The organism is Candidatus Palauibacter sp. (assembly GCF_965197445.1).
Classification (GTDB): domain Bacteria; phylum Gemmatimonadota; class Gemmatimonadetes; order Palauibacterales; family Palauibacteraceae; genus Palauibacter.
The window spans coordinates 1,551,215-1,608,885 of the sequence record NZ_CBDANE010000005.1 but is presented as its reverse complement, the minus strand read 5'-3'; the positions used below and the strand labels follow the sequence as shown (position 1 = coordinate 1,608,885).

At 67.5% G+C, this 57,671-nt stretch carries 43 protein-coding genes and 3 pseudogenes (2 of these 46 running past the window's edge); 10 read left to right on the top strand and 36 right to left on the bottom strand.

The features are described from left to right. On the bottom strand, window positions 1-112 hold the 5' portion of the coding sequence (locus ACN9M6_RS14350; RefSeq protein WP_419163565.1) for an anhydro-N-acetylmuramic acid kinase. It extends 1,016 nt beyond the left edge of the window; only the first 112 of its 1,128 coding nucleotides appear in the window; its start codon is at window positions 110-112; its stop codon lies beyond the left edge, outside the window. Then, on the bottom strand, window positions 109-1,545 hold the full coding sequence (gene murQ, locus ACN9M6_RS14345) for an N-acetylmuramic acid 6-phosphate etherase (protein ID WP_419163564.1): 1,437 nt from the start codon (window positions 1,543-1,545) through the stop codon (window positions 109-111). Before murQ ends, ACN9M6_RS14350 begins: the two co-directional genes overlap by 4 nt. Window positions 1,546-1,662: 117 nt before the next feature. Here murQ and ACN9M6_RS14340 point away from each other — a divergent pair, with 117 nt between their 5' ends. After that, window positions 1,663-2,412, top strand: a complete 750-nt coding sequence (locus tag ACN9M6_RS14340) for an endonuclease III domain-containing protein (RefSeq protein WP_419163563.1) — start codon at window positions 1,663-1,665, stop codon at window positions 2,410-2,412. Window positions 2,413-2,435: 23 nt separating this feature from the next. On the opposite strand, the gene ACN9M6_RS14335 is transcribed toward ACN9M6_RS14340, so the two are convergent. Continuing rightward, window positions 2,436-3,182: a hypothetical protein gene (locus ACN9M6_RS14335; protein ID WP_419163562.1), complete on the bottom strand. Its 747-nt coding sequence runs from the start codon at window positions 3,180-3,182 to the stop codon at window positions 2,436-2,438. A 185-nt stretch (window positions 3,183-3,367) separates the two neighbouring features. On the opposite strand from ACN9M6_RS14335, the gene ACN9M6_RS14330 reads away from it, so the two are divergent. Next, entirely contained in the window at window positions 3,368-5,149 is a 1,782-nt protein-coding gene (locus ACN9M6_RS14330) for an ABC transporter ATP-binding protein (protein ID WP_419163561.1), read from the top strand. Window positions 5,150-5,166: 17 nt separating this feature from the next. Here the strand turns inward: ACN9M6_RS14330 and speB are convergent, their stop codons facing one another. The 8 genes from speB to ACN9M6_RS14290 all read right to left on the bottom strand — a co-directional run bounded on the left by speB (window position 5,167) and on the right by ACN9M6_RS14290 (window position 10,467). Further along, the gene (gene speB, locus ACN9M6_RS14325) at window positions 5,167-6,045 is read right to left on the bottom strand and encodes an agmatinase (RefSeq protein ID WP_419163560.1); all 879 of its coding nucleotides are present in this window, start codon (window positions 6,043-6,045) and stop codon (window positions 5,167-5,169) included. Window positions 6,046-6,080: 35 nt separating this feature from the next. Then, window positions 6,081-6,482, bottom strand: coding sequence for a Fur family transcriptional regulator (locus tag ACN9M6_RS14320; protein WP_419163559.1), 402 nt, complete (start codon window positions 6,480-6,482; stop codon window positions 6,081-6,083). 141 nt (window positions 6,483-6,623) lie between these two features. After that, window positions 6,624-7,046 carry a hypothetical protein gene (locus tag ACN9M6_RS14315; RefSeq protein WP_419163558.1) on the bottom strand — a complete coding sequence of 141 codons (423 nt, stop codon included), beginning with the start codon at window positions 7,044-7,046 and terminating at the stop codon, window positions 6,624-6,626. 119 nt (window positions 7,047-7,165) lie between these two features. After that, on the bottom strand, window positions 7,166-8,206 hold the full coding sequence (locus ACN9M6_RS14310) for a DHH family phosphoesterase (protein WP_419163557.1): 1,041 nt from the start codon (window positions 8,204-8,206) through the stop codon (window positions 7,166-7,168). Next, window positions 8,199-8,837, bottom strand: coding sequence for a dephospho-CoA kinase (coaE, locus tag ACN9M6_RS14305; protein WP_419163556.1), 639 nt, complete (start codon window positions 8,835-8,837; stop codon window positions 8,199-8,201). Before coaE ends, ACN9M6_RS14310 begins: the two co-directional genes overlap by 8 nt. 1 nt (window position 8,838) lies before the next feature. Next, window positions 8,839-9,198 (bottom strand): HesB/IscA family protein, encoded by a 360-nt coding sequence (locus ACN9M6_RS14300; protein ID WP_419163555.1) that lies wholly within the window; start codon window positions 9,196-9,198, stop codon window positions 8,839-8,841. A 151-nt stretch (window positions 9,199-9,349) separates the two neighbouring features. Further along, entirely contained in the window at window positions 9,350-10,159 is an 810-nt protein-coding gene (locus ACN9M6_RS14295) for a PHP domain-containing protein (RefSeq protein WP_419163554.1), read from the bottom strand. 62 nt (window positions 10,160-10,221) lie between these two features. After that, complete coding sequence (locus tag ACN9M6_RS14290) at window positions 10,222-10,467, bottom strand: hypothetical protein (protein ID WP_419163553.1); 246 nt, start codon at window positions 10,465-10,467, stop codon at window positions 10,222-10,224. Between the two features lie 143 nt (window positions 10,468-10,610). Here ACN9M6_RS14290 and ACN9M6_RS14285 point away from each other — a divergent pair, with 143 nt between their 5' ends. Further along, window positions 10,611-11,369, top strand: coding sequence for an SIR2 family NAD-dependent protein deacylase (locus tag ACN9M6_RS14285; protein ID WP_419163552.1), 759 nt, complete (start codon window positions 10,611-10,613; stop codon window positions 11,367-11,369). Here ACN9M6_RS14285 and ACN9M6_RS14280 read toward each other — a convergent pair. The 7 genes and pseudogenes from ACN9M6_RS14280 to ACN9M6_RS14250 all read right to left on the bottom strand — a co-directional run bounded on the left by ACN9M6_RS14280 (window position 11,366) and on the right by ACN9M6_RS14250 (window position 17,416). Beyond that, a complete protein-coding gene (locus ACN9M6_RS14280) occupies window positions 11,366-12,046 on the bottom strand; it encodes a metal-dependent transcriptional regulator (protein ID WP_419163551.1) in 681 nt (226 codons plus the stop codon). The two genes, ACN9M6_RS14285 and ACN9M6_RS14280, sit on opposite strands and share 4 nt — an antisense overlap. Window positions 12,047-12,168: 122 nt before the next feature. Next, window positions 12,169-12,270: pseudogene (locus ACN9M6_RS14275) on the bottom strand (hypothetical protein); the annotation flags it as partial. Further along, window positions 12,224-13,123, bottom strand: a complete 900-nt coding sequence (locus ACN9M6_RS14270; protein ID WP_419163550.1) for a M42 family peptidase — start codon at window positions 13,121-13,123, stop codon at window positions 12,224-12,226. The gene ACN9M6_RS14270 and the pseudogene ACN9M6_RS14275, both read right to left, overlap by 47 nt. Before the next feature lies 1 nt (window position 13,124). After that, window positions 13,125-13,961: a hypothetical protein gene (locus ACN9M6_RS14265; RefSeq protein ID WP_419163549.1), complete on the bottom strand. Its 837-nt coding sequence runs from the start codon at window positions 13,959-13,961 to the stop codon at window positions 13,125-13,127. Between the two features lie 101 nt (window positions 13,962-14,062). Further along, window positions 14,063-14,506, bottom strand: coding sequence for a hypothetical protein (locus ACN9M6_RS14260; protein ID WP_419163548.1), 444 nt, complete (start codon window positions 14,504-14,506; stop codon window positions 14,063-14,065). After that, a complete protein-coding gene (locus tag ACN9M6_RS14255) occupies window positions 14,503-16,401 on the bottom strand; it encodes a hypothetical protein (RefSeq protein WP_419163547.1) in 1,899 nt (632 codons plus the stop codon). The genes ACN9M6_RS14260 and ACN9M6_RS14255 overlap by 4 nt, the downstream gene beginning before the upstream one ends. After that, complete coding sequence (locus ACN9M6_RS14250; protein ID WP_419163546.1) at window positions 16,391-17,416, bottom strand: MBL fold metallo-hydrolase; 1,026 nt, start codon at window positions 17,414-17,416, stop codon at window positions 16,391-16,393. The genes ACN9M6_RS14255 and ACN9M6_RS14250 overlap by 11 nt, the downstream gene beginning before the upstream one ends. Window positions 17,417-17,545: 129 nt before the next feature. On the opposite strand from ACN9M6_RS14250, the gene ACN9M6_RS14245 reads away from it, so the two are divergent. Together ACN9M6_RS14245 and ACN9M6_RS14240 are read left to right on the top strand one after the other, a co-directional pair. Beyond that, complete coding sequence (locus tag ACN9M6_RS14245) at window positions 17,546-17,818, top strand: hypothetical protein (protein WP_419163545.1); 273 nt, start codon at window positions 17,546-17,548, stop codon at window positions 17,816-17,818. Further along, window positions 17,769-19,307, top strand: coding sequence for a sodium:solute symporter family protein (locus ACN9M6_RS14240; RefSeq protein ID WP_419163544.1), 1,539 nt, complete (start codon window positions 17,769-17,771; stop codon window positions 19,305-19,307). The genes ACN9M6_RS14245 and ACN9M6_RS14240 overlap by 50 nt, the downstream gene beginning before the upstream one ends. Before the next feature lie 12 nt (window positions 19,308-19,319). On the opposite strand, the gene ACN9M6_RS14235 is transcribed toward ACN9M6_RS14240, so the two are convergent. The 3 genes from ACN9M6_RS14235 to ACN9M6_RS14225 form a co-directional block, all read right to left on the bottom strand. Continuing rightward, window positions 19,320-20,291: a carboxypeptidase regulatory-like domain-containing protein gene (locus ACN9M6_RS14235; protein WP_419163543.1), complete on the bottom strand. Its 972-nt coding sequence runs from the start codon at window positions 20,289-20,291 to the stop codon at window positions 19,320-19,322. 201 nt (window positions 20,292-20,492) lie between these two features. Beyond that, window positions 20,493-23,144, bottom strand: coding sequence for a DEAD/DEAH box helicase (locus ACN9M6_RS14230; RefSeq protein ID WP_419163542.1), 2,652 nt, complete (start codon window positions 23,142-23,144; stop codon window positions 20,493-20,495). Between the two features lie 65 nt (window positions 23,145-23,209). Then, window positions 23,210-27,571 (bottom strand): hypothetical protein, encoded by a 4,362-nt coding sequence (locus ACN9M6_RS14225; RefSeq protein ID WP_419163541.1) that lies wholly within the window; start codon window positions 27,569-27,571, stop codon window positions 23,210-23,212. A 218-nt stretch (window positions 27,572-27,789) separates the two neighbouring features. Here ACN9M6_RS14225 and ACN9M6_RS14220 point away from each other — a divergent pair, with 218 nt between their 5' ends. Next, window positions 27,790-29,517 (top strand): IS1634 family transposase, encoded by a 1,728-nt coding sequence (locus ACN9M6_RS14220; protein WP_419163767.1) that lies wholly within the window; start codon window positions 27,790-27,792, stop codon window positions 29,515-29,517. Between the two features lie 34 nt (window positions 29,518-29,551). Here the strand turns inward: ACN9M6_RS14220 and ACN9M6_RS14215 are convergent, their stop codons facing one another. Next, window positions 29,552-32,305 carry a hypothetical protein gene (locus ACN9M6_RS14215; protein ID WP_419163540.1) on the bottom strand — a complete coding sequence of 918 codons (2,754 nt, stop codon included), beginning with the start codon at window positions 32,303-32,305 and terminating at the stop codon, window positions 29,552-29,554. Window positions 32,306-32,397: 92 nt separating this feature from the next. Between ACN9M6_RS14215 and ACN9M6_RS14210 the strand changes: the two genes are divergently transcribed. Further along, window positions 32,398-33,863 (top strand): IS3 family transposase gene (locus ACN9M6_RS14210; protein WP_419163539.1). Its coding sequence is split into 2 segments (ribosomal slippage): window positions 32,398-32,776 and window positions 32,776-33,863, totalling 1,467 coding nucleotides; the frame shifts between segments, so codons are not numbered across the junction. Here the strand turns inward: ACN9M6_RS14210 and ACN9M6_RS14205 are convergent. From ACN9M6_RS14205 to ACN9M6_RS14140, 14 genes and pseudogenes are all read right to left on the bottom strand, one after another. After that, window positions 33,855-34,226, bottom strand: coding sequence for a sacsin N-terminal ATP-binding-like domain-containing protein (locus ACN9M6_RS14205; protein ID WP_419163538.1), 372 nt, complete (start codon window positions 34,224-34,226; stop codon window positions 33,855-33,857). The genes ACN9M6_RS14210 and ACN9M6_RS14205 overlap by 9 nt on opposite strands. A gap of 182 nt (window positions 34,227-34,408) precedes the next feature. Then, a pseudogene (locus ACN9M6_RS14200) lies at window positions 34,409-35,629 on the bottom strand (ISL3 family transposase). A 162-nt stretch (window positions 35,630-35,791) separates the two neighbouring features. After that, window positions 35,792-37,006 (bottom strand): M20 family metallopeptidase, encoded by a 1,215-nt coding sequence (locus ACN9M6_RS14195; RefSeq protein WP_419163537.1) that lies wholly within the window; start codon window positions 37,004-37,006, stop codon window positions 35,792-35,794. 33 nt (window positions 37,007-37,039) lie between these two features. Next, window positions 37,040-38,539 carry an amidase gene (locus tag ACN9M6_RS14190; RefSeq protein ID WP_419163536.1) on the bottom strand — a complete coding sequence of 500 codons (1,500 nt, stop codon included), beginning with the start codon at window positions 38,537-38,539 and terminating at the stop codon, window positions 37,040-37,042. Window positions 38,540-38,557: 18 nt separating this feature from the next. Next, window positions 38,558-39,694, bottom strand: a complete 1,137-nt coding sequence (locus tag ACN9M6_RS14185) for a serine hydrolase domain-containing protein (RefSeq protein WP_419163535.1) — start codon at window positions 39,692-39,694, stop codon at window positions 38,558-38,560. 45 nt (window positions 39,695-39,739) lie between these two features. Then, window positions 39,740-40,528 carry a cyclase family protein gene (locus ACN9M6_RS14180; protein WP_419163534.1) on the bottom strand — a complete coding sequence of 263 codons (789 nt, stop codon included), beginning with the start codon at window positions 40,526-40,528 and terminating at the stop codon, window positions 39,740-39,742. Between the two features lie 73 nt (window positions 40,529-40,601). Then, window positions 40,602-42,185, bottom strand: coding sequence for an acyl-CoA synthetase (locus ACN9M6_RS14175; protein ID WP_419163533.1), 1,584 nt, complete (start codon window positions 42,183-42,185; stop codon window positions 40,602-40,604). Next, window positions 42,182-43,078, bottom strand: a complete 897-nt coding sequence (locus ACN9M6_RS14170; protein WP_419163532.1) for an FAD binding domain-containing protein — start codon at window positions 43,076-43,078, stop codon at window positions 42,182-42,184. The genes ACN9M6_RS14175 and ACN9M6_RS14170 overlap by 4 nt, the downstream gene beginning before the upstream one ends. Continuing rightward, window positions 43,075-45,453 (bottom strand): molybdopterin cofactor-binding domain-containing protein, encoded by a 2,379-nt coding sequence (locus ACN9M6_RS14165; protein ID WP_419163531.1) that lies wholly within the window; start codon window positions 45,451-45,453, stop codon window positions 43,075-43,077. Before ACN9M6_RS14165 ends, ACN9M6_RS14170 begins: the two co-directional genes overlap by 4 nt. Continuing rightward, a complete protein-coding gene (locus tag ACN9M6_RS14160; RefSeq protein ID WP_419163530.1) occupies window positions 45,450-45,965 on the bottom strand; it encodes a (2Fe-2S)-binding protein in 516 nt (171 codons plus the stop codon). Before ACN9M6_RS14160 ends, ACN9M6_RS14165 begins: the two co-directional genes overlap by 4 nt. Before the next feature lie 13 nt (window positions 45,966-45,978). After that, window positions 45,979-47,997, bottom strand: coding sequence for an Ig-like domain-containing protein (locus tag ACN9M6_RS14155; protein ID WP_419163529.1), 2,019 nt, complete (start codon window positions 47,995-47,997; stop codon window positions 45,979-45,981). 173 nt (window positions 47,998-48,170) lie between these two features. Beyond that, a complete protein-coding gene (locus tag ACN9M6_RS14150; protein WP_419163528.1) occupies window positions 48,171-48,302 on the bottom strand; it encodes a hypothetical protein in 132 nt (43 codons plus the stop codon). 63 nt (window positions 48,303-48,365) lie between these two features. Beyond that, window positions 48,366-49,589 (bottom strand): ATP-binding protein, encoded by a 1,224-nt coding sequence (locus ACN9M6_RS14145; protein WP_419163527.1) that lies wholly within the window; start codon window positions 49,587-49,589, stop codon window positions 48,366-48,368. Window positions 49,590-49,685: 96 nt separating this feature from the next. Continuing rightward, window positions 49,686-50,696, bottom strand: a complete 1,011-nt coding sequence (locus tag ACN9M6_RS14140; RefSeq protein ID WP_419163526.1) for an FG-GAP repeat domain-containing protein — start codon at window positions 50,694-50,696, stop codon at window positions 49,686-49,688. Window positions 50,697-51,462: 766 nt separating this feature from the next. On the opposite strand from ACN9M6_RS14140, the gene ACN9M6_RS14135 reads away from it, so the two are divergent. From ACN9M6_RS14135 to ACN9M6_RS14125, 3 genes and pseudogenes are all read left to right on the top strand, one after another. Next, entirely contained in the window at window positions 51,463-55,095 is a 3,633-nt protein-coding gene (locus tag ACN9M6_RS14135; RefSeq protein WP_419163525.1) for a leucine-rich repeat domain-containing protein, read from the top strand. Continuing rightward, window positions 55,092-55,427: pseudogene (locus ACN9M6_RS14130) on the top strand (Ig-like domain-containing protein); the annotation flags it as partial. The gene ACN9M6_RS14135 and the pseudogene ACN9M6_RS14130, both read left to right, overlap by 4 nt. Before the next feature lie 96 nt (window positions 55,428-55,523). Then, on the top strand, window positions 55,524-57,671 hold the 5' portion of the coding sequence (locus ACN9M6_RS14125; RefSeq protein WP_419163766.1) for a hypothetical protein. 1,560 nt of this gene lie beyond the right edge of the window; only the first 2,148 of its 3,708 coding nucleotides appear in the window; the start codon lies at window positions 55,524-55,526; its stop codon lies beyond the right edge, outside the window.

Below are 57,671 nucleotides of genomic sequence, written 5' to 3'. Positions count from 1 at the left end.
AGGCGACGAGGCGCCAACTCTCCGGCCGTTCGCCGGCACCTTCGGTCTCGACGACGGCCACATCGATGCCGTCGAGCGACGTGCCCGACATGGCGCCCGCCCAGAGGGTCATGCGTCCGCTCCGGACAGCAGCGCGGGGTGGACGCGCTCGCGGACCCTCTCTTCGTGCGCCGCGTCGTGTTGGGCCACGCCGCGCAGGAACTGGTACAGCGTCACGGTCTCGTCTCCGATTCGCGCGCGCCGGGTGAGCGCGGCGTCGACCGGTTCGGGGATTACCGCAGCCGTGGCCGCGCGCGCCGCGGCGAAGGCTTCCGCCGCAGCCTCGAAGTCGGTCTCCACCGCGGGCGCAACGCGGGCCGTCCAGTCGTCGAATACCCTGATCCCCTCCCCCTCGCCCGGATCGTCGAACCAGCACTCGAGACGTGGTCGCACGGCCTCCCGCTCAAACGCCGCCAGGTGCGCGGCATGCTGGCCCGGCGTCCAGGAAGTCGGGTCGGCTGGCACACGATGCCCCTCGGCGTCCGCCGCCGCCCCCTCCGCCTGGGCGTCGACGAGGTGTGCGGGCGCGGCGCGCAGCCGCTCGAGGAGCGCGGCGCTGTCGGGCCAGCCGGGTGCCTCCGGATAGCCGCCATAGGACGGGCGTTCCGCACTGCTGAAGCGCTCGATCGCCAGGCCGAGGAAGCCGTCCACGCAGTCCAGGTAGCGCTCTGCGAGAGCCCGGTCGACGTCGAGCGCGTGCATGGCGAGCGCGGTCTTCACGGCACCACCCGTGCGGATCAGCGCGTGTCGCGCTTCCCGGCGTGACTCGCCCGTGAGCGTTCTGAAGATCCGGATCCCACGATCGACGAGCTTCGCCGACCGCGCGCGGAGGTCGACCATGAGGTTCTCGTATACGCGGCCCGTCCGGATCATTGCTGCCGTAGTAATCGTATTGAGTACCAGTTTGGTCGCGGTGCCGGCCTTCAACCGCGTCGAGCCCGCGATGACTTCCGGACCCACGAGAGGAAGAATCAGGTGGTCCGCCAGGCCGACCACCTCGTCGGAGGGCTCGGCACAGCCGAGGAAGGCCGTGCCGGCCCCGAGCGCTGCCGCCTCGTCCAGTGCCCCGAGGACGTACGGCGTCGTCCCCGACGTGGCGATCCCGAGCACCAGATCCGCCGGCTTGACGCCGAGTTCCCGTACGGCCTCCGCACCGCCGGTTCGCGAGTCCTCAGCGCCCTCCGCGGTCCGCACGAGCGCACCCGGACCTCCGGCGATGATGGCCCGTACCAGATCCGGTTGGACTCCGAATGTGGGCGGGCACTCCGTCGCGTCGAGGGCCCCGAGGCGACCGCTCGTGCCGGCGCCCACGTAGATGAGGCGCCCGCCGCGGCGGAAGCGCTCGACAACCTCGTCCACCACGCGAGCGATGGCAGCCGCCTGGGAGCCCACGGCCTCCGGCACCGCGCGGTCTTCAGCCTGGATCAGGTGCACGATGGTCGCGCTGTCGGCTCGATCGATGGAGGCGGTACGCGGATTGCGCGCCTCCGTCAGGCGGGGACCCAACGACTTCTCGTCTCGTTGCTGCGATCTGCGGCGTTCGGGTACATTTGGCGCCCAACCTAGAGGGTTCGCCCTGGCCGCGGGAGTCGCGCCGGTGCGAAGAGGAGGGGACACACCAGAGTGAGTTCCGCACCGGACACGCCGCGGAGCCCGGACGTCGACGTCGTCCTCAGGCGCCTTTCCGAACGGCTCTCCATACCCGACAAGCCGCGGCTCGCCCCGCTCGACGAACTGGTCCTGACCATCCTGAGCCAGTCGACGACCGATGAGAACCGGGACCGCGCCTGGCGGAGCCTCGCCCGGCGGTTTCCACGCAGCGCGCAGACGAACACCCCGGTCGCGCCGCGAGGGTCCGTCGGGCCCGGGCCCATCTGCTGGGAGTCGGTGCGGCGCGCCACCCCGGAGCAACTGGAGGACGCAATCCGCGTCGCCGGACTCGCGAATCAGAAAGTGCCGGCGATCCGCAACGCTCTCGAGAGACTCGCCGCGGAAGTGGGGCGTCTCTCGCTCGACCACCTGAGAGACATGGACGACGGGGAAGCGATCGCCTACCTGACGACCTTCCGCGGCGTGGGGGTCAAGACGGCCGCCTGCGTACTCTGCTTCTCGCTCCGGCGACCGGTGCTCCCGGTCGACACACACGTCCTGCGAATCGCGCGGCGCCTGGCCTGGGTTCCCCCGAAGGCTTCGGCGGACCATACCTATCAGGCGCTCGCGCGCCGCGTCCCCGCCGACGAGCGATTCCGCATGCACATGTTGCTGATCACGTTCGGGCGTTCGCTCTGCGTCGCCAGAACTCCGCGGTGCGAAGCGTGCCCGCTCGGGTCCGATTGCCCCAAGGTTGGCGTCCCGCCACGCCTCGCGAGGTAGCGAGGGGCGGCGCGGCACCGGACTCAGATGTTCGGGATGCCGAAGACCAGCGGTTCATCGAGCCGCAGCCTGAGGATCGTCCCCGCGGGGAGCCCCGAATCCGCCTCTCCGGCCGACAGGAGGATCGCCGTTCCGGGTACGGCGCCAGCCGCAGCGCCGACGATGGTCCCTTCGCGGTGGCCGCCGATGATGCGGCCGAGCATCGGCCCCTGCGCCCCGCCCGCCGGGTGGTCAACCCCGGCTGCCGCTTGCACCTCGACGACGGACGCCGACATGGCCCATTCCTTCCCGTTGAAGAAGACGTCCATGAAATGGAGCTTCACGAGGGCGGCTCCGCTCTCCCCTCCCGACATCTCCACCGCGGTAATCTCCCCGTGCACGAGCGAATTCAGCGGCACCAGAACCATGTTGTTCTCGATTACCGGCCGGGTCACGCCGGCCCTGAACCGGTCGCCGGGGCGATGATCTGTCGGGCTGATCGGATCGAGGAGTTCGATCTCCAGTTCGGCCCCGGTCTGCACGGAAATCATGGTGTACGTGATCTCGGGGGCGCCCCCGGGCTCTGAAGTCGTCAGCCCGGCCACGGGTGGGGTCGGAGCCCGCCGCACTGGCGACGCGGCTCCCGCCGGGCTCTCCTCCGCGGCCCCGCCCGACTCCGCTTCGGGAACGACCTCGGGAGCGCAACCCAGCACCATCAGGCCGATCGTGACGAGTGCCGCCGGGCCCGGCACCGCGATACGTACGCTGCTCCGCTTCATAGTCATTTTCACGTCCCTTCCTGTTTCCTTGAACAGCCGGTGTCGTTGTACGGCCCGCAGCCCCTGCATACGTTCGACAGTGCGTTGCGCAGTCTCCGTTGCCGGAGAAAGCAACACCGTCGACCGCCGGCCGGTTCCGCGGTCGGCCGTCGAGTCCGGCCGGGCACACACCTCCGCCGGTTCCACCCGGAGATGTCTTGAGATCGCTTCGAACGCTGCTACCCTACTTCCGCCCGTACCGCTTGGGAATCGCGGTCGGGCTCATGCTCGTCATCCTGAGCAATCTGTTCACGGTCGCGGCCCCCTACGTACTCAAGATGGCCATCGACGCGCTGGAACAGGAACTCCGTCCCGAACTTATCCTGCGATACGCTGCGGTGCTTGCCGCAATCTCGCTCGTGGCCGGCGTCACACGGTACTGGATGCGCAAGCTCCTCAACGGCCTCAGCCGGCGCATGGAAACCGACATCCGGAGCGCCCTCTTCGCTCACATCCTGCGCCTCCCGCCGCAGTTCTTCGACACATGGCGTACGGGCGATCTGGTGAGCCGGGCCACCAACGACGTACAGGCAGTCCGCATGGTCGCAGGTCCCGCGATCATGTACGCGGTCAACACCGCCGCCGTCGCCTCGCTCGCTCTCGGGCTCATGATCTGGATCGACCCGCTGCTCACGCTGTGGGCCATGATCCCGATGGCCGTCCTTCCTCCGGCGGTCGTCCTGTTCGGGCGTCAGATCCACGAGCGGTTCGAGAAGATCCAGGCCCAGTTCTCGGAGATATCCAACTTCGCCCAGGAGAACCTGGCGGGCGCCCGCATCGTGAAAGCCTACGTGCGCGAGGACGCCCAGGCGCACCGGTTCGGGGCCCTGAATCGCGACTACAAGGCGCTGAACCTGGGTCTCGCCCGGGTGTGGGGACTGTTTCATCCGTCGCTGATGCTCTTCACGGGCGTGGGCGCCGTTGTGGTCCTGTGGTTCGGGGGCGGACAGGTCGTGCGCGGCGCGATCTCGCTCGGCGACTTCGTCGCCTTCTCGTTTTACCTCACATTGCTGATGTGGCCCATGATCGCCCTCGGCTGGGTGACCAACCTCTTCCAGCGCGGCGCCGCCTCGATGGGCCGGCTCAACAAGTTGTTCGAGATCGTTCCCGAGATCCGCGATCCGGAGACCCCGGTCCCGTTGACGTCGTCGCGCGGGGCAGTGGAGTTCGATGGCGTTTCGTTCCGGTATCCGGGTAGCGAACGGGACGTGCTTCGACATATCTCGTTCCGCATCGAGCCCGGTCAAACGGTCGCCATCGTCGGCGCCACCGCCAGCGGAAAGTCGACGCTGGCTGCCCTCATCCCCCGACTCTACGACGTGACCGAGGGGACGATCCGGCTGGACGGAGTCGACATCCGTCAGCTCGAGCTCGGGGCGCTCCGGGACTCGATCGCCTTCGTCCCGCAGGAACCCTTCCTGTTCAGCATGCGGCTCAGAACGAATATCGAACTCCGCCCCGGCGGGGACGAACTCGGAGCCCCGGTCTCGGGAGAACTCCGCAGCGCGCTCGGGGTCTCACAGCTCGCCAAGACGCTGGCCGTTCTGCCCGAGGGCATCGACACGCGTCTGGGCGAGCGCGGAATCAATCTCTCCGGGGGGCAGAAACAACGCGCCACACTGGCTCGCGCCGTCCACCGCGACGCGCCGGTTCTGATCCTCGACGACGCGCTTTCCGCCGTGGACTCGGAGACGGAAACGGCGATTCTCGGCGCCCTGCGCGACTACATGGCGGGGCGGACATCGATCATCGTCTCGCACCGGGTGTCCGCCGTCCGCACCGCCGACCTGATCCTCGTCCTCGATGACGGACAACTCGTGGAGCGCGGCGTTCACGAGGACCTGATCGCGGCCGACGGCACCTACGCCCGGCTACTGCGTCGTCAACTCGTGGCGGAGGAACTCGAGAGCATCGAGCGCCGCCGCGTCGCGAGCGGCTGACTCGGCGACCGTCCGACTCAGCGACCCTCCGACCAGAAACCGATCATCTTGTAGGCGAGTTTCGCTGCCGTGAAGGCGGACGCTTCCTCGCCGCGGCGAGGTGCGAGTTCGACCACATCCGCCCCCACCACGTTGCGTTCACGGAACACCCGGGAGAGAAGGTCCAGCGCGTCCCACCATCCGCCCCCGCCGGGTTCGGGCGTGCCGGTGGCCGGCATCAGCGAGGGGTCGAAGAAGTCCACGTCAAACGTGATATAGACGTTTTTGCCTAACGCCCGGACCGCCCGCTCGACCCAGCCGGGGTGTCGCATCTCGTGTGCGAAGACCACCTCGATCCCGTGCTCCCGGATGACGCCTCGTTCCTCCAGCGTGAGCGCCCGGATCCCCACGGACACAATGTTCCGGGTCCGCTCCAGGACGCGCCGCATCACGCAGGCGTGGTTCCAGGGCGAGTCGTGGTGACGGTCCCTGAGGTCCGTATGAGCGTCGAACTGGAGGATCGTCACGTCGCCGCCGAGCCGGTCGACCCACGCGGTGGCCGGAGCGCTCGAGATCGAATGTTCCCCGCCCAATCCGATCACGAAGCGGTCTCCGGCTGCCTCGAGCAGGTCGTCGTACAGGGCCCGGAGCCGCGCGATCGCAGGTTCGGGACCCACCGTGCCGAGGTCGATCGCGGGAAGCGTGCAGACCCCGGCTTCGTACGGCTCGCGGTCGAGTTCCTCGTCGTACCATTCGAGATACCGAGAGGCTTCGATGATCGCCGCGGGGCCTTCGCGCGTGCCGGTCCCCCAGCTGGTGGTGGCTTCGTAGGGGATCGGCAGGATGACCACGCTCGCCGTCTCCCAGTTGCAGAGTTCCGGCGGGAGGTCGAGAAAGTTGCGCCGGTCGGTCCACATGTGCCCGGCGAGGGCGCCGGGCAGATCCGCCTCGCTCAGTGCAGGCAGTCGGGGCAGTACCCCTCCAGCTCGAGCCGGTATCCGACGACATCGAAAGGCGTCATCTCGGCGAGGCCTGCCATCCAGTCGCTGGGGCGCGGGCCTTCGATATCCTGCACTCGTCCGCAGGAGAGGCAGCGGATGTGCTCGTGATCGTCGGTGCGGCCGTCGTATCGCGCGGGCCCGGCGCCGAGCGACAACTTGCGCGCAACGCCGCAGGTGACGAAGGCCTCCAGCGCCTTGTAGACGGTTGCGAGGCTGATATCCGGGACCCGTTCGCGGACGGAAGTGAACACGTCGTCCGCGGTCGGATGCGCCGTCGTGGCCGACAGTACGTGGTACACGGCCGCACGCTGCGTGGTAAAGCGGTGTCCCCCGGCTTCCAGGGCACGGCGCAACTCTTTCGGAGTTACGCCTGGAGTCGGTCCCTCGGGAGGGCTCACTGGAATATCACACCGTTTGGAGCTTAACAACTGCGGCCCGACCTGCGCGGCCGGCCCTCGGATACTCTCCGAAGTTAGCGACGCCGTAGGGCGCGATCAATCCGCCGCGTCGGCCTCCCGTGATTGCTCCACGAACGCTTCCCAGCGCGCCCCGTCGCCATCGATGGATACATGGCGGGCCGGATTGGGCTGGCCCAATCTCCGCTGCAGGCCGGCCACGAGGCCGGGTACGCGGTCCGCCGGCGCGCGCCCGTGTTCGACGACTACCTGATGCGGGGGAGTCCCGTTGGCCGGGACCATGCGGGCGCTGTACAACGCACGTCCACCGTTCTCGAGGATGCTCGTGAAGAGGAGAAACTCGGACGAATCCTCGACTTGAGGGAGAGGAGGAAAGAGCCAGACATCGGCGATGCGCGGCGGAGGCACCCGCTGACTGAGGTCTCCGAGTCGGGCCGCGCGGGATCCCGGGTCGACCGTGGACCCGTTCCGTACCTGCGCTGCATGATCAGCCGTCTTCACGCCCATTTCACCTCCCCGCCGAGTCCCCACCCCGGGCCCTTCGCACTGGCAGCCCCGAACGTAACGGCACGCCTTCAACATACGCGAGGCGCCCGTCGCGAAGCAATTCGAACGCTACTTCAACCGGAGGCCGCGACCTTTTCCACGAGGGGGCGCAACTCGTCCAGCACGACCCGTACCGTCTCTTCCAGGTCGAGTTCGATGAGGGCGCCGGACGCCTTCGTGTGGCCCCCGCCACCCAGGAGCTGAGCGACCTCCGACACGTCCACCTCGCCGTTTGAACGGAAGGAAACCTTGGTCCGGGCCCGGGACAGGCCGCGGAACATCAGGCCGACCTCGATACCCTCGAGACGCCGCGGGAACTCGACGAGTCCCTCCATGTCCTCGCCCCGCGCCCCGGTTCTCGACAGAGCCCGGTGGTCCAGCGAGATCCATGCGATGGGTGCGCGCGGGTCGACTTCCAGACGCTCGATGGCCAGCCGGATCAGCGCCAGCCGGCCGCGGCTATAGACGCCGTACAGCGCCCGGTACATCGCACCGGGATCCACGCCGGAGTCCAGCAGCACGCTGGCGATCGCATGTGTCCTCGAGACCGTGTTCGAGAAACGGAATGAGCCGGTGTCCGTGGCGATCGCCGCGTAGAGCGCTCGCGCTTCCACCGCCGTTACCGGCTCGTCGTCGAGCGACAGCAGGTCGAAGACAAGCTCCCCCGTGGCGCAAGCCGATGGATCGCGGATCGCCGGCTCCACGAGGGGGGGACCGACGGGGGGGTGATGGTCGATCAGGACCCCGCCCGTCCGAAGTGCATGATCGGGAAGACGGCCGAGTCGCTTTGGCTCGGCCGTGTCGAGGATTGCGATCGTGTCCGCCCCGTTCAACGGGTCCGCCGCCGACGGGTCCTCGGCCACTAGCGCCGGCACGTCCGTAAGCAGGAAACGCAGAGACTCCGGGACGCGGCTCGGGGTGATGATGGTGGCCTCCGCGCCCTGGCGCATGAGCCGCGACGCCAATGCGACCATGCTTCCGATGCCGTCCCCATCGGGGTTCACGTGGGTCGTGAGTACGACGGATGACGCCTCTCGCAGGCGGCGCCGGATGGCCTCCAGCTTCGCCGCTCGCGCTCGCCCCATCTCGGGGACCGCCACTCGAGTGCTACTCAAGGTCTTCCCGCCCCTCGGCCGCCGCGCTCAGGACGGCCTTCCAGAGTTCACGGACCGCTGCGTCCAGCTCCTCGGGCTTGCCTGCGTTGTCGAGGACCCGGTGCGCCCGCCGCCGCTTCTCGGTCCCCGGCAGCTGGGCGGCATCGATCGCCGCGAAGCGCTCTGCGGACCAGCCGCGCGACGTCCGGGCGCGGGCCTGGCGCAGGGGCTGCGGCGCGTCGACCACGACGATCACGTCGTAGTCGGCTTCGAGACCGACCTCGAACAGCAGGGGGACTTCCTCCACGATCACCCGCGCGCCGGCGGCGGTCGCTTCGGCAATGAGACGCGCCCGCAGTTCGCGGATACCGGAGTGGGAGATGCGTTCGAGCGTGGCACGGGCCGCATCGTCCTCGAAGACCAGCCGGCCAAGGACCTCCCGGTCGATGGTGCCGTCGGACCCGATAACATCTTCGCCGAATGCATCGCGAATCCCGGCGAAGGCCGGGAATCCGGGCTGCACAAGCTCGCGCGCGAGTTCGTCGGAGTCGATGACCGTAGCGCCCCATTCCGCCAGCCGGCGGGCGACGGCGCTCTTTCCGGCCGCGACCGTCCCGGTCAGCCCGACCCGATAGGGGGGCCCGGGCTTCACACTAGACGGCGAAGGAGGTCCCGCAGCCGCAGCTCCCGGTGGCGTTCGGGTTCTCGAACGTGAATCCGGTGCCCTGAAACGAACTGTGGTACCCGATGGAAAGGCCGGCCAGGTATTGCGCGCTGAACGGATCGATCACCACGAGCACCCCCTCGGACTCGAAGCTGAAGTCGTCGTCGCGCACGACGGTATCCATGTCCAGTCCGTATTCGAACCCCGAGCAGCCGCCGGGTATGACGCTCACCCGCAGCACCGTCTCGGCCTCCGCCCCGGCCTGGAACTCCCTGACTTTCTCGGCCGCCTCGCGGGTCAGCTTCACGATGGGGTCGACCGACCGCTCGGCCCGGATTGTCTCGCTCATACCGCCTGCACCTCCCGGACGGGAACCCGCTGCGGTGCCCGCCGCGTCAACCTGCTCTCTCCGCTCCTGCAACGAAGCCCGACGGCTGTAACATAACCGGTTTCGATCTCAGGCGTGGAGCCCGTGAAGATAAGCACGCCCTGGAGGTGTTCTACGTGACCCCGCAGCTGGAACGCCGACCGATCGCATCCAGCCACCGCTCGGGTACATGCGCCCAGCCCGGCTGACCTCGCCGGCCCGCGTCCGGCCCGTGCCAGTCCGAGCCTCCGCACCTCAGCAGTCCGAGCTCGGCGGCCAGCGCATTCATGCGGCTCTGCACGGCGGGTGGGTTCGCCGGATGCACGACCTCGACACCGTCCAGACCCTCGCCTGCCCACCGTCGCACGTCATCTTCGCCGTGTGTGGTGCCCGGATGCGCGAGGCACACAATCCCCCCCGCTCGGTGGACTTTCTCGAACACGACGCGCGGCGGCGTCCGCTGCTTGGTGACGTGGGCCGGACGACCGTTTGAGAGATAGAGCCGAAACGCCTCGTTGATGTCGGGTACCTCACCGCACGCCACGACGGCTCGGCCCAGATGCGCCCGGGTCGGGGCCGCGGCGCCGGCCTGACGCTCCACATCCTCGTAGGTCACCGCAACATCGAGCGACTGCAGCCGTTCGACGATGCTGCGCGCGCGCCGGATCCGGTCCTTGCGATAGCGGCTCAGGAAGTCCTGCAGCTCGGCATCCGTCCTGTCGAAACCGAAAGCCAGCAGATGCACCGACCGTCCGGGCTCGTTCGCGGACAGCTCCGCGCCGGGCAGGAAACGGAGACCGTGTGTTCGAGCCGCGTCCTGCGCCTCGTCGAGGCCCGCCGTCGTGTCGTGGTCGGTGAGGGCGAACCCCACCAGACCGGCTTCCGCGACGGCACGAGCGACTTCGGCCGGCGCGACCGTCCCGTCGCTCTGCGTCGAATGCATGTGGAGGTCGATGCTCCGAGTGCTTCCGTCGTCCGGCCCCCCTCGGCCGGCGACCTCGGCGTTCAATGCCCGTAGCTCGGATATTCTCGAGGAATTCCCATCGAGCGCGAGGCCTCGAACAACGCCTCGAGTGCCTCCTCCGTAATGTCCTCGAAGTCGCTCCCGGCGTACTGATCGGCGTCGACGCGGACCACGCGGTAGGGCCGCTGGTCGGTGCTGGTGCAGAAGAAGACGACCACACGCTCCCCGCCCTCCTCGGCGATTTCCGCTCGCCACGTGTCTCCCTGGGCCTTGATTCTCATGCTCACGCGTTCATCGTCCGTTCTCCGGTTATTCTCGGAATTTCGTCTGGCAGAGGGTTCGGGATCGCGTCGTTCGCAGGCGGCGCGGCGTGCGGGCGGCGCGGCGTGCGGGCCCGAGGCAGGGGTCGGCGACACAAGATCGGTGGGCGATGGAACAGGGTCAATGGCGAGAGGCGCGCAGGCTCGTGCGCGAAGCGGGACGTGTGGTCGCCCTCACCGGTGCGGGCATTTCCGCCGAGTCGGGGGTGCCTACGTTCCGCGACGCGGGAGGGCTGTGGAGGTCGTATCGGCCGGAGGAACTGGCCACGCCAGAGGCGTTAATTCGGGATCCCCGCACCGTCCTGGAGTGGTACGCGTGGCGCCGGTCGAGACTCAGCCGCTGCCGACCCAACGCCGGACACCGCGCGCTGGCCCGCTTCTTTCTGAAGCGCGGCGAGGCAGGGCTGGTGACCCAGAACGTGGACGGCCTCCACACCCACGCCGCCCTCGAAGAGGCGGGGGATGCTCCGCCCGACCCGGCCCTCCCGATCGAGCTTCACGGCGCCGTGGGCCGCGACCGCTGCAACGGCTGCGAGACGCGCTGGCCGGCCGAGCCCCTCGCCGACTCCCTGCCCCGCTGCGCGTCGTGCGGAGACCTGCGCCGCCCGGACGTCGTCCTGTTCGGAGAGACGCTGGATCCCGAGGTGCTGGAGCGGGCCCGTCTCCTGGCGGAGCGGGCCGACCTCTGCCTCGTGGTCGGCACGAGCGCTGTGGTCTACCCCGCTGCCGCCCTCCCGCTCGCGACGCGTGAGTCCGGGGGCCACATCGTGGAGGTCAACGTGCGATCGACGGCGCTCACCGAAGCCGCCACCATAGCGCTTCGCGGCGAGGCCGGAACCGTCCTCCCCGCGCTTCTGGACTGCTGCTAGGGCTCGCGCTCCACGAACACGGCGCTTGCCAGGCCGGGCGCGACCTCGAACGAGCGGTCTCCGATCTCGAGGCGCGCGCCGCCGCCGTCGCGCTCGCCCACGCAGCGAATGCGGGTGCCCGGGAACAGCCCCAGCGTGGCGAGTTCGCGCAACGTCTGCGGACTCTGGTCCGAGACTTCGCGCACGACGCCGCGGCTCCCACCCTCCAGCTCGGCGAGTGGAACCCACTCGGTCGCGGCCAGTTTTCCGTCGCGGGTCGGGATGGGGCTGCCGTGAGGGTCGATGGAGGGCTCGCCCAGTGCCTGCGCCATCCGGTCGATGAGCGCTTCGGAGGCGGCATGCTCGAGGCGTTCGGCTTCGGCATGCACGTCCTCCCACGAGAACCCGAGCCGCTCGATGAGGTAGAGTTCGATCACGCGGTGCCGGCGGATGATCCGGCGCGCCGCCGCCCTGCCCGCAGCCGTCAGGACCACCCCGTGGTAGGGCGTGTGGCTGAGCAGTTCCTGCGCGGCAAGACCCTTCACCATGTTCGTGACGGACGCCGCCGAGCGGTCCAGCTCCTCGGCCAGCGCCGTCGTCGACACGGCCTCGCCCCCGGCCTCCTGCTGCAGCTTGTGCACCGCCTTCAGGTAGTCTTCGACGGCCCGGCTCGGATCGCTGGCCCTCCCGTCCGGCATGGCGCGGCCTACCCCGCGCTGAAGTCCACGCTCTCGTCGAGCGCGGTCAGGTATTCCGCGATCAGTTCGGCGGCCGCATCCAGATCCGTCAGATCCACGAGCTCGTTCGGACTGTGCATATACCGGTTGGGAATGGAGACCAGGGCCGTGGCAATCCCGGCGCGGGTAGTGAAGATGTCATCCGCATCGGTCCCGGTGGCCGAGGGTGTCGCCTGCCACTGGATGTCCGTGCCGACCCGCCGAGCCGCGCTCCTCGAGCCCGTCAACGAGACGCGGGTTGAGGACCGCACCCCGGCTGAGCACGGGACCGCATCCCAGCCGGACATCGCCGTATTCCCTCTTGTCCGCGTGCGGATGATCCGTCGCGTGCGTCACGTCGAGGACGATCGCGACCTCCGGATTCAGCTGGAAGCTGCTCGTTCGCGCGCCGCCCCCGAGGTGCGCGCCGATCTCCTCGTGCGTGGTCGCCACGGCCACGACGCGTGGAGCGATGGGCCGGCCGCAGAGACGCCGGAGAGCCTCGAGCACGACGGCCGTGCCGGACCGATCGTCCACCGAACGGGCCACGACGATCGTGTCGCCGATGATTACGGTCTCGGACCGGATCGTGCCCACATCGCCGATCGCGACCAGCCGGCGCGCGTCGTCCCCGCTGGCCGCGCCGATGTCCAGCCACAGGTCGGAGAGTTTGACGGCCTGTGTACGCTCTTCCGGTTTCATGAGGTGGATGGCTTTGCGGCCCACCACACCCGGGAGCGGCCCGTCGCGCGTGAGCAACTCGATCCGCTGGCCCACCAGCACCTGCGCATCCCATCCTCCCACGCCGCGGACGTACAGGAATCCCTCATCGTCGATGTAGTGGACCATGATGCCGATCTCATCCACGTGACCGGCCAGCATCACCGTCGGGGCGCCCTCAGCCGCGTTGGACGCGAACGAATTGCCCTGCACGTCCGTCCACACGTCGTCGGCGAACTCGCGGGCGATGTCCCGCCACACCTCGGAGGCCGCGTTCTCGAACCCCGAGGGCCCGGGAGCGTCCAGCAGCCGGAGCAATGTCTGCTTGAGTTGCTGCACGCTACGAGGCCGGACGCTGGAAGATGGAGTCCGACAGGACCGGGTTCAGTTCGACGTCATCGTGGCGAAGTTCGCGGGTCGGGTTCATCTCCGTATCCCGATAGAGCCGGGAGATGACGTACGTGAAGCCGCCGACCTCATCGTATCCGTCCCAGTACATACGCGCCCGGCTCTCCTCGCCTCTTCCCTGGGAGATGTAATGCACCTGCTCCGGGTAGGGGTCGTCGTCCAGGAAGTAGTAGAAGTAGCGGTCGCCGGACTGGAGCCCCACACCGTCGCCGAAGGTGATCCGGACCTCGTACCCGCCGTCCTCCCACGGGCCCGCCCGGCGGTTGACGCCGGGATCGAACAGCTTGTAGGGGAGCCCGAACCAGTACACGACGTCGCGTCCCACGTATTCGGACTCGTCCCAGGCCCGGATACCCGGTTCGAGGAGACGCTCGTTGAGCGTGGCCCACATGTCGGAGCCCGTGAAGGTCTGGACGTAGAGACCCTCGGCCTCGGGGCGCTCGATCCGCGTCTGCTCGACGCCGTTCACCTTCCGGTACTCGACCCGTCGCGGGCGCATGCGCCGGATCTCGCCGACCGAGTCGTACCACACGGTGGTGATCGTATAGCGGGCCGACTCGATGCTCTCCCACGCCGCCATGCCGCCCGCGGCGTCCACCCAGGCGCCGATCAGCGAGTCGGCGAGTACTTCGTCCGGCTCGAGACCGGCGGTCGAGGCCGCGGGAGACGAACCGTCCCCCGCACAGCCCGCGGACGCGGCTGCGGCGAGGGCAAGGGTGAGGGCGAGGGCGGGGCCGGGGCGTCGCGGGAGTTGGGCGCGGGGGTTCATATGGGCCTCCGGTATCGGCTGCGGGGTGGATCGTGTCGTCGCGCGGGGGCCGGAATATTCTCCCCCCTCGAGATCGCGGCCACAAGCACCGGGCGGGCCCGTCATGGCGTGGGTGGCCCGGGGCCAACGCCCTTCAGCTGCACGACGATGACCTCGACGGGTTCGGGGCCCATGTTCACGTCTCCGTGGAGTTCGCTCGGAGGATCGGCGTCGAGCCAATAGGCCCGGCCCGTCTCCCACGTCATCTCGCGCCGTTCCCCCGCGTCGCTAACCACGGTGAGCGTCCCCCCCTTGAGCGCGATGATTGCGCGGGGGTTGTCGTGGCGGTGCATCTCGAGCGGCTGGTTGGGCGCGATCACGCTCTTCCATACCTGCACATGCTCGTTCTCGAACTGCGGCGTGCGTCCGGTGGTGGCCACAGCGTCCGGTTCCGCCAGCTCGCCGGCTTGGCCGCACCCCGAAACCAGCACGGCGGCAGCGAGGACGGAAACGACCGCGGGGACGACAACGCGGACGATGGCGCGGGCGATCGTGGCACGCATCACGGGCCGGCTCCTTGTGTGGAGTGGGTTGGGTCGGGAACGAGCTGGGGCCCCGCGCCGACGGTCCCGCTTTGCCGCACGGCGGCGGGCGGGGGCGCGACGACGATTTCGATTTCGGCGCTGGACTCGGCTTCTCCGTGCGCGGGGGAAAGGACGTGGATCGTCAGGCGGTACCGCCCTTCGTCGAGGAGGGGGAGGCGGAGTTCGACGGTGCGCCCCTCGACACCGGGGTGCGCCGCCTCAAGCCAGCGGATGCCGGCCTGTTCCGTGTCGCGGCCGGCGAGGCCGCTCCACTCGAGTGCCCTGCGCCAGAACCCCTTCCCCTCGCGCGCCAGGGAAAGCGTAACCTCGAGGGAGGCGGCGGGCGCGGGGGAGCCGTACCACTCCCAGTAGACGGCCAGGGTCTCGCCCGCCCGGGCGGTGCGGTCGGCTCGGGCGCGGGCCAGCGCCCCGGCGAGCGTGGAAGGGAGGGCGCCGCCGGCGTGCAGGAGCAGGACGTCGGAAAGCAACGGATGGCCGTCGGTGAGGGGGATCCGTGCACGGGCGGCGCCGGGCTCCTGTTCGCAGCGCGCTTCGACGCCGACGAGGGTGGCGGGTCCGGCTGCTCGGGGCTCCGCGACCGCGAGCGGCCCGCCGCCGCGGCCGGTGCGCGAGGCGGTCACGCCGTGGGCGTCGGCGAGGAAGAGACCGCTCTCGAGATCGCAGGGGGGCAACGAGTCCGGCCACGCGAACGCCGCCACCACGCGCCGGCGCCCGTCGCGTCGAAAGCCGGCCACCTGGTGGGGCAGCTCCAGAACTTCGCCGAAGGCCGGCGCCCAGCTCGTGCGGGCGTCCTGTTCGTCCAGGTTCCACAGCGGCCCATCGTCCACCGTCCCGAGGCTCGACACCGTGAAGCGTTGCGCGCCCGGAAGGCGGTGCGACCACACGAGCTCGTCGGTGCGCACGCCCACGAGCCGGCGGCGCGCTCGCTCCCACCCCGCGGGCCAGCCGAAGCGCAGCGTGATCTCGGTGAGATCGTCGCCCCACGGCATCCCCCAGGGGCTCGCGGCGTCGGCCTGGAGCGCGGCGCGGACGCGGCGGGCGAGGTGTTCCGAGCGCCGCTCAAGTCCCGGCACGAGCCACAACGGGTCGGAGAGGTGCCAGAACGAGCGCTCCACGGCGCGGCGCGGCGCGCTTCCGCAGGCGAAGCGTTCGTAACGGCCGCGCGTGCCGCGGTCGAACACAGGTCCGGGTTCGGTCCACGCGCAGCGCTCTTCTTCGGTCATCCGGCCGAGCGCCCGCGCGAACGCCGCCTCCGCCTCCGCGTAGCGGCCGCTCTCCTGGAGGACGAATCCGGCCACCGCCTCGCACCAGGAACCCTCCATGTGGCAGACCTCCAGGAGCGCGAGCGCCTCGTCCGCGCGGCCGGCCTCCAGCCGGTAGGCGACGCGCTGCCCGGTGAGCCACTCGTCACCGGGGACGAGCCGAGCGGCGCTGTCGAGGACCGCAATCAGGGCGAGTCGCTCCGCTACGACCTCCTGCACCTCCGGGACCGGCACCCAATCGTCGTCATCCCAACCCTCGACGAGGCAGAAGCGTCCGATCCCCTCCCCGCACTTCGGGTTGACCAGCGGGCCGCGCGGGAAGTTGCGGCGCCTGACGTGCTCGAACGCGCGCTGCGCGTCGCGCGCCATCCGCATCGCCGCGGCGGCATAGGCCGGCGCGGGCGGCTCGCGCGCTTGAACCGCGTCCGCTCGGACCGCCCTCGCCGACCCCGGGGCCGAGTATGCCGGCGCGGGCGCGGCGACCGCCGACCCCGCCAGCGCGAGTACCGCGAGCGCCGGGGCAACCGCCGCGCGCGCGGCGCGGATCTCGATCCTCCAACCGGTACGCGTCTCAGTACGCGTCTCAGTACACATCAAGGTCCCGGCCGTAGGCGAGCGGCCCCTCGTAGCCCGCGGCACGGATCTCCGCGACCATCCCCTCGGGCGTCGCCCCCCAGCCCAGCTGGTGGTGGAGGACGAGGATCCCGGGCCGCGCCCTCGTCGCCAGCTCCGCCAGTTCGACGGTCGAGGTATGCGCCTGGGCGTGATACACCTGCCATTCCGGCGGACGGTCGCGAAACGTCGTGGCCGAGTACACCTCGTGCACCAGCACGTCACACCCGGCGCACATCTCGACGATGGCCTCGGTCGGAGCGGTGTCGCCGGAGATGACGACGGAACGCCCGGCCCCCTCGAAGCGATAGCCGTAGGCCTCGGGCCAGCCCGTGTGCGGGACGGCGAACGCGGTCACGCGGACGCGGTCGTCCTCGTAGATGACGCCCGGGTCGATGTCGACCGCCTCCACCCGCCACCCGTCGGGCGTCGCGGGCTGGCGGCCGCTGAGCCGGTTTTCGAAGTCCGCCTCCCACGCCGCGGTCAAATGCATGGCCATCGCCGCCGTGCCATCAGGTCCGAACAGCTTCAGCGGCGCCTCCCGCTCCGCCACCCAGGGCGTGTGGATGAGATCGGGCAGCCCCACCGTGTGGTCGCTGTGCAGGTGCGTGAGGAACGCGATGTCGAGGCGCGCCGCCGTGAGCCCCTCTACCGCGTAGCGCTCCGCGGCCTCCGCCGCGCGCCGCACGATCCCGGGGCCCGCGTCCACGAGGTAGGCCCGGCCGTCGACCAGCACCGCGGTGGCGGGGCCGGAGGCCGCCGGTTCGGGGTTCGGCGTGCCGGTCCCCAGCAGCACGACGTGCGTTCCGGTGGAGAGATCCGCGCTCTGCGCGGCGGCATCCCCCGCGGATGGCTTCGCCTCGCCGTTCACGGAGACGTCCGCCGCTCCGGACGAAGGAGGCGCCGGCGCGCACCCGGCGGATGCCAGGGCCTGCCCGCCGCAGAGCAGGCCGGCGACGAAGGCGAAGCGATGGCGCGTTCCGTGGGTGGGGGGCATGAGCCAAGATCGGGCGCGTCGCGCCCGCGCTCAACCGTTGCCGGCCGACGGCGGCGAAACCGGAGCCTTGACCCGGCCGGACCGAGCCACCCTTTTTCGCCGATGGACGATCCACGCCAACCCCGCGCCGTGACGCAGGACCGCAGTCCCCTCGCCGTCGCCGTCGCGGCCTTCTACGTGCTCCTCTTCGCGGCGCTCGTGTGGCCCGTCTACCCCCGCTTCGCCACCATCGAGCCGCGCGTGCTCGCGATGCCGTTCTCGCTCTTCTACGTCGTCGTCTGTCTTCTCCTCTCCTTCTTCGCCCTGTTCGCGTTCTACCTGTGGGAGCGGAAGCGGGACGCGGCGGAGAGCGGTGCCCCCCCCGATGGGGACGCGGGCACGGCGAGCGGAGGACACGGCTGATGCCCGCCTGGCTCGTCGTCTTCCTCGTCACGATCGGGTACCTGCTCGCCTCCCTCGCAATCGGGCTCGCCTCCGGGCGTCACGCGTCAGCAGCACCGAGGGCTACGTCGCCGGCGACCGCTCGCTGAACTTCCTCGTCCTCTACTTCATCATGGGCGCCTCGGTGTTCAGCGCCTTCGCCTTCCTCGGCGGGCCCGGCTGGGCCTATTCGCGCGGGGCCGCGGCCTTCTACATCCTCGCCTACGCCTCGGTGGGGCTCGTCCCGTGGTACTTCTTCGGCCCGCGTGTCGCCGCGCTCGGCCGCCGCTTCGGCTACGTGACGCAGGCCGAACTCTTCGCGCACCGCTTCAACAGCCGCTCGATCCCGGCCATCCTCGCCGTCCTCTCGATCTTCGCCTTCATCCCCTATCTGGTGATTCAGATGAAGGGGGCAGGCTACGTGTTCAACGTCGTCACCGAGGGCCGCGTCCCGGAATGGGCCGGATCCGCGATCGCATATGGCGTCGTCCTCATCTACGTGTTCCGGAGCGGCGTCCTGGGGGTCGGCTGGACGAACACCTTCCAGGGGATGTTCATGATGGTGCTCGCGTGGGGGCTCGGCCTCTACCTGCCGTGGAAGCTGCACGGCGGCGTGGGTCCGATGTTCGATGCGATCGCCGCCGGACTCCCGGACATGCTGCGGGGGCCGGGGCTGGGGGCGGACGGACAGCCGTGGAGCTGGGGCGCGTATTCGAGCTCCGTCGCCATCTCCGCCTTCGGGTTCAGCGTGTGGCCGCACTATTTCATGAAGATCTACACGGCCCGCGACATCGGCACGCTCAAGCGGACGGTCGTCTACTATCCGACCTTCGCGCTCTTCCTCGTCCCCATCCTCTTCATCGGATTCGCCGGGGTCCTCGCCTTCCCCGGGGTCCAGCCCGCAGACGCGATCCTCCCCACCATCGTGACTTCGGCGCAGATCGGGCTTCCGCCCTTCATCGTGGGACTGTTTTGCGCCGGAGCGCTCGCGGCGTCGATGTCCACGGGTGACGCGCTCCTGCACGCGGCGGGGTCCGTGGCGGTGAGGGACTTCTGGGGCAACCTTCGGCCGGGGGCGCTCGACGACGCGGCGCAGCGCAGCTGGATCCGCAAAATGGTGATCGCGGTCGGGGCGGTCGCGTACGGCCTCGCCCTGATCCCCGGACTCAGTCTCGTGGAACTGCTGCTGCTGAGCTACGGCTTCATCGCGCAACTCTTCCCGCTCACCGTCGTGACCTTCCTGTGGCGCGGCGTGACCCGGGCGGGGGCGCTATGGGGCCTCGTGACCGGCGGCGCGATCGCGTTCCTGCTTGACCTCGGCCTGCGCCTCGACCTGGTCTCGGCGGCCGCGACGGCCGGCGTGCACCCCGGGATCTACGGCATGGTCGGCAACGTGATCGCCATGGTCGCGGTCTCGCGCTACACAACGCGCCTCGACTCCACGCACTTAGCCGAGTTTGTCGACCGCTGAACTCTCGCCGCGCTACTTCGTCCAGATCAGGACCAGATCGCAGCCGGACTGGAATCGCATCAGCCCGGCCGGGAGCGAGACGGGCGCACGATACACCTCGACGCCGGCAACCTCGCTCGGGATCACGATCGTGTCGATCGGAAGGTTCGTGACGTTCATGTTGTCCAGATAGATGCTGAGGCAGCCCCCGCGCGGATCCCAGGGCGACCTCCTCGCCCGCAGGAGTTGCAGACGCAGCCCGGTGTGATTCGACAGTAGCTGGCTAATGCGATACGGGCGCCACCGTTCCAGGTAATCCTGGGTGATGAACTCGCCGATTCCCAGCATCTCGCCCCAGTACCTTCTATCGTAGAAACCCTTCGTCTCGAGCCTCGGGGACCAGGTCGTCGTCGCGATGAGCGGCTCCATCTCCACCGGGGCCGGAACGAGCCCGATCTCCACCTCCGTCGCGAGTCCCGACTTGACATTGATCGTGTGGCGGAGCGGCGCGTAGCCGAGGCGCCGCACCTGAAGTTCGTGCGGCCCCGCGGGCACGCCGGTGAGGATGAAGCGCCCCCACCTGTCGCTCTCGACCGCGGCCGGGCGGCCGGCCACGGTCACCGCCGCGGTCCTGATCGCGTCTTTCGTCTGCGCGTCGAACACGCGCCCCACCAGCCGCCCCGGGCTGGTCGTCCGGGCGGGAACCCGGAGCGCGATCTCACGCGTCTCCCCGGGTCCGAACTCGACGACGGCCTGTTCGCTCGAGCCGGTCCCCACCTCCCCCCACACGGTGGCCTTCCGCGCGTCTCTCGGCGCGCAGATCACGAGGCGGCCATCGGCGCCCGTGGACCGGCGGACCGGCCTCCGAACGACGTCAGTCCAACGGACCCCCACCGTGGCCCCTCGTACCGCCGTTCCCGTCTCGTCCAGGACCGTGACCTCGAGCGCACTCCGGCTTCCACAACTCCGCTCGTCCTGGCCCGCCAGGGAGGCGGCACCGATCATTAGTGGGAGTGCGAGGATCGCCACTCCAGTCGCCCAAGATCGCGGCGCCAGCGGCGATCTCGCTTTGGTCCCCAACGTCATCTCACACCTCCTGCTCCGGTCGTCGATCTCACAGGGTTCTCCGGCGTCTTCCTCGTTCCGTGCTCAGCCTGTGAGACGTCGCCTGCCGCCAAGTGGTCACATCAGGACGAGCGCGATGTGTCACCCGCAGCTTCCAACTTCCGGCCAGAACAAGACCAAGTCGGTCAGCAGCGGCTTCCGGAACGGGAGCCTGAGGCCATGGACTTCTCCATCGGCATGCTTGCGAGCCCGGTCCAACCAAGCCGAAACCGAATCCAGCGAAGTTGGTCGGGCCGAGATGTCCGCTTCGGTCCGTCCAGGTTTGCGTCGATTGAGCAGATCCAACACTTCGTCGTCCCGTAGCAAGATCAGATTCCCCGCATCCGTTGTCACGCCAACGACTACCTGCCGCAAGTGGCCGGGGCCTCCCGTAACAGCGTCCTGAACGCGAAACACCGCCAGCGGATGTGCGGATTCCCCGAACACCGCTAGCGCCCCCTCTCCGTCCAAAGCCTGGGACAACGCCTGGTCAAAAGCCTGATGGCCGACGCCCACGATCCGCTTGGCCTCCTCCGCATCGCACGGCTGCCTGTGAAAGATCAATCCCTCGTAGCGCTGCCGTACGCCGCGGGGACCCCGCCAAGCTTCGGGCGTAATGAAGCTAAACGATCCTTTCTCGCGGCCGAATCTGCGCCCGTTCCTCAACAATGCTCCGTGGAAGAACGGAACCAGATCCGGGAGGTCCTTCTTCGGAACGTCGTCGAGCTGCGAAAGGTCGAACCCCTGACAGTGCCCCACCAAATCGGTCACGGTCTTAATGGCTGACTTCCCGCCCAGCGTCCGGGTCTTAGCGTCGAACCACTCGTCAAAGAGATCGCGCCGGACGAGCTCTCCGCTCGAAAACAACTCGTTGAAGAAGCGCGGTCCAGCCATGCCGAGAACCATCTGCATCAGATCCTCCGGCTCGTCCATTGCATGCTCCAACGCCTTCATAATGTGACTGAGTTTAGTCTCGAGCTTGTCCCAGATTCTGGATTCCACGGTACTCGGGTTCCGGATAGTCACAACATCGACGGCGTTCCTCTGTCCGTAACGGTGAAGCCGCCCGACTCGCTGATGAAGTCGCATCGGATTCCAGGGCAGGTCCACATGGATCAGAGTGTGGCAGCGCTCCTGAAGATCGATTCCCTCCCCGCCTGCCTCCGTGGAAACGAGGAAGCGGAGCCGACCCTCGTTGAAGGCGACCGCCGTAGCCTCCCGATCTTCCGCCCGTACAATCATCTCGCCGGATGGTCGCCGGATGCCCTCGAGGCGATTGTCACCATTGATAAACCCCACGCTTCCCTCGCCGAAGCGTGCCATCAACGTCGACACCATCAGGGCCTGCGTCGCCTTGTACTCCGTGAACAACAGGATCGAGCGGTCTCGGTACTCGTCTTCGATGATCTCTCCGATGCGCTTGATCTTGCTCTCCTCATCGATCTCTCCAGCGGCTTGAAGCAAAGCCTCGAGGTGCGGGAGTTCGTCTTCGATCAACCGAAACCGCTGCCGGGTCATCCAGCCGTTGAGTGCCTCCAAGGCATCGACATCCTCCTCGTTGCCTTCGGAGATCTCCGCATGGTTACGGTCTCGGAGTTCTTTGGCTTCCCCTCGCAACTTGTGCAGGCGCCGTTGCAACGCCGCACGAATGGCCGCCACGGAGCTGGATGCGATCTTCTGCATCGCGATCAGAACCAGACTTACTTGTCGTTGCTCGGTCTGGCGCAACCCCGATGCGTAGGCATTGCCGGCGACAATGAAATGCGTCAGTAGCCCATAAAAGTCGCGCTCCTCGTCCGTGTATTCGTAGGTCTCGGGGCGGTTGTTCACGGGCGTGAACAACCGGTTCCCGGCCATGTCGGTCGCCTTGTGCTTGAGGTTCCTGATCAACACCTCTCTTAGCCGCGATAGCTGTTCCGGTTCTGGCCGGTGCGGTCCAAAGGCGTCTGGGCGAAGCAGCCCCATGAGGGCCCAAAACCCGTACGATTTGCCTCGGTGTGGCGTACCCGTGAAGAATAGGCAGGACTCCACCCGCTGCTCTCTTACCAAGCGTTCTACGAGCTGAAACCCGAGCGTTTTGCCCGTCTGCTCGTCGGCGTTGAGATGGTGTGCCTCATCTACAATGAGCATGTCCCACGGGGGCGCATCTAAGAGCCTTTCGTGGCGCCCGCCACGGTCCGCGCGCATGGTCGGCAGGGATGCGACAACTTGGTTGTGGGTACCCCAAAAGTCCGCCTTGGGCCGATCAACCACCGAGCGGTACGCAGACATCCGGATGTCGAAGAGCGTCCGCAATCGGAATTGCCATTGCTCGACCAGCGACGCGGGCGTCAGGATCAGAAGCCGCCGTACCCGGCCGCTGGACAGCAGCGGCCACAGGACCAGGCCGGCCTCGATCGTCTTACCGAGACCCACATCGTCCGCGATGAGCAGCCGAATTGGCCACTGTTGGAGAACCCGGTGGCAGACCCACAGTTGGTGGGGAAGCAAATCGATGCGGGAGCGCGAGAACACTCCCCAAGCATCGTTCAGTGAGCGTATGGCGGCGGCCTGCGCCTTGAGAGTGAGGTCGAGCGCAGGAGACCAATGGCCAAGGCTCACGGCATCATCGATCCCCATGCGTCGAGTCAGGCTGCTTGCTGCGCAGGATTCGATCCGATCGGTGAACCGGACCACCACCGTGTCGCCTTCGTCCACGATCACGCTACCGGTTCCGAAGTCCGGATGGTGAACTTGCTGTTCCCTCCTAAACATCGTCAGCTCCCCCTCCGGTCATGCAGAAAAGACTTCTTCGCTGGTCACACACCGGGACACGTTCATCACGGTTCGCCCTGCAACAGTTGATCCCGCAACTCCTCGCCGCGACTCGAAGTAATGAACCGCAATGGAATATCATAATCTCTGCCGAACTTCGCGCCGTCCTCGCCCAGGTGCTTCCTTAGATACCTATGAATATCCTCCGCTTTTTGGACCTCGACGCCAAACTTTTCGAAGAAATCCCGAATTCGGGCGATCGGCGCGTAAGCATGTGGAACCGCCAGCGGGTTCCGGAGCACACCGTGATACAGAAGCTCCCGGACAACGACGTGGGAACCGAGCCTCAGCGTTCTCGTAAGCGGCGGTGGGTCGATACCGCCTCCCTGCAGTTCCGAGTCCGACCGCGGGGAAAGTACCGTCTGCAAGTCAAAACTGCCTTCGAAGGAGTCCAACGATAGGAACAGGTCCGCATAATCATCCAGCCAACGACTAATCCGATAGAGCCTAGGGAATTGGGCCATCCATTGCGCCCATTCCTCATCGTCATCTTGCTCTTCGGCGTACTCATCGATGATATTCATCCACTCCTCGGATCTCTCCTGAGGATCGGATGAGGCAAAGATGTCCCACCATCCGCGCCTCTGACATCGCTGCACGAAGCTGCGGTGCTGCTCTTCGCGGGTACGCCCCATGCCTTGGAAGCTGCCCAGCGCGAGGAGCAGGAACCATGACGGGCGGTCGATTCGGCCCGTGTCATCTGGCCCGAAGTGTAGTCTCCAAGGGATCTCGGGATACAGCCGCCGCGCCCGATACTCATGCCTCTGGTTGGGGTTTCCGGACCACCAGCGGTAGAGTCTATTCATCACTTTGGGCAAGTCGCCCCGGGAATGGATTGGCTCTACTGGTTCCGGTGGACAGTAAGTGGAAATCCAGTCTACTGGGACCAGCCGGCGACGAAGCCTTTGAATCTGTTCTTCCGTGAGGCCCTCGGTGAGCTTAGGAACCGAGAGCGCCGACTGTAACCAATCCTTTCCGCGTACGCATTCAGCGACCCGGTCGCCATGGTCGCCGTCTGCAAGGTATTCAAGGGCTCTCGCACGTGCCCCAACGGAGCCTGCATTTAACACCCATTCCGCGATCTTCTCGACCGGTGCGTCCATGCGTCGCCGGCAAGCCAAGAAGAAGGCCACGGCCGGACACCGGCCCTCCTCCGCCCCCACGTAGTAGTCAGCATGCAGGCGGTGCTGGGGGGGTGCCACCGCGTGCCGTCGGGCCTCATCGGGATCGAGGCCGGTCCCGTGAAGCGCCAACAGTCTGCGGGCCTCGACCCACCCGCCCGCTTCGGACCGAAACAGCAGCTTGCCCAGCCGCTCGCGCAAATCGTCCGACAACCAGTCCGACGCTTCCTCGGTCAGAAACAGCACCCGTCCCAGCACATCGGCATCGTCCGGCTCCGTCCTGCAGCGCTCCAACACGCCCAACAATGTTGAGAGATCGAGAGTTTGAAGGCTTCTCAGACTCGCCTGCCGCAGAATGTCCGCAATCTTCTTGGAGACGCAACTGCGTCCGGGGTAATGGCTGGCGAAACGCGGCCAGGCACTTAGTGTCGCCCCGACATCCTCGCACAGCAGAACCCCGCTCAGTTCGTACCTGATCTGGTTCGCATCCGCGAACCCGCGCAACGGTTCCCCCAACCCGTTGGGGATCGCGCCAGGGCGCTCGCACAGGCGAGCGACCGCCGCCAGTGCCACCCTTCGCAGGAGTTCCGCTGCACTGTCTCGAACCCGCCCCAGACAGCCCTTGGTCAGCCCAATCCAAACGCTCTCCCAGAAATCCACTGCATCGAGGTTCGCTGCCAGTCGCAGGTCGGATCGCACCGAGCCCCAATCCTCGTGCGAGTGATCCAACAGGGGGCTGAGAGCGTCGCCGACCTCACGCCCGATTCGTCCCGCCTTTTTGACGTTGTTGGCGGTGTCGCCCGCCAGACGACCGCGGCCGGCATCCAGATCGAAGCTGCCGTTGACGGCGAAGCCAACGGCCGACGACTCGTGAGTGGGTGCCGTGACCCATAGGGCGGGAACCGTGTCGGGCAGCGGGCGGAATCCTTGTGGTCCCAAGGCCATGAGCAGGGTGCCACTGTCCGTGCGGACACAGAGAGCCGTCGTGCGGTCACCTCCGTCACCCTGCAGGTCCAACTCACCTACTTCCACGCCCGGAAAAATGGAACGCGGTTGCCAGCCCCAACTCGCCTCCGACGCTCCAACGCATTCGATCGACCGGACAGCCCGTCCGAAGGCGCATTGGATACCCGCGAGATCCCGGAATCGCTCCAGGACCCTATCCCGAAGTTCAGCCCCTACTTCCGGCAGATCAATGAGCGTGCCGGGCAGCTCCGAATCGGTACCAAGTTCCGTCAGGCGCCGCCGTGTCTCCTGAGCATCATCCCAAGGCTGCGGCAGGATACCCGCGACCACGCGCACGGCCAGCCGGTCGCTGAGGAGCCGGGGCTGGTCGCAGGCCAGCAACACGCTCTTGAACCCCAAGCCGAACTTGCCGGTTACGCGCTCGTCCCCGGGCTTATCGGACGCGGACAAGATGAGCATCTTTTCCAAGTCGCGGTCATAACCCCGGCGCTCACCGTCAAAGTCGACCGGACCACGGGCGTTGACCGGTCGTCCCCAGTGCAGGAAACCGAGTCCATCAGCTCGCTCCTCCACCACAAACCGCCGGGCCGACTCCGGAACGTTACAGTTCTTTGACTCAATAGCGCGAAGCTCACCCAGCTCAATGACGGCGTCGTCGGCGTTCTGGAAAAGTTCGAACGGGATACTGGAAGGATCGTACTGATATTGCTGGAGTTTGTTCTTGACAGCTTGCAGGACCGCTTGCTGTTCATGCGGGCTACCGTCGATTCGCTCGGCGAGTTCCTCAAGGGCTCCGTGTAGATCCTCCCTTGCGAGTTCGGCCGACTGCCCGCCTGCCTCCGCCTCCGCGATCCGGCGGCGGCACGAATCGCAGATCAACAGTTGTTGCTCGACCTGCTCGCTTCTCACCGAGAGCTGCCTGAGGTAAAACGGGACATGATCCAAGATCAGCCGACGAGCAATCCCGATCTCCAGTTGATCTGTCTGGTCCAGCTCTCGCCACAGGCTTCCGAAGTCCGCATGTGCCGTGAGGAGTTCGCGAGAGAGCCTTTCTGCCGTGGCACGCAGCAGTTCGGCTGAGCGCTCCGGCTGGAGGCTACCGGGATCAATAAAGCGCATCGTGACCATGTATCCGTCGACGCCGTGCGGAGCCACTGCGCCGACGAGAAGCGTGGCCGACTCCGGTTCAAGGGCAACGCTCATTGGTTCGCCCAGGAGGTTGGATACGGCTACTTTGTCTTGCGTCTGCAGCTCGAAGCCGACCGAGATGAGTTCCAGCTTCGTCCGTGATGATCTCGGGAGTTTCTGTACAAACCATTCGAAACTGTGCGGATGCAGGTATTGCTCGGCCAGATCGCGTAGGGCGCGACCCAAGAGCCCCAGTACCACGCCAATCATAGGCTTCGGCACGAGGTGCTCCCACGGTTGGAAGTAGCAGCGCAGCTTATCCCTGGCCTGTGGCCGGGCCTCCCAAAAGGCGGGGGCCGAGGGAGCCCCGGAGTGGTCAGGCCGTCCAGTGCCGGAACTGCCGCTACAGATGACGGCTTTGAGGATGCGTCCCTGGCTCGCGTCAAGCGCGCTGGTGGACACGACACCATGATAGCCGTGGCATAGTCTTGAGGCCGGTTGCCACCGTCCGTCGGCCGACGCGAGACGCAGGCGCGAGAGCTGGGCCGCTGTCAAACCGTGATTCGGTAGCTGCCGCAGATAGATATCATGGATTGATTTGCGGAGCGGCCTACGGTCATCGCCCTCGCTGATCCAGTTCAGTACACTCACCAATCTTTCGACATCGATCCTTCTCGAGAGTGCTGACCCCAGTTTGTCCCAAACTGTCTCCAAACAGAACGGACCATCCGCAGCCGTGGCCAGCAGGCGCCAGCCCGGAAGCCGACGGCAACGAGCTAGCAGCGCCAATTGGTCAGGCTCCGGATGCTCCGGCCATTCGCCGATGTGGTAGTCCGACAGATCGGTAAGCAGCAATCCGAGACGCTCTATGCCGTCGGTGCCCGAGGAGAAAGCTCCCTGCAGCCGCCTCCACGCTTGATGCTTCTGGATGTCGTCATGCAGGTCCTCGGGGACCGCGAAAACGGGACCGTGAGCCGATCGATGTTCGGCCACGAGCCGGTGAGCTTCGTCGCGCAAAGACGCCTGGAGGTCGATGACATCGTCGGGCTTGACCGGCGAGCCGGAAGCCGCAGGCAGCCAAGCCCGGCTCCGCAGCACGGCGCGCAAATCGTCGCCGATCACACCTTCGTCTATGGCGCGCAGCGCATCCATGACGAGGCGCCAGTAACATGAGGGTTCTTCGGCTCGCAGAGCGATTTCGATCCTCGCCCGGTCGTCTAGGCCGAACTTCCGCGTGAATCGGGGCCGCTGCAGGCCGTAACTCGTTAACGGGGAACCGCATACGCGGCTTCATGCGCGGTTCGCGGTACCCATGTAACGTAAGATGCATAGCGTTGCCACGATGTGTTGTATGCGTTATGTTTATGTCCATGTACATCGAGCGCGTCCCCAACCGGAACTCCCCGCCCGCCGTCCTTCTGCGCGAGTCCTACCGCGAGGGCGGCAAGGTCAGGAAGCGCACGCTGGCCAACCTCTCGAAGTGGCCCGACGAACTCGTCGAGGGGCTCCGCATCCTCCTGAAGGGGGGCGTCGCGCTTCCCTCGATGGACGACGCGTTCGAGATCCTTCGCTCCCGGCCCCACGGCCACGTCGCCGCCGTCCTGGGCACCCTTCGCGCCCTGGGGCTCGAGAAGCTGCTGGACCGCCGTCCGTCCCGGGAGCGGGCGCTCGCCGTCGCCATGATCGTCGCCCGCGTCCTCGACCCCCGCTCGAAGCTGGCCACCGCGCGCTCGCTTGGCGGGGAGACCATGAGTCACACGCTGGGCGGGGAGCTCGGCGTCGAGGACGCGGACGCGGACGAGCTGTACCGGGCCATGGACTGGCTGCTGAGGCGCCGGGACCGCATCGAGCGGCATCTGGCGGGGAGACGCCTGGCGGACGGCTCGCTGGTGCTGTGCGACGTGACCTCGACCTACTTCGAGGGCCGCAAGTGTCCGCTCGCCAGGCGGGGCTACTCCCGCGACGGCAAACGCGGCAAGCTCCAGATCGTGTTCGCGCTGCTGTGCGACGGAGAGGGGTGTCCGGTGGCCGTCGAGGTGTTCGAGGGCAACACCGCCGATCCGGGCGTCGTCGGCGCGCAGGTGGCGAAGCTGCGCGAGCGCTTCTCCCTGTCCCGGATCGTCTTGGTCGGCGACCGGGGGCTCATCACCGGCGCCCGCATCCGGGAGGAGCTGCGGCCCGCGGGGCTGGGGTGGATCACCGCCCTGCGCGCCGACGCGATCCGCAAGCTCGCCGGCGGCGGCGACCTCCAGCTGTCGCTCTTCGACGAGCGGAACCTCGCCGAGATCGAGTCGCCCGACTATCCCGGGGAGCGGCTGGTCGCGTGCCGCAACCCGCTCCTGGCCGCCGAGCGCGCCCGCAAGCGCGAGGAACTCCTCGAGGCCACCGAACGCGAGCTGGAGAAGGTCGCCGCGGCCACGCGGCGCGAGCGGAGCCCGCTCACCGACCCCGAGAAGATCGCCGTGCGCGCCGACCGCGCCCTGCGATCCCGCAAGGTCGGCAAGCACTTCGACACCGAGGTCGCCGGGGACGGCCGCTTCGCGTACGCGCGCAACGAGGAGCGCATCGCCGCCGAGGCGGCCCTGGACGGCATCTACGTCATCCGCACCAACGTGCCCGCCGACGAACTGCCGGCCGGGGACGTGGTCCGCTCCTACAAGAGCCTCAGCCGCGTGGAGCGCGCCTTCCGAAGCTTCAAGAGCGTCGACCTCAAGGTCCGTCCCGTCCACCACCGCCTCGAGGGGCGCGTGCGGGCCCACGTCTTCCTCTGCATGCTCGCCTATTACGTCGAGTGGCACATGAGACGCGCCCTCGCCCCGCTGCTCTTCGACGACGACGACCCCGACGCCGCCGAGGCCCAACGCGCCTCGCCCGTCGCGCCCGCGAGACCCTCGCCCGCCGCGCGCGCCAAGGCCGCCCGCAAGCGCACTCCCGAGGGGCTGCCCGTCCACAGCTTCCGGACACTCCTGGCCGACCTCGCCACCCTCACCAAAAACCGCGTCCGACCCGTCGCGCCCGGAGCCCCGGCCGCCGACATCCTCGCCCGTCCCACCCCCCTTCAGGCCGAGGCCTTCCGGCTCCTCGGCGTCAAACCGTGACCCGTACCCAGTAGCGTACACCCCCGAAATCGAGTCATGTGACCACGTCGCAACAACTTGCCGCGTTCCGGGCTGCGGAAGTTCGGTCTAGGGGTCGCAGCCAGCGATCCTGCTGCTGGGCAACGACGGGATGCCCGCTTCGTTCGATCAAGATGGCTTCGCCGCACAACGGACCCGTGTCCCGCGAGGGCGCCAGATAGACCCGTTGGCGATCAGCCGATACGAGGACGCTATCCGGTGTGGTGTGTAAAGGCAGACGCCGCCAAAGATCCTCGTCCTCGATGCGTGAGAGAATCTCGTTGCGCTGTTCGATGGAGAACTCCTCGGGCACCGCAATGCCTTGGCCCTCGGTCTCGCGCAGCTTGTCAATCAGTGCGCGAGGTCTTATCGGGTGGACACCGGCCGCGTGCCACTGGCCTTCGGGAATCGCGTCGGCCAGATCCTCGGGAATCAAGCGCCATCCGTCGCCTTCGTGCAATCCGGTCCAGAGCTTGGGCCAAGCAGAATGCTGGTCATGACGGCTGACCCGCAGCCGAGCCTGATCGATCGTGCGACAGTCGAGAGTGCCGTGCAAGAGAAGTCGAAGACCACGCCGGGCGTCCTGGTCCGTGCCCGGGTCGTTCGCCTTCACGAGCAGTCGCCGACGGTCGCCAACGTCTCCCAGCCGGCCCCTGCTCACAAGCGCCACGGCCGCCAAGCAAGCGCGCACATCGTTCGCGGACGGGAGCCGGTCGTCGCTTTGCGACCTGCGCTCGCGTAGGAGGTCGTGAACCTCTTTATTGACGAGCCAGACATCCGCGTCTGGAAGCGTCGCGGCAAGCTCGGGCGCGATTCCCATCTGCCGACCGCGCAGTCCTTCTACGAAGCGGAACAGTGTTCCCGCTTCCCGCACGCGTTGGATGTCCGCCACGGAAACGGGCTTCCTCGTGCCATCGCGCGCGTCCGTCACGCCGACGACCCTAAGCCTCCGATTGCCCTCCCTCTGGAGAAAGCGCCAGCGGTCGTCAGCGGGCAAGGCGCTCAGCAGCCCCTGCGCCACTAAGAGAATCGGCTCCTGCGCTTCCTCCGCGTCATGCGAGCCAAGGGTGCGGTCCAACGCTCTGAGCCATTCGGCGAGCGCCAGCTCGTCCGGTAGGGCACGTCCGAGTTCGTACGCCTCCAAGCCCCTGGGGACCAACAAGACCGGAACGTCGATTCCCCATAAGTCCTGGAGGACCGACTCCGGCAGATCCGACGAGAGAGTTAGTCGTCTCTCCGGTGCCACGAAGCCAACGAGTCGTCGCGCTTTAGCCGCAACCTTACGGCGAGCCTCGGGTGCACCGGCGCGCAAACCATCCCTCAACACCAAGAGTAGCTTGTCTTGTACGGCCTCCGCGGACAGGCAGTCTGCCGCGCACGAGTCTAGGAAGTCGGCCAAGTACGTCATGGCCGGAGCATCCGTGAACAGTCCATGGATCCGGGACAGCAGGATCACGATCTCAGACTCATGCCACCGATATTGGGGAGACTGACGTCGTAGGCCGGGGGCTTCCATATCGTATGGCACCACGTTGCAGTCGACGAGCCTAGGAAAGACCTTCCACGGCCGCTGCGGGGCGGCGTCTGGGGGCTTGGGAACTGGACGTAGCCGAGATCGGCAATCGCCCACGATCAGTCGCCAGCCAGGACTCTCTCCGGACTGCAAGGTGCGCATCCACACGGCATTTTGGCAGACATACTGCCTGAATGACTTGAACCACCGGGACCCCATGAGGGTTTCGGCAAGCGCGCCGCACTCTTCGTCTGACAGCTTATGTTGGCTCACGTAGTGCTTCAGGGCGGGCAGCACGAGCGGTAATACGACATCCTGCGCCAATCGCTGATTCCAGCGCCTGCACAACGAGGGTTCGTCGATGCCGGAATCACCCAGAGCCTCAAGTTCTTCGTGCAGGTGTTCCGACCCCTGTATCTTCCTCCGTCCGGCATCCAGGAAGAATTGACCGTGCAGAGTCAACGAGTGTATCCGCTTTCCGTGGCCGGCTCCGTGATCGTGATCAAAGTCTTCGGAATCGCCCTCCACCGGCAGGAACACCGCCCATTGAAGTCGAGAGCACGCCGCGGCCAACGGGCCGGAAGAGAATAGGACCGCCCCCTGTGGCGACGCATTGTCCTTTTCCTCCTGTTCCCGCTGAAATGCGTCGCGGTATCGGGTGCGGGGCCACGCCTCGTGCTCCTTCATGGCGGCAAAGTCCACGTCGCAACTGTCGATCCTCACTCCAGAGAAGGAAAGCGGCGGACAACCATCTTCCAGCAGGATTTGACCGTCCACCCTAATCTGACGATCCACGTTTTCGGGAAATTCACTGAAATCGCTCAAGAGGCGTGGCGTGCCGTCGAGCCGAACGACGAAGCGATTCCTCTCCTTGTCCTCGCGTTCTATGTCCTTGTGCTCTACGCGCCGCAGATGCCGCAGCAAGGGAAGGATTGCACCGATTTCGTAGGCGAGTTTCGCGTCATCCAGGAAGGCGAGCTCGCCGGTTGGATCGTTACCGGAAGTCGGATCACCGGGAAAACGGCGGATAATCGCTCGCGATTCGTCGCCCGAGAGCAGGTGCCGTCTCTTTCGGAGAGGAAGCCACAGGAGGAACCAACTGTGGGCTCCGTGAGCGCCTTGGAAGCGCTCGCCCCAGGTCCTCAGAAGTTCCCAATCAACGCTAATCTCATTCCATTCCGGGCGATCATCTGGCTTCCAAGGAGTGAGGGCCTCCTCGTATGGATTCTCCCCATCGGATCCCACGTAGAAGAACACCTCCCTCTCTGCCAACACGCGCGAGACACGAAGGGAGAAAGAGATTAGAGTAGGGCGAGGCAGGGAGATGAAGGATGGAACGAGGAAAAGGAATGAAGTTGAACGGAACGCCCCTCCCTTCGGGGGAGGGCAAGCGAAGCGCGGCAGCGGGGCCGGATCCGGAGGTGTCGGCGAAGGCGACGCGGCGGCGTTTCACGGCGGCATACAAGCTTTCGATCGTGGAGCAGGCGGACGCCTGCCGGACGCCGGGCGAGATCGGAGAGTTGCTTCGGCGCGAGGGGCTGTACAGTTCGCACCTGTCGTCGTGGCGGAAGGCGGCGCGGGAGGGGTCGCTCAGGGGGCTGGCGAAGAAGCGCGGCCCGAGGCCCTCGGACGGGAAGCGTGAGGCGAGGAAGGTGCGGAAGCTGGAGCGGGAGAACGCGCGGCTGCGCGAGGAACTCCGCAAGGCGCGCATCATCATCGATGTCCAGGGAAAAGTTGCGGGGCTGCTGGGCGTGAGCCCCGGGGACGGGAAGCGCTCTTGAGCGCGGCCGGGGATCTGGCCGGGCATGTGGGCGTACGCGCGGCGTGCGAGGCCCTCGGGGTCGCGCGCGCCACGTTCTACCGTCGCCGGAGGCCGAAGACCGGGCAGCGGCGGCCCCGGCCGGCTCCCGCCCGGGCCCTGGGCGAAGCGGAGCGCACGGAGGTCTTCGGCGTGCTGTGCTCGCCGCGCTTCGCGGACCGCGCTCCCGCGGAAGTGTACGCGACGCTGCTGGACGAGGGCGTCCATCTGTGTTCGGAGCGGACGATGTACCGCGTCCTGGCCGAGAACCGGGCGGTCCGGGAGCGCCGGGCCCAGCGCAGCCACCCGAACCACCCGAAGCCCGAGATCGTGGCGCGCGCGCCCAACGAGGTGTGGTCCTGGGATATCACGCGGCTCCTCGGGCCGGAGAAGTGGCGGTACTTCTATCTCTACGTCATTCTGGACATCTTCAGCCGCTACGCCACCGGATGGCTGGTGGCGGAGCGCGAGACCGCCGGCCTGGCCGGACACCTGGTTGGCGAGACGTGTCTCAAGCACGGTGTTGAGCCCCGGGTGCTCACGCTGCACTCGGACAGGGGATCTCCCATGACGGCCAAGTGCACGGCGCAGCTCCTGGCCGACCTCGGCGTCACGCAGTCGCTGGGCCGCCCCCGGGTCTCGAACGACAACCCCTACTCGGAGGCGCACTTCAAGACCGTCAAGTACCACCCGGGCTTCCCCGGCCGGTTCGGTTGCATCGAGGAGGCGAAGGACTTCTGCCGGGAGTTCTTCCAGTGGTACAACACCGAACACCGGCACGGCGGCATCGGCCTGCTCACGCCCCAGCAGGTCCACCTCGGCCGCGCCCCCGAGGTGATCGAGCACCGCCGGAACGTGCTGGCCGCGGCCTACGCCGCCCGGCCCAACCGCTTCGTGGGTGGCCCGCCGAGGGCCGCGGAACTACCGGCGGAGGTCTGGATCAACCGCGCGATCCCCGTCACGGCGGCCGATGGAGCAGAGCCGGCCAACGGGCGAAAGGAGGGTTCACTAAACTGAATCGTCATGTGTCTCAAAGTCGTTGGCAGGTTCCGCCTCGCAGAGATGGAACACGCTCTTCATTCCTAGGCCGAACTTCCCGATGGTACGGGGGTCGCCTCCCTTGCTGGTAATTCCGAAGGAGCGGAGGGCGTCTGCGTCGCTCTTCGTGAAATCGCCGTCGTTAAAGAACCAAAGACCGGGGCCCTGAAGCAACGGATGAGATGCTTTCGAGAAGCCGGGATGGCGTCCGAAGATCAGCGTACGGGCTTTGGCATCGTCGGCATTCTGAATCAGCTCTTTCAGGATCGGGAAGCCGTTCTCGTAACGATCCCGAAGGTTGTCCGCAATCAGGTTGACGAAGTTCGTGGCGAATTCCTGCATCGCCTAACGAAGCCCTTGCGTGACTGCGCCACGACAGGAACGAATCGTGGCCGCGTATCCGTTTGGTCGGGACATCGTGATTCCATTTGACACCCCGGCCGAGCCGCAAGACGGGTTGGGACTTCAGACAGCGCGGCGAATCCAACTCTAAGATGGGGTAGGGCATCTGGCTCCTCGCTGTTTCAGGTGGGTAGGTTGAAGTGGAGTTTGCCGCACACGAGATAGGGCGATGGTGATGAAGTTCTCGGTGGTCCGGTAGCCTCGGGCTCTGGCCTTGGCGGCCTGGACCAAGGAGTTGATGCCCTCGATCATGCCGTTGGTGATCCTCGAGCGGAACCAGAGGAGGATGCCGTCCCAGTGCTTCTTGATCGTCTTCGCCGTGTCGATGACGGGCTGGAGACCGCTTTTGCCGACCCAAAAACACCATCTCTCGAGGTAGACCTCGGCCAGCCGGGGCGGGAGATCCCAGAACGCCTCGAAGGCGAGCTTGAACCGGTAGGCGAGGGCCGTCTTCAGGCTCCGCCGCGACGGATCGAGCAGTTCGCCGATCCACTCGCGCTGGGAGGCGGTGAGCCCGCCGCGCCTCTTGAGCCACAGGTAGCGGGTGCGGTTCAGCTCGGGGCGCTCCTTGCGCTCGGCGCGCCTCACCTCATCCACCGCCCGGTTCATGACCCGCTGCACGTGGAAGCGGTCGAAGGTGACGCCGGCCTCCGGGAACGCCTCCCGCGCCCCCTTCATGTACGCGGCCGACATGTCCATGCACAGTCTCGGACGCTCGAGGCGCGCCCCCCGTGTGCCTCGAGGTCCTCCCGGAAGCGGCGCACGACCGAAGCGTCGCGTCCCGGCGTCGCGTACAGAAGCCGCGAACGGTCCAGATCCGCGAACAGCGTGATGTAGTCGTGGCCCCGCCGGCACGCCGTCTCGTCCACCGCCACCGCGCGCACCTGGGAGAAGTCCGCCTCCGCCCGGGCCTCCCCCACGCGGCGCTTCAGCAACCGCCACAGCCGCGTGTCGTGCTCGCCCACCAGCCGGGCCACCGCCCGCACCGGCATCTCCCGCGCCAGGGCCACCACCAGCGCCTCGAACCACAGCGTGAAGCCCGAGCCCGGCTCCGCCCACGGCACCTTCGCCTGCCTCACCCCGCACGCCGGACACCTGACCCGCGGCACCCGCGCGTGCAGGTAGGCCCGGTGCTGAAAGAAGTCCAGGTGCCGCCATCGCTTCGGGCTCGAGTCGTGCGCCTTGCAGCCCTCCCGCCCGCACGAGGGGCAGTCGAACGTCCCGCCCGGCTCGAAGTCCAGATGCAGGTCCAGGCGGCGCTCCGCCGCGTCGAACTCCGTCCGCTTCACCCGCCACGGCCACTCGAGTCCCAGCGCCCGCTCGAACAGTCCACGCTCCGCCATGCCGCCGTCCCGCCCAGCCGCTCCGAGTCCCCCCAACCGCCCCGGCCGACCCCCGGAGACCACCGGGCACATCGCGGACCGGCAAGGGCACCGCCGGCCGACGCCGCCGGCACCGCCACTCTACCGCCCCTCATCCACCCCGAACAGCGAGGAGCCGGGCATCTACACCTTGGCATAGCGCGAGGGCCAGTGCAGAGCGAGGGCGGCGTTCCCGCGGATGCCCGTCGCGAGTTCGTCGATGACGATGTGTTCGTTGACGGTGTGGGCCAGGCGGTCGTCGCCGGGGCCGAAGCCGGCCACAGTCATCCCCGCGAGCCCGAAATGTCCGCCGTCCGTGGCAAAGTCCCAGACGCCCACCGGAGGTTCGGACCCGAGCGGGCCGGCCAGGACCTCGGCCGCCGTCCGAATCGCGGCATGGTCGGCGGGAAGCGAAAGCGCCGGGTTGTCCGCCGGGTACGTCATCTCGTACCCCGCGTAACTCGATCGTTCGTGCTGCGGGATCAGGATGTCGCTGCTCGAACCCTCGATCTCGCACGCGCGCAGCATGGGGAGAAGGTGCTCACGGAGCGAGGCCGCGTCCTGGCCCGTCACCGTGCGGCAGTCGAGTGTCACTTCCGCGAGGCCCGGGATGACGTTGCCGCTCGTCTGGTCCGTCCCGATGAGCGTCGGCGCAATCGTGCATGTGCCCAGGTCCGGGTCATGCGGAAGCTCCACGCCCTCGAGTTCGGCCAGGAAACGTCCCAGCACGGTGAGTGGATTGCGGCCGATATCCGTCATCGAGGCGTGGGCCATCCGGCCCCGGACCTGGACGCGCAGCTCGATCCTCCCGCGGTGTCCGCGGCGAACCTCGTTCCGGCTCGGTTCGCCGATCAGGACCAGATCGGGCCGGAGCGTCTCCGCCATGTAGCGCGCGCCGAGACCCCCGACTTCCTCCTGCACGGTCCCCGTCACATAGACATCGCCGGGAGGCCGCCTTCCGGAAGCGATGAGCCGGGCGGCTCCGTGTACCTGCGCGGCGAGCGGTCCCTTGATGTCGATTGCACCGCGGCCCCACAGCACACCGTCGTGGATCTCCCCGCCGTAGGGCGGGTGGGGCCAATCGGCCGGGTCCCCGGCGTCGACGTGATCGAGGTGGGTGTTGAACATCACGGACGGGGCGTCGCCGCGGCCCCGGATGAGACCGATGACGTTCCCGGCCTCGTCGTGACCGACCTCGTCGTACCCGAGCGCCCGCATCTCGGAGGCGACGAGCATCGCCACCTCGCCCTCTTCACCGGGCATGGACTGCGTGCGGACGAGTCGCTGGAGGAAACGGACACAGGCGTCCAGAGCGGCGCCGGACAACTCGGGAGCGGGGTTGTCGGATGACGGTGTCATGGGGCTTCTCGGATTCGGGTCCTGGGTGGCCCCTCAGGGGCCGGGTCGAACACTTGAAAGATCATCGCGAGACCGGCGCGTCAAGGTCCCGGACGTTCCCGCGGGAACGTCAACCGTCCGTGACGAGCGGCGGAAGGCCGAGGGGTCGCGTGCGGGCGATGGTCGCTGCGACCGCGAGCGCCCGAGCTTCGCCACCCGGGGCGTCACCACCTGCAGGCCTACGGGTAGTCCGGCCGGGTCCAGCCCCGCGGGCACGGACGCCACGGGGAGGCCCGGCAGCGAGAGCAGAAAGGTCGGGGCGATCCAGTCGACGTACGTCTCCATCGGCCGTCCGCCGACGGTCTCCGGATAGTTCTGCTCCACGGGGAACGGCGGGATGGCCATGCACGGCGTGAGGAGCGCATCGTAACGCTCGAACAGGCTGAGCAGGGCCTCCCGCACGCGGCGGCGCGTGTTCTCAGCCGCTCCGATCTGGGCCGGGGTCAGCGACAACCCGGACCGCAAGTTGGCCGACACGTTGGGCCCGAAGGCGTCGATCCGCTCCAGGTCACCTTCGAAATGGGAGACGAACCAGTGTCCGCGCAGGGCGAGGAACGCGTCCCGTGCGTATGAGAGGTCCAGCTCGATCTCGTCGATCCCGACGATTCCGTTTGGGCCGGTTCCCGCTGCCCGCAGCGATTCGAGAGCGTCCCGGCAACTCGCTTCCACACCGGGATCGACCCCGATGCCCGCAATGTCCCCCGCGTACGCCCACCGGCAACCGGCGAGATCCACCTCGGCGGCGTCCCAGGCGGGCTCCGGTGCGCACACCGGTGAAGCCGGATCCGGTCCCGCGATCGCGCGCAGACCCAGCGCGATGTCCCCGGGCACCCGTCCCATGAGGCCCGTAGCCTGCAGGTCGTCCCACAGGTAGGCCGCCGGAACCGTGGGGACGAGCCCCGGCGTGGGGCGAAGCCCGGCGACCCCGCAGAAGGAGGCCGGGATCCGGAGCGAGCCGCCCAAGTCCGTTCCCTGCGCGAGCGAGACCATGCCCGTCGCGAGCGCGACCGCTCCGCCTCCGGTCGAACCCCCGGCGCTCAAAGCGGGATCCCACGGGTTCCGCGTGACCCCGAACACCTCGTTCCATGTGTTGCCGCCGGCGGCGAACTCGGGGGTGTTCGTCTTGCCGAGGATCACGGCGCCGGCTTCCCGGAGGCGGCGTACCACGAGCGCGTCACGTTCGGGCACATGATTGGCGAAGAGCGGCGAACCGTACGTCGTCCGCAGACCCGCCGTCTCCGTCACGTCCTTGATGCCGACGACGAGCCCGGCGAGAGGCCCCGGGTCGGCACCGGCGGCGAGGGCGGCATCGATCGCAGCCGCCTCCGCCTCGGCGGCAGGGTTCAGCGTAACGACCGCGTTGAGGGCCGAGTTGTGCCGGTCGAGCCGGGCCTTACACGCGGCAAGCAGTTCGGCCGCGCTCAGCTCGCCTTCACGAATGCGGCGGGCTTGCTCCCGGGCGGGGAGCAGCGCCGGATCGTGTGGTTTCGTCACGGGCGCCGCCGGCCGCAGCTAGGGCAGGAACATCTGGGCGATCGCCTCCCCGTACCGCGCCGAGTCGAAGGGGAGCGCGTTCGTCTGGATCGCCACCACCACGCCGTAGTCGTTCCAGTTGCCGAGGAAGGATCGGGTTCCCTTCACGGTGCCCGTATGGCTGGGGTAGCGCCGCCCCGCCTGGTCCGTCCGGATGAACCACGCCAGCGCCTGCTCGTGGGTGATCGGCTCGCCCAGCCCGTCGGGGGTCGAGGGGTCGATCTGCCGGATCCCCGTCTCCAGCTGCGGCCGGTGCATCTCGGCCACCGTCTCCGGGCCGAGCAGGCGACCGTCGTTGATCGCGAGCGCGAAGCGGACCAGGTCGTCCACATTCGAGATGATCCCGCCGCCCGCGTACTTGTAGCTCGGGTCCTCCGGCGGCGGATGAATGAAGCGCCCGGACTCCCCGCGCACGTAGCCGTGGCCCCGGTTCTGCACCACCCGGGACGGAACGTCGAACTGCGTCGCCATCATGCCCGCCGGCTCCCACACGAAGCGCTTGAGGTATTCCTCGTAGGCCATCCCCGACGCGGCCTCGACGATACCGTGTTGCAGGTTGTGCGCGTGCGAGGAGTACATCCAGCCGGACCCCGTTTCGTAGGCCAGCGGATCATCGCGCCACAGCTCCGTCGCCTCCTGGAAGTCGTCGTAGTGCCGCAGCCTGAGCAGGTCGTGGGGGCCGAACTCGACCCCGTTGTAGTGCCGGATCCCGGAGGTATGCGTGAGGATGTGGCGCACCGTGATGGGGTGCTCCCGCTCCGGATACCACGGCATGTACGTCTGGAGCGTGGCGTCGAGGTCCACCCTTCCCCGCTCCACCAGCTGCATGAGGCCGACGACGGCCAGCACCTTCGACACCGACCCCACGTTGTGGACCGTCCGGCCGGTGGTCGGCGTGCGATTGTCGAGTTCGGCGACGCCCACGCCCTCCGAGAAGACGATCTCCCCATCCACCGCGACCGCGACCGACAGACCCGGCAGATCGTTGTCGTTCCGGACCTGCTCCATGTAGTCGAGCAACCCCTCGTACGAGTAGCTCTGCGCGGCCAGAGTCGCTGCATGAAGCAGCAGGACCGCAGACAGTACGACGGCTCTCAAAGGCCGGAGGATAGTCATTGTCTCTCTCCTCGTCTCTCTCATTTTCTCTTTCTCTTACTTTCTCTAATCCTCGAGGAAGGCCACCACGCGGCAGAAGGCGGCTTCCCCTCCCTTGAACTTCCAGGGGAAACACCCGATGGTCAACCGCCGGTTCTGGAGTTCCGGCGCGTCTATCTGTCCCCCGAGGTTCTCAATATGCATGCATTCGTGCGGAAACAGCGCATTGTGCGTGAGCTGATAGTGTTCCTCAGGGAAGAGTTCGTCCACCGCCTCGGCACTGCCGAACACGCGCTCGGCCATTGCCCGCACCCGGTCGCAGTGTCCGAAGGTGCCTTTGCCCAGAAAACGTCCGATGGGGAGGTTCATGGGATGGTCCGTGGAGATCACGTCCACGCCCCAGATCCGGATCTTCCGGTCGATGAGCCACTTCACCATGTCCGGGTGCGCCCCTGGGTGGGTGTGGACATAGCGCTCTTCGTTCGCTTCGGTGCCGAACTGCCCGAAGCGGTGCCACCCTGTGTGGAGGATGAGGAGGTCCCCGTCTCGGACTTCGACGCGGGACTCGATCATCTCGGGTGTGTACGCGGCAAGATCCGTCATCTCGTCGCGGAGGTCGACGATCACCCCATCCCCGTACAGCCACTCGAGCGGGATCTCGTCGATCGTCATCCCGTTGGTGACGAAATGACGCGGCGCGTCGAGGTGCGTACCCATGTGGTTCGACGTCTGGATGTACTGTGCGTTCACCCCGTGTTCGACTTTGCGCTTTATATATTTGACTTCGAACGGAGGATAATAGGGCCAGAAGAAGCAGTCCTGATTGAGCGGCTGTGAGAGATCGTAGAGCTTCATTGTCACTGTACTCCGCCGGTGTCCGGGTTCATGTGGCGGCCGTCTGCGCGACGGCCTGTGTGGATACGCTCCGTCATCCGGGAGGGGTACGCAATGGCTGGGCCCCGACGTCGAACAGCGCGAGCACGGCCGGCTTCTGCACTTTTCCCATGGCGTTCCGCGGGAGATCTTCGACGCAGCGCCACGCGCGCGGCACCTTGTACCTCGCGAGGCGCTCGCGCACCCACGGTTCCAGCAGCGCCTCGATCGCGTCGGGCGGCGGAGACGCGTCCGGCTCCGGCACGACCGCGGCGGCCACCCGCTCTCCCCAATCCTCGTCCGGGAGCCCGACCACGGCGCAATCCCGCACGGCCGGGTGTGAACGGAGCAACTCCTCGATTTCCACGGCGGAGATCTTATAGCCGCCGCTCTTCAGGATGTCGACGGAGCGACGCCCCAGGATCCGGTAATATCCGTCCTCGAGAACCGCTTCATCTCCCGTGCGGAACCACCCGTCGACGAAGGCGGCCTCCGTCTCCTGCGGCCGACGCCAGTACTCCGAGAAGACCATGGGACCCCGTACCTGGATCTCGCCCGATGCGTCCGGTTCGAAGGCCTCCACGCCCTCCGCCAGCACGCGAGCCGTAGCCGGGCGCACGAGGCGCAGTTCCACGCCGGGGAGAGGCTGGCCTACGCTGCCGGGCCGACGTTCGCCGTCGTAGGGGTTCGAGAGACCCATGCCGATCTCGGTCATGCCGTAGCGCTCGAGGAGGCGGTGCCCCGTGATCTCTTCCCAGCGCTCGAACACGCGGACGGGGAGCGCCGCCGAACCCGACACCAGCAGCCGCAGCGCGCCCGCGCCGCGAGACCACTTCGTCCGCCTTCGCGGGCGAGCTTCATCCCAGGCGTGCAGGAGCTTGGCGTAGATCGTGGGGACCGCCATGAACACGCTCACCTCGCCGGAGGCCAGCCGATCCCAGGTCGCAACGGGATCGAACGATCCGGAGAACTCGACGGTGGCGCCCGCGTAGAGGGGGCAGCAGAGGGCGTTGACGATCCCGTGCGTGTGGTGGAGGGGGAGGACATGGAGGATCCGGTCGTTGCGCTCCCACTGCCACGCCCCGATGAGCGACGTGATATGCGCCTCGATCTGGCCGTGCGTCGTCACGACTCCCTTGGGACGACCCGTCGTGCCGCTCGTGTAGAGGATCATCGCCCGCCGTTCCGCGGAGAGCCGCGGCAACGAGAGGGCGTCGGACGCCCGAGGCGCAGGCTCGCCCTCAGGGCCTCCGCCCACGCTGCGGAACGGGATGCCGCGGTCTCGCGCCGGATCCTCGAGGCGGCGCCCCGTCTCGCCGGCGCCCACGAGCACGGAGCAATCGGCGTCGTCGATCACGTATTCGAGTTCCCGCCCGGGGTGGTCCGGGCAGAGCGGGACGGCGATGCCGCGGGCTCGCCAGATGGCCCACTGGGTGACGACGTACTCGAACCCCGGCGCCATGAGGAAGCCCACCCGTGCGCCGTCCAGGTCGGCGGTGCCCGCGCTCGCCAGGAGTTGTCGCGCCCTGAGCCGCGACCGCGTGCGGAGTTCCCCGTAGGTGTAGGACGCGCCGTCCTGCAGCACCGCCACCCGCGCGGACCATTCCGACGGGGGATGAAGGAGCGTGGAGGTGGTCAAGCTCGGGCGCGGGCGGCGGCGCGCGAAAGCACGCGGTCCGTGATGACCCGGATCAGGTGCCGGCGATACGCTTCCGTCGCGTGCATGTCGGCGGCCGGTTCGGCGGTGTCCGCGGCGACCCCCGCCGCCGAAGCAATCGCGTCAGGGCCCGGCTCCGTGCCGACCAGAGCCTCCGCCGCCCTGTCCATGAGAGAGGGGGTGGCCCCCCCGTTCACGAGCGAGATGGCGGCCTGCCGGCAGACCCCGGCGTCGTCGAGCCGCACCCGTGCCGCCACGCCGATAATGGCGTAGTCGCCCCGGCGCCGCGCTACCTCGTCGAAGGCCGTCCCCTCACCCGATACGGGAGGGGGAACCTCGATGGCCGTGAGGATCTCGTCCGGTTCGAGCGCGGTGAAGAACGGGCCGAGAAACAACTCGGGAAGGTCAAGCGTCCGCTCGACCCGGAGGCCGGGCTCGCCATCCCGCGAGCGGCGGGCGATGTGAGCCCGCGCACCCAGAGTGAGCAGGACCGCCGGCAACTCGGCGGCCGGGTCGGCATGGGCCACGGAACCGCCGACCGTGCCCCGCGAACGGATCTGCGGGTGCGCGATGAAGCACGCCGCTTCCGCTAGAAGTGCGGCGCCTCGCGCGATGAGCGGGTCGCGCTCCAGTTGGGTGTGCCGTGTCATGGCGCCCAGGCGGAGCCCACCGTCGCTGGTCTTCTCGACCCGCGCGAGTTCCTCGATCAGGTTCAGGTCCACGAGACGCTCGGGCGCCGCGAGCCTGAAATTGAGCATCGGGACGAGACTCTGGCCTCCTGCGAGCGGGCGGGTTTCGAGAGAGTCATCCGCGAGCACCTCGAGGGCCTCATCGAGATCGGCCGGGGCCACGTACTCGAAGCGCGGGGGCTTCACGACTCCCCTCCCGAGCGCCTCGAACGCCCCTCCGAAAGCCCTCGCAGGAGTTCGAACAGGCGGCCGGGGCTCAGCGGGATGTCGAGAATCTCGAGTCCCGGGGAGATGTCCGCCAGCGCGTCCTCCACGGCCTGCGCGAAGGCCGCCGCCACGGGGATCGCCCCGCCCTCCCCCACGCCCTTCGTACCCAGCGGGTTGAGCGGGGACGGCGTCTCGATGTGCGCGGTCTCGATCGGGGGTACGTCGGTCGCGGTCGGGAGGAGGTAGTCCATGAACGAGGCGTTGCTCGTCCCGCCGAACTCGTCGAACACGAGTTCCTCGTAGAAGGCGTTCCCGATCCCCATCGCCACGCCTCCGTGGATCTGCCCTTCCACGATCGTCGGGTTGATCACGGTCCCGCAGTCATGCACGACGATGTAGCGCAGGATCTCGACCATCGCCGTCTCGGGGTCCACCGCCACGACGATGGCGTGCGTCCCGTTCGCGGTCGTGCCGCACGGCGGGCCGAAGTACGATGTCGCCTCCAGCCCCGGTTCGGTCCCCGGCTTCACGGTGCCGCGCAGGGGGTTGGCCGCGAGCGCGAGGACGCCCAGCTGGACGGAGACCTCCGGGGCGCCCTTCACGCGCGCGGCGCCGTCCGCGAGTTCGAGGTCCTCGGCGTCGACCTCGAGCGCCTCCCCGGCGTGGCGCAGGATCTTCTCGCGCACGGCCTGGGCCGCAGCGTGGATCGCGTTCCCCGCGACCACCGCCCCGCGGCTCGCGAAGGTTCCTGTTCCCCAGTGGAACTCGCTTGTATCCCCGGTGACGACCCGCACATCCGAGGGGGCGACGCCGACCGCGTCGGCCACGATCTGCGCGAAGGAGGTGAAGTGTCCCTGGCCCTGCGTGCCGACGCCGGTCGCGAGGCGAACCGTGCCGCTCGGTTCGACCGTGACCCGCGCCCCCTCGTACGGCCCGACTCCCGTCCCTTCCACGTAGTTGACGACGCCGACCCCTACCGCGCGCCCGTCCGCCTGCAGCCGTTCGCGTTCCCGCGGGAACGTCTCATAGCCGACGATGCGGGCGGCCTCGTCCAGCGCCGCCTCGTAGCTCCCGCTGTCGTACCGGAGCGGGGCGAAGTCCTGGTACATGATCTCGTGGTTGTGCGGAAGCTCCTCCGGCCCGAGCACGTTGCGGCGGCGGATCTCCACCGGATCGAGGCCCAGCTCGCGCGCCGCCAAATCGAGCAGCCGCTCCATGACGAACACGCCGTGCTGCCGTCCCGCCCCGCGTACGGGCGTGACGATCGGCTTGTTCGTGAACACGACGCGGAACTCGCTCTCGTAGTTCGGCACCCGGTAGGGTCCGAGGAGCGTGCACTGGGTGTTGATGGGGATGGTGAGTCCGTACGGGTCGTACGCCCCGGAGTCGTGCACGAACGTGTCCCGCACCCCGAGGATCCGGCCTTCGCGCGTGACCGCGATCTCGGAGTCGTGGAGCTGGCCACGCTCCTGCGTCGTCGCGAAGAAGTTCTCGTAGCGGTCCTCCACCCACTTCACGGGCCGCCCGAGCCGCATCGAGGCCCAGGGGACGAGGATCTCCTCCGCGTAGAACATGATCTTGGGCCCGAACCCGCCGCCGACGAACGGCGCGATGACCCGCATCTGGGACTCGGAAAGACCCAGAGCCGCGGCCACGACGTTGCGCACGGGGATGGGGGCCTGCGTCGTATCCCACACCTGCAGGCGGTCGGCCCGGGCGTCCCAGTCCGCCACCACGGCCCGGTTCTCGATCGCGCCCCCGATCCCGCGGTCGTAGTGGAAGCGGCGGCCCAGCACGAGGTCGGCCCGCCCGCGCGCCGCGGCGTAGTCTCCCTTCGTCTGCCGGACGTGCGCCGCGAGGTTTGATGGGAGGTCGTCGTGGACCCGCGGCGCGTCCGCTTCGAGCGCGCCTTCGAGATCCACCACGGCGTCGCGCGGCTCGATGTCCGCATCCACCAGCGCCGCGGCATCCTCGGCCACGTATCGGCTCTCGGCCACGATCATCGCCAGCGCCTCGCCCTGGTGGCGGACCCGGTCGCGCACGAGCGGCAGGGCCGTACGGGCGTTGAACACCAATCCCTCGAGCGGCGGCGGCGGAACGAGCACCGCGCCCGGGCGGCACAGCGGGCCAAGCTCCGCGGCCGTGAAGACGGCGGCGACGCCCGGGTGCGCCCGCGCGCGGGCCACATCCAGCACGCGGAGCCAGCCAGCGGGCAGGTCGCTCCGTACGAACGCGACGTGCAGTGCGCCGGGCGGCTCCACGTCCTCGACGAACTGCGCGCGGCCGGTCAGCAGACGCGCGTCCTCGGTGCGCGGCACCCGGGCCCCGACCCATGTCCCGCCCGCCCGGCTCACGGCTCGCCCTCCCCGTCCGCCGCGAGCCGTTCCGCCGCCAGCGCGACGCCCTCGACGATGTTGTGGTAGCCGGTGCAGCGGCACAGGTGTCCCGACACCGCCTCGCGGATCTCGTCCCGTGAAGGCGCGGGGTTCTCACGCAGAAACGCCGCCGTCGTCATGAGGATCCCCGGCGTGCAGAAGCCGCACTGGAGCGCGTGCGTCTCGTGGAACGCCCGCTGGATCGGATGCAACTCTTCGACCGGGATCACGGCCCCGGTCCCCGCCGCGGCGAGCCCTTCGACCGTCGTCACCTCATGTCCGTCGATCTGCACCGCGAACATGAGACAGGCCCGCACCGGCTCCCCGTCCAGGAGCACCGTGCACGCCCCGCACACCCCGTGCTCGCAGCCCACGTGCGTGCCCGTCAGTCCGACTTCGGAGCGCAGGAAGTCCGACAGCAGCAGCCGCGGCTCGATCGCGCCCGTCCACTCCGTCCCGTTGATGCGCGTGGAGATCCGAAACTCGCTCACGCCGGGACGACCGCTACGGGACGAGCTCCCGGCGCGGCTCGAGCTTCACCGCCCACAGCCCGCTGAAGTACTCCGCGAAGAAGAGGTTTCCCTTGTGCAGCTGAGGTCCCCACGTGAAGGGCGCGTTCGCGACCACACCGTCCGGGTCGTATGCCATGTAGCGTGCGATCTCCCGGCCCTGCTCGCCCAGGTTGCCCTTGAGTTCCCCGGAGATATCGAGGACGCGCAGCCCACCGTTGTAGAACGCGGCGAAGAGCTTGTCGTCCTCGATCCACATGTTGTGCGACCCCGCCTCCGGGATCTCGTAGCGCGCGACCTCCTCCGGATTCCCGGGATCCGTCATATCGATGACGTGGATGTAGCCCGACATGAACTGGGGCGTACGCTCCCGGTCCTGTCCGTCGAACCCCGGGCGCCCGGCCTCGTCTCCCATGAACACATAGAAGCGCCCCGCGGGACTGCGGTACGGGAACGCCGCATGCGTCCGCCCCCCGATGTCGCGGAAACGTGCGATCTCCACCGGGTTGGACGGCGAGCCGCCGCGGTCGCCACCGCCCACGTCGATGAGCACGACTCCGTCACCCCAGTTCGACGTGTAGGCGACCCCGTCCACGATCCAGATGTCGTGAATCGCGTGCCCCGGCGTATCGAGTTCGAACCGGCCCACCCGGTGGGGATTGGCCGGATCCTCGATGTTGATGACGTCGAAGCGGCGCCCGTTGTTCACCGCGTACACATGATCCTGATAGATGAAGAGGTTGTGTACGCCACCCGTGAGTTCGTCGTCGAACACCGAGATCTGCGTCACATCCCTCGGGTCCCGGCAGTCGAGGATGACGATCCCGTTGCGACGGTTGGAGGCGCCTTCCCGCGAGATCACGCAGATCTCCCCGTCCTCGCTCACCTTCACATCGTTCGTCGTGCGCGCGTCGACCACGATGGAATCCGTCATGACGGGGCTGGCCGGATCCGTCACATCCCAGAAATAGACGGCGCCCGCCGCAGCGTGGGTGCCGGTGATCGCGTAGTCGCGTCCGTCGCCCCCCTCCCACACCCACAGGTCGGACGTTCGCTCGTTCGTGACCTGCCCCTGACCGACGAAGGTGACTTCCTGCGAGACGTGCCGCGGATGGACCTCGATCGAGGTTCGCGCCGCGCGCCCCGGGACGTTGGCGACCACCGTGTACACGCCCGGGAAGTAGGCCACGAACCGGCCGCGATCATCGATCTCCGCCGGCGGGATGTCGGCCGTCGCCTCGATCGACGGGTCCGCCATGACGGTCCAGGTGACGGGTAGATCCGCCACCGCGCCCCCCATCGCGTCCTCGACCGCCGCGGCGAAGCGCACCACATCGCCCGTCCGCGCCAGCTCCGCGCTCGCCGAGACGGTCATTCCGGCGGCAGGGTTCTCCCGCACCTGATAGCGGGCCGCGACGGAGACGCCTTCGGCCGTTGCTTCGAGCGCCACCTCTCCCGGCCCGTGCGCGGTGAGGATCCCGAAGCGGTCGACGGTCGCGACGTCCGGGTTGGAGGTGGACCAGCGGATCTCGCCGTCGCGCTCGTCATCGGCCGTGTCGAGCAGCCTCGCCCGGTGGCGGGTCGCGACGCCGACATAGGTCGCGCCGCCCGCGGGCGTCACCTCGATCCGGTCCAGCGGCGGGAACGCCACGCTCACCGTGGCCTCCCCGCGCAGATTCCGCGCCGTTGCCACAATGGCGGAGATGAGGAATTCGCCGCCCTTCACAGCCTTCACCCGGCCGGTGGCCCGGTCCACGTCGATGCTCTGGCGCGCGCTCCCGCTCCGCCCGTCCGCGAAACTCGGGAAGAAGAGGATCTGTGCGTCCACCACGTTCCCGTCCGCGTCCATGACGCGCGCCTCGAGCGTGGCCTCCTCCCCCACCTGAAGCAACAGCGAACTCGGCACGATCTCGACCGAGACCGCCTCCTGCGCCGCGGCGGGAGCACTGGACAGCAATCCGGCGGCCGAAATGGTGAGGAGCGTGAGCAGGATGATGCGAGCGGGCGTCTTCATCGTTCGACCTTCGTCATCCGGGAGTTCATCTGTCGGAGAATGCGCCGGGATGCCCGCAAGATGCCCGCCCGGCGACGGGCCGCGCAAATGAGAAGAGCCTCGCTACACTCGCGCGGCGTGGGGGACTCGCGACGGATTCCGAGACAGCCTGGGCGATCAAGCTCCGAACCGAATCACTCGCGGGCGATGCCCTCCGTCGCGACGGCAACCCTCGCCGCCTTCAGCTTCGGCGTCGACTGGGCAGGCACCGTCAGGACTTCCCCGGTCTCGGCACTCACGCCGACAAGGACGCTCTCGACCGTCACCTTCGATTTCCCGAGTTCGACCGTTCGGTACTCGTAGACGACCTCCGCACCTTGGTGTCCGCTCTACAGCACCCGCCACCATGGTACCGCGAGCGCGTGCGGGGTGAGCCACTCGAGCGTGTTCCCGGCGTGCAGCAGCAGGCCGGCGCGCGCGCTCGCGCCGTACTCGTCCCGGAACGCCTTCAGGTGCCGGGCGTCGCGCAGGCGAGGTCGCTTCGTGGCCTTGACCTCGACCGGCAGCAGCGAGCCTTCAGTCTCGATCACGAAGTCCACCTCCTCACCCACCGTCGTGCGCCAGTGCAGTACCTCTGCCCGGCGGAGACGGGCGTCTCGCCAGGCCAGCAGGCTCTGAAGCACGAGGTTCTCGAGATGCGCGCCACGGGGCTCGCTCTCCCCGGCCAGGTGCAGCGCCAGGCCCGTGTCTCCCCAATAGAGTTTGGGCGACTTCATGAGCCGTTTGGTGCGGTTGACCGAGTAGGCGGGAATGCGCACGAGGAGATACGACGTCTCCAGCAGGTTCAGGTACCGGCTGACCGTCGGTTGTGGAAGTCCGATGTCACGCCCGAGGGCGGTCTGGTTGACGAGGCCGCCGATACGCAGGCAGGCTGCTCGCATCAGGCGGCGGAAATCCGGAAGCGCGGCGATCGAGGAGAGCGCCTGCAGATCTCTCTCCAGGTACGTGCGCACGTAGCCGTCGAACCAGATGTCCCGCTCTTGGGCGTCGCGGAGATGAACGGCGGGCACCGGGAAGCCGCCACGCAGCGCCAGGGCGCGCCAATCCTCGACCTCGTCCGGCTGCGCGGCGAGGACGTCGAGCCAGTCCGCGTCTCGCGCCGCGATCAGCTCCTCCCAGGCGCCACACAGTCCCCGTCCCAGCTGCTCCCGTCGCGTCATCGGCCACAGCGTCAGATAACTGGCTCGCCCCGCCAGCGACTCCGAGACGCGGCGCATCATGAGCAGGTTCGCCGAGCCGGTGAGGAGAAACCGCCCAGGTTGGCGTTCACGGTCGATCGCACGCTTGACGGCGCTCAGCACACCAGGCTCCCGCTGCACCTCGTCCAGCGTCACCGGCTCGGTTCCCGCCACCAGCGAGTCGGGATCGCGCCGAGCCAGATCGAGCACGTCGAAGTCGTCGAGCGAGAGATACCGACGCCCCTCCGGCCCGCACCCTCTCGCGAGCGTACTCTTGCCGGTCTGGCGCGCCCCGGCCACGACGACCGCCGGCATCACGCGCATCCTGGCCTCGAGATCCTTCGCCACGAAACGAGACAGCGGAGATATATTCACGCTGTGAATGATAATCATTCATGACGTGGCTTGAAAGTCCGGAGAGTTCCGGCTCAACGCGTGATCGAGCCGGGAGCGAAAGTACTCGTGGGTTGACTATGGCGGCGCGAAGCTCCCCGAGCCATCGTTGATCCACGCGAGGTTCCGTGCGGTGTGGTCATCGGCAATGATGTCGAGATCACCGTCCCCGTCGAGGTCCCATAGCCTGATCCACGGGATCCACTCGCCATCCGCAGACTCGTCCAACGTCGTCCACCTGAACCCGGCCCGGCCGCCCACATAGAGCAATAGCTGCAGGTGGTACCCCTCGTAGAACTCGTGTTCAGTACCATCCCCGGTCCTGGTTACGAGGAGATCCTTGTAGCCGTCTCCGTTCAGGTCACCCGCATCGATGTCCACCACCACTCCGTAGCCGTACACTGCCGGGAGGTAATCGGTCAGGTAGCCGTACCAACCGTAATTGTTTCCCCACAGAATCCGTGTGGCGAACCCTTGATGCTCGTCTCCGGCGACCAGGAGATCCGTGTACCGGTCGCGGTTGAGGTCGACGAGCTCGGCGGTCAGGACGGAGGTGGGTTTGGCGATGTGCTCTCCGAGACGCGCCCGACTCATGGTGAATGTCCCGGTCCCGTCGTTCACGAGGAAGAACGAACCGTTCGAGCTGTCGGTCACGAACACGTCCAGATCGCCGTCTGCGTCGATGTCGGCCGTAGCGCCACCGTGGAGGAATCCCGCGAACTCCTCAAGGCCCGGGGCAAGGCGGTACCCGTCAGAGGACGAGAGAAGCGCGTAAGGGGCCTCTCCGGGCCCTGCGGGACTGTCGTCGCCATGCCCGAGAACGAATACGTCGAGCACCCCGTCGGCGTTGAAGTCGCCCGGCAGGGCTTTCCTCGCATGGATGAGGCCGGGTGCGTCGAAGGCATTCCCTTCGAACGTGAACCCGCCCATGCCGTCGCCGGCGAACAACTCGGGCGGCAGTGCGTTCCCGGAGGCGTCGCCGGGCGAGTAGAAGATGTCCGTGACCCCGTCCTGATTGAAGTCGCCATACGCGATCGCCAGGTAGAACCCACCCCGTCCCCGGCGCAGCTCGTGATGGTCCGCGCGCACACCCGCGTACTGGAGACCGTGAGACGTCCCTGCGTCCGCGTTCCGGGACCTCGGTATGCAAAGCGGACAGGGCGGCGGAGTGGGCGAGGGAATGGGTGGGCGAGGGGGGGGCCCGGCGGCGGAAGAGGCCGCGCAGGCCTGAACGGTTCCATCTCGCCGCCGCACCCGTCGGTAGCGAGGGCCAGAATCACGAATCGCATCAGGTTGCGCAGGGGAGTCGTCCTGCCGGCTTTCATCCGATCTCCCCTGTGGGGAACGTTGCGCCAGCCAAGTGCGCGGGACCCCTGCCCGGCTGAGACTCGCCGTGGCAGGGTGGATCCAACAGGCCGTACTCCCACCAGACCCCGGGGTTCCGGCAGCCTGTAACGATCGGGCGACCCAGGGAACCCGGGCGGCGGCGGCGGGTTCGACAGTGGTTGGAGTCCGCAACGACCCCCGGCGGATTGGGAGCGACAACGTGGCGTCGACCGGCGTGTTGGAAACCGGACGGAGCCGAACCAGACGAGGCCTGGCTTCGGTCCTTGTCGGCTCGATGGGTCTGGCGGGCGTTGTGATCGCGGCCTGCGGAGACGGTGGCACGACCGACCCACCGCCGAATCCGCCCCCTTCCAATCGGGCGCCCGTCGCGACGGGTTCGATCCCTCCTCAATCCCTGATTGAACGACAGACGGCGGACGTCGATGCGTCGGCCTACTTCAGCGATCCCGACGGAGATGCGCTGAACTTCGCGGCGACGGCGTCTGACCCGAACGTTGCGGGCGTATCCGTGTCCGGCAGCACGGTGACCGTGTCGGCGGCGGGGGCCGGGAGGGCGACGATCACCGTCACAGCCCGCGATCCCGGCGGTCTCTCGACCGAGCAGGGGTTCGCGGTTACCGTGGCCACGGCTGAACCTGCGACAGTGGTTGTCACACCGAAGACAGTGTCCCTGACGGCGCTGGGCGAGACCGTCCAACTCTCCGCCGACGTGCGCGACCAGATCGAGCGGCCGCTCCCGAATGCCGCGGTGTCCTGGCTGAGCGGGGACACCACTGTCGTGACGGTCGATTCCACCGGGCTCGTCACTGCAAAGGGAAGTGGCGCCACGACGGTCACGGCCACCGCGGGAGGCGTATCCGGCGAAGCGAGGCTGTCGGTCATGCAGTCGGTGCATGCCGTGACCATTGCGCCTGCCGTGGACACGATCACTCCGGGCGACACGCTTCGTCTCAGAGCCACCGCCACGGACGAGAACGAGAATGCCGTGGAGGGAGTCCAGTTCGTATGGACATCGGACAACACATTCCTGGCCACCGTCGACGGTACGGGCCTCGTACTCGGGCGCCGCGAAGGCGTGATCACGATTACCGCCGCAGTCGGGGCCACGGCCGGAACATCCGTGATCACGATTGTAAATCCGGATCGGGAGATCCTCACCGCGTTCTACAGGGCGACTGGCGGGGATAGCTGGGAGAACAACGAGAACTGGCTTACGGACGTGCCCCTAAACGATTGGTACGGCGTGGCCACCTTCCGATATGGGCGCGTGGATTGGCTGAAGATGTCCGCGAACGGCTTGAGAGGACGCCTTCCACCGGAACTCGGGGATCTGTCACAACTCAGGGGCATGGTACTTGACCAGAACGATCTGTCGGGTCCGCTGCCGCCGGAACTTGGCAAACTCACCAATCTCGTACAGATCTATCTGCGGTCGAACAAGCTTTCGGGCCCGATCCCTCCCGAACTCGGAAAGCTGACGGAGTTGAAGCTACTGGAGTTGGGCTGGAACGCCTTGTCGGGCTCGATCCCGCCGGAACTCGGCAACCTTTCCAGCCTGCGGGGGCTCACGCTCACTTCGAATCAGTTATGGGGCCCGATCCCGCCGGAACTCGGCAACCTCACCAGCCTGCGCCAGCTGGAGCTCGGCTGGAACGCCTTGTCAGGCCCGATCCCGCCGGAACTCGGCAGCTTGCTTCGATTGTACCAGCTGGACCTGTCACAGAATAATCTTGTGGGCCCGGTTCCCGACGAACTGGGCGACCTGTCCCAGCTGTCCGACCTGGATCTCGGGGGGAACGATCTGCCCGGTCCGTTCCCGGGATTCGTGACGAGACTTGCCAACCTCCACAGTCTGGGCCTCGTTACGATGGGTCTCACGGGCCCGATCCCCTCCGACCTCGCAAGTCTGCCCTACTTGTCTTTCCTGGATCTTGCCGGCAACGACCTGTCCGGTCCGATCCCGCCGGAACTGGGTAACCTGTCGTACCTCGATTGGCTCGACCTCGGCGGCAACGAGCTCACCGGTCCGATTCCGCCCGCGTTGGGCAACCTCAGCCAGCTGCGTCTTCTGCGCCTGAACCGGAATCAACTCGAGGGGAGCATTCCCTCGGAGATCGGCGACCTTCACAGCATCATTTGGCTGTACCTCTCCTCGAACGCGTTGACCGGAGCGATCCCATCCGAGTTGGGCAACCTCGCCAGCGTCACGCACGCCTCACTCGAGGCCAATGAACTGACGGGCTCGATCCCGCCCGAGCTGGGGAACATGTCCAACCTGCGGGTCCTGGAGCTGAACGAGAATCGACTGAGCGGGCCGATCCCCCCGCAGCTGGGTGACCTCCCCCGGCTCGACTGGGTCGTTCTGCATGACAACGAGTTGACGGGTTCGATCCCGCCCGAGTTGGGGAACCTTGCCGGAATGCGCCGCCTTTACCTCGAGCACAATCAGCTGAGCGGGTCGATTCCTCCGGAATTCGGAGCCCTGGCGCGCCTCGAACGGCTTAGCGTCACCGGCAACGCGGAGATGTCCGGCCCTCTCCCGGCCACGCTGACCGGCCTCGGCCGCCTGCACACACTCATGGCCGATGGTACGGATCTCTGCGCGCCGCGGGAGATCGAGGACTGGCTCCGGGGTGTCTCCACGCAGCGGGTGGCATCCTGTGCCGAGCGAGGGACCTCGATGGCGTATCTGATCCAGGCCACCCAGTCGCGCGAGTTTCCAGTCACCCTCGTGGCGAACGAAGAGGCTCTCTTGCGGGTCTTCGTGACGGCCGCGGAAAACGGCGGCGCGGGGATCCCGCTCGTCCGGGCCCGCTTCTACCTGAATGGTGAGGAGACGCACAGCGCCGACATCCCGAAGCAATCGAACCCTATCCCAACGGAGATCGACGAGAGCGATCTGGCGGCGTCCGCCAACGCCACAATCCCGGCGCGTGTGATCCAACCGGGTCTCGAAATGGTGATCGAGATCGACCCCGAGGGGACCCTGGCCCCCGGGCTGGGCGTGGTCAGGCGGATTCCCGGCAGCGGCCGCCTCCCCGTGGACGTGCAGGCGATGCCCACCCTGGATCTGACCCTGATTCCCTTCCTGTGGGTTACGGATCCCGACTCGGCGATCATCGACGTGGTCTCGGAGATGGCCGCCGCCCCCGAGTCCCACGACTTGTTCCGGGCCACGCGCACGCTGCTCCCGGTACGGGGCCTGGAAGTGACCGCTCACGAACCCGTGTTGACCGCGAGCAACAATGCCTTCTCGGTCTTCAACGAAACCTGGATGATCAGACGGCTGGAAGGGGCCAGCGGCCACTATATGGGCATGATGTCGGGGCCCGTGTTGCACCCGACGCGCGTCGGCTCGTGGCGCGGCTGGAACGGCTTTGCGATACCGGAGACGGAGTCGATTGCGCGCCAACTCGGAAGCAACTTCGGCATGTCCGGAGGGCGGTGTGGAGCAGCGTATGATCCGTCCTATCCCTACTCCAATGGCTCGACCGGCTCCTGGGGGTACGACTTCCGCGACGGCGGATTACTTGTTCCACCGACGACCCCGGACCTGATGTTCGATTGTGATCCGGGCCGCTGGATCAGCGACTTCAACTTCGCGACTGCGGTCCGGCACCGCGCCGCGGAAGGGGCCGCTGCCCGGAGATCGGCCCCGGCGGATCCGGTTTCGTCGCTGCTGCTGTGGGGCGGCGTGGATGCGGAAGGCGCACTGTACCTGGACCCGGCCTTCGTCATTGATGCGCCCGCTGCCCTCCCGCAGCGGCGTGGCGAATACGAGATCACCGGACGGACCGAAGACGGACGCGAGCTTTTTTCTCTCGGCTTCGACATGCGCGAAGTGGGTCACGGCGCTGGTGGCGCCTTTGTCTTCCTTCTGCCGGTCCAGCCCGAGTGGCGCGGTGTGCTTGTCAGCCTCACCCTTTCCGGCCCCGGCGGAAGCGCGACTCTCGACAGAAACACAGACCGGCCCATGGCGATCCTCCGGAACCCTCTGACCGGACAGATCCGCGGGATTCTGCGGGATCTGTCGCCATCGGGGTTGACCCAGGCACGAGCGGCGGCCGACCTGGCCCCGGGACCGAGGCTCGACGTGCTCACAAGCCGGGGCATCCCCGATCCCGAAGCGTGGCGCCGATGAGCGCCACCTGTCGGGGCGCGGCGGCGTGGATTGGCTTGCTTGCCATCCTCTCCTGCGGGGAGGACAGCACGGCACCCCCCGACCCGCGTCCCGAGCCGCCGAGGCCGAGCGCCGTCATCGTAAGCCCGGCCTCGGTTCGGCTTGCCGGTCTGGGTGCCACCGTTCAGCTCACAGCCGAAGTCCGAGATCAGAACGGGCGGGAGATGACCGGGGTTCCCGTCACATGGCGGACCGACGACGCAGCGATCGCAACGGTGGACTCCACCGGTTTGGTTCAAGCCGTCAGTGAAGGCGTCGTGAGCATCACCGCGACGGCCGGGGCGGCCAGCGGACGGGCAAGGGTGGATGTATCGGACCCGGATCGAGCCGTCCTCTCAGCCTCTTACGATGCGACCGGGGGTGCGAACTGGAAGAGAAGCGATAACTGGTTGACGAATGCGCCTCTGGATCAGTGGCTCGGCGTGCAGACCGATGAGCAGGGCCGGGTCACCCACCTGCACCTGCAGGAAAACAATCTCAGGGGGCCTATCGCGCCGGAACTCGGTAACCTTTCTCACCTGACAAGCCTCAGTATCTGGGGCAATCCTTTGAGCGGACCGATACCGGCCGAACTCGGTACGCTCTCGAATCTGCGCCAATTGGAGTTGAGCCTGGATACGGAGAATACTCTCGAGGGTCCGATCCCCCCCGAGATCGGCAGTCTCCCGCTCCGCACGTTCTATCTTGTCTCGGACGGGGTGACGGGGCCGATCCCGCCCGAGTTCGGGCAGCTGAGCAGTCTCAGCGCGATCGCCCTCGAGGGAGAGAAGCTGTCCGGACCGGTGCCCGAGGTGTTCCTCCGTCTCACCGGCTTGAACTTTGCAAAGCTGACCTTCTGCATACCCGGCACGCCCGACTGGATCCTCTGGGCCGAACGAATCGAGACTCTTTATGCATCCTTCTGTAATGAGGCGGACATCGCCATATTGAATGCTCTCTTTCATGGTACCGGCGGCCCGGACTGGACCAACAACGAGGGCTGGCTGCAAGGATCGATCGCCGAATGGTATGGGGTGACGGCCGACTCGATTGGATTCGTGGTGACGCTCGACCTGAGCCACAACGGGCTCACTGGTCAGCTGCCCTCCGGCCTGGGACACCTGGAGCACCTGACCGAACTCTCGGTCGAGGGAAACCGGCTCACGGGACCGCTGCCCCTGTCGCTCGCCGGCACGCGACTGCGAACGTTCCATTACCGGGACACAGACCTGTGCGTGCCCTCCGACAGCACGTTCCGCGCCTGGCTCACTTCCATTGAATCTCACGTCGGCACGGACGTACAGTGCGAACCATCGGAACGGCAGACCCTGGAGGCTCTCTACGGAAGCACCGGGGGACCGAACTGGGGGCGTAGCGAACACTGGCTCTCCGCCCGTCCCCTTGGAGAATGGTACGGCGTCAGCGTGGATTCGGCCGGGCGCGTGACCGCGATCGAGCTTCGCAACAACGGGTTGATCGGGTCGCTCCCCGTGACGCTCGGCAATCTCACCGAACTCCGGGACCTCGCTCTTCCGTTCAACAGGCTCTCCGGCCCGGTTCCTGCTCAACTGAGCGAGCTCACCAAGCTGACGACGCTGTTTCTCGGACACAACGATCTGTACGGGTCGATCCCGCCCGAACTTGGGGAGCTTCAACAGCTTCGTTACCTGGACCTGGACGGCAACCGGTTGACGGGAGAGCTGCCGGGCTCGCTCGGCGGCCTCGAGAGTCTGGACGGACTGTGGTTGGAGCAGAACGAGTTCACCGGCCCGATCCCCCCGGAACTGTCCGACCTGACGCAGCTGCGACAGTTGAAACTTCGCGGGAACCAATTGACGGGCGAGATTCCGCCGCAACTCGGCAACCTTGTCCGGCTTGACCAACTGATGCTGGGGAGCAACGACCTCACAGGCGAGATTCCACCGGAACTCGGCAATCTCGTCCAGCTCTACGACCTGAACCTCGCACGAAACGACCTGACCGGCTCGATTCCGCGGGAACTTGGAGAGCTGCGTCAGCTTCGGCAGTTCAACGTGAGCGCGACGAGGCTGGCGGGTGAAATACCCGAGAGCTTCCTCCACCTGCCGTCCCTCGATCATTTTTCGTGGGGCGACACGGACCTCTGCTCTCCCCTCAGCAGGGAGTTCCAGGACTGGTTGGCAGGCATCGAAGGGGTTCGCGGGGAGCCGTGCGTACGGGGCCCCTTGACCGCCTTCTATCGCTCTGCGGGTGGTGAACGCTGGACTCGCAAGGCGAACTGGTTGACGCCCGGACCAATCGCGGATTGGTATGGCGTGACCGTAGATGACAGAGGCCTTCCCGTGGCACTGGAGCTCGGCGGCAACGGCCTTGACGGTTCCATAGCGCCGGAGCTCGGCGAGTTCGTCGAGCTGCGAGCGCTCGACCTGAGCGGCAACGCACTGACGGGCCAACTCCCTGGCGAACTCGGGCGACTGGACAGATTGCGGACGTTGGACATCTCGGACAACCAGTTCACCGGAGCGCTACCCAGCTCTTTCGTCGAACTCGCCGAACTGGCTTCCTTCCGCTGGGACAAC

Excerpts from the sequence above, each read along its gene's own strand:
- speB (WP_419163560.1), bottom strand. The coding sequence starts at position 6,045 with ATGTGGACCGACCGGCGCAACTTTCTCGACCTCCCGCCGGAACTCTGC.
- ACN9M6_RS14300 (WP_419163555.1), bottom strand. The coding sequence starts at position 9,198 with ATGAGCGAGACAATCCGGGCCGAGCGGTCGGTCGACCCCATCGTGAAG.
- ACN9M6_RS14295 (WP_419163554.1), bottom strand. The coding sequence starts at position 10,159 with ATGCATTCGACGCAGAGCGACGGGACGGTCGCGCCGGCCGAAGTCGCT.
- ACN9M6_RS14285 (WP_419163552.1), top strand. The coding sequence starts at position 10,611 with ATGGAACAGGGTCAATGGCGAGAGGCGCGCAGGCTCGTGCGCGAAGCG.
- ACN9M6_RS14280 (WP_419163551.1), bottom strand. The coding sequence starts at position 12,046 with ATGCCGGACGGGAGGGCCAGCGATCCGAGCCGGGCCGTCGAAGACTAC.
- ACN9M6_RS14265 (WP_419163549.1), bottom strand. The coding sequence starts at position 13,961 with ATGAACCCCCGCGCCCAACTCCCGCGACGCCCCGGCCCCGCCCTCGCC.
- ACN9M6_RS14255 (WP_419163547.1), bottom strand. The coding sequence starts at position 16,401 with ATGTGTACTGAGACGCGTACTGAGACGCGTACCGGTTGGAGGATCGAG.
- ACN9M6_RS14250 (WP_419163546.1), bottom strand. The coding sequence starts at position 17,416 with ATGCCCCCCACCCACGGAACGCGCCATCGCTTCGCCTTCGTCGCCGGC.
- ACN9M6_RS14235 (WP_419163543.1), bottom strand. The coding sequence starts at position 20,291 with ATGATCGGTGCCGCCTCCCTGGCGGGCCAGGACGAGCGGAGTTGTGGA.
- ACN9M6_RS14230 (WP_419163542.1), bottom strand. The coding sequence starts at position 23,144 with ATGTTTAGGAGGGAACAGCAAGTTCACCATCCGGACTTCGGAACCGGT.
- ACN9M6_RS14225 (WP_419163541.1), bottom strand. The coding sequence starts at position 27,571 with ATGGATGCGCTGCGCGCCATAGACGAAGGTGTGATCGGCGACGATTTG.
- ACN9M6_RS14220 (WP_419163767.1), top strand. The coding sequence starts at position 27,790 with ATGTACATCGAGCGCGTCCCCAACCGGAACTCCCCGCCCGCCGTCCTT.
- ACN9M6_RS14205 (WP_419163538.1), bottom strand. The coding sequence starts at position 34,226 with ATGCAGGAATTCGCCACGAACTTCGTCAACCTGATTGCGGACAACCTT.
- ACN9M6_RS14195 (WP_419163537.1), bottom strand. The coding sequence starts at position 37,006 with ATGACACCGTCATCCGACAACCCCGCTCCCGAGTTGTCCGGCGCCGCT.
- ACN9M6_RS14185 (WP_419163535.1), bottom strand. The coding sequence starts at position 39,694 with ATGACTATCCTCCGGCCTTTGAGAGCCGTCGTACTGTCTGCGGTCCTG.
- ACN9M6_RS14180 (WP_419163534.1), bottom strand. The coding sequence starts at position 40,528 with ATGAAGCTCTACGATCTCTCACAGCCGCTCAATCAGGACTGCTTCTTC.
- ACN9M6_RS14155 (WP_419163529.1), bottom strand. The coding sequence starts at position 47,997 with ATGAAGACGCCCGCTCGCATCATCCTGCTCACGCTCCTCACCATTTCG.